The 55,257-nt window shown below is 71.8% G+C and carries 55 protein-coding genes, 1 tRNA gene and 1 pseudogene (2 of these 57 running past the window's edge); 31 read left to right on the top strand and 26 right to left on the bottom strand.

Annotated elements, in window-relative coordinates; all coding sequences use genetic code 11:
• A protein-coding gene (locus ACIQU4_RS30130) for a Zn-dependent alcohol dehydrogenase (protein WP_403737251.1) crosses the window boundary here: on the top strand, positions 1-749 show its 3' portion. 331 nt of this gene lie to the left of the window's left edge; the window shows 749 of its 1,080 coding nt (coding positions 332-1,080); the start codon falls outside the window, past its left edge; it ends in the stop codon at positions 747-749.
• Between the two features lie 18 nt (positions 750-767).
• Here ACIQU4_RS30130 and ACIQU4_RS30135 read toward each other — a convergent pair whose 3' ends face one another.
• The gene (locus ACIQU4_RS30135) at positions 768-1,433 is read right to left on the bottom strand and encodes a TetR/AcrR family transcriptional regulator (RefSeq protein ID WP_403737253.1); all 666 of its coding nucleotides are present in this window, start codon (positions 1,431-1,433) and stop codon (positions 768-770) included.
• 68 nt (positions 1,434-1,501) lie between these two features.
• On the opposite strand from ACIQU4_RS30135, the gene ACIQU4_RS30140 reads away from it, so the two are divergent.
• The 3 genes from ACIQU4_RS30140 to ACIQU4_RS30150 all read left to right on the top strand — a co-directional run bounded on the left by ACIQU4_RS30140 (position 1,502) and on the right by ACIQU4_RS30150 (position 3,805).
• Positions 1,502-2,653, top strand: a complete 1,152-nt coding sequence (locus tag ACIQU4_RS30140; RefSeq protein ID WP_403737256.1) for an acyl-CoA dehydrogenase family protein — start codon at positions 1,502-1,504, stop codon at positions 2,651-2,653.
• Between the two features lie 106 nt (positions 2,654-2,759).
• On the top strand, positions 2,760-3,050 hold the full coding sequence (locus ACIQU4_RS30145; protein ID WP_403737259.1) for a YiaA/YiaB family inner membrane protein: 291 nt from the start codon (positions 2,760-2,762) through the stop codon (positions 3,048-3,050).
• Positions 3,051-3,157: 107 nt separating this feature from the next.
• Positions 3,158-3,805 carry a TetR/AcrR family transcriptional regulator gene (locus ACIQU4_RS30150; protein WP_030161830.1) on the top strand — a complete coding sequence of 216 codons (648 nt, stop codon included), beginning with the start codon at positions 3,158-3,160 and terminating at the stop codon, positions 3,803-3,805.
• Here the strand turns inward: ACIQU4_RS30150 and ACIQU4_RS30155 are convergent.
• Positions 3,796-4,257, bottom strand: coding sequence for a MaoC family dehydratase (locus ACIQU4_RS30155; RefSeq protein WP_403737262.1), 462 nt, complete (start codon positions 4,255-4,257; stop codon positions 3,796-3,798). The two genes, ACIQU4_RS30150 and ACIQU4_RS30155, sit on opposite strands and share 10 nt — an antisense overlap.
• A 123-nt stretch (positions 4,258-4,380) precedes the next feature.
• On the opposite strand from ACIQU4_RS30155, the gene soxR reads away from it, so the two are divergent.
• Positions 4,381-4,824 (top strand): redox-sensitive transcriptional activator SoxR, encoded by a 444-nt coding sequence (soxR, locus tag ACIQU4_RS30160; protein WP_403737265.1) that lies wholly within the window; start codon positions 4,381-4,383, stop codon positions 4,822-4,824.
• Here the strand turns inward: soxR and ACIQU4_RS30165 are convergent.
• From ACIQU4_RS30165 to ACIQU4_RS30180, 4 genes are all read right to left on the bottom strand, one after another.
• Positions 4,805-5,623 (bottom strand): 3-keto-5-aminohexanoate cleavage protein, encoded by an 819-nt coding sequence (locus ACIQU4_RS30165; protein WP_403737268.1) that lies wholly within the window; start codon positions 5,621-5,623, stop codon positions 4,805-4,807. The two genes, soxR and ACIQU4_RS30165, sit on opposite strands and share 20 nt — an antisense overlap.
• A 92-nt stretch (positions 5,624-5,715) precedes the next feature.
• Complete coding sequence (locus ACIQU4_RS30170) at positions 5,716-6,342, bottom strand: hypothetical protein (protein ID WP_403737271.1); 627 nt, start codon at positions 6,340-6,342, stop codon at positions 5,716-5,718.
• A 151-nt stretch (positions 6,343-6,493) separates the two neighbouring features.
• Complete coding sequence (locus ACIQU4_RS30175; RefSeq protein ID WP_403737273.1) at positions 6,494-7,870, bottom strand: serine-threonine protein kinase; 1,377 nt, start codon at positions 7,868-7,870, stop codon at positions 6,494-6,496.
• Between the two features lie 135 nt (positions 7,871-8,005).
• Complete coding sequence (locus ACIQU4_RS30180) at positions 8,006-9,289, bottom strand: exo-beta-N-acetylmuramidase NamZ domain-containing protein (protein WP_403737276.1); 1,284 nt, start codon at positions 9,287-9,289, stop codon at positions 8,006-8,008.
• A 244-nt stretch (positions 9,290-9,533) separates the two neighbouring features.
• Here ACIQU4_RS30180 and ACIQU4_RS30185 point away from each other — a divergent pair, with 244 nt between their 5' ends.
• The 3 genes from ACIQU4_RS30185 to ACIQU4_RS30195 all read left to right on the top strand — a co-directional run bounded on the left by ACIQU4_RS30185 (position 9,534) and on the right by ACIQU4_RS30195 (position 12,696).
• Positions 9,534-10,313 (top strand): SDR family oxidoreductase, encoded by a 780-nt coding sequence (locus ACIQU4_RS30185; RefSeq protein WP_403737670.1) that lies wholly within the window; start codon positions 9,534-9,536, stop codon positions 10,311-10,313.
• Positions 10,310-12,010 (top strand): class I adenylate-forming enzyme family protein, encoded by a 1,701-nt coding sequence (locus ACIQU4_RS30190; protein WP_403737279.1) that lies wholly within the window; start codon positions 10,310-10,312, stop codon positions 12,008-12,010. Before ACIQU4_RS30185 ends, ACIQU4_RS30190 begins: the two co-directional genes overlap by 4 nt.
• 80 nt (positions 12,011-12,090) lie before the next feature.
• Positions 12,091-12,696: a TetR/AcrR family transcriptional regulator gene (locus tag ACIQU4_RS30195; RefSeq protein ID WP_403737282.1), complete on the top strand. Its 606-nt coding sequence runs from the start codon at positions 12,091-12,093 to the stop codon at positions 12,694-12,696.
• A 9-nt stretch (positions 12,697-12,705) separates the two neighbouring features.
• Here the strand turns inward: ACIQU4_RS30195 and ACIQU4_RS30200 are convergent, their stop codons facing one another.
• The 8 genes from ACIQU4_RS30200 to ACIQU4_RS30235 all read right to left on the bottom strand — a co-directional run bounded on the left by ACIQU4_RS30200 (position 12,706) and on the right by ACIQU4_RS30235 (position 19,260).
• Positions 12,706-13,905, bottom strand: a complete 1,200-nt coding sequence (locus ACIQU4_RS30200) for a S8 family serine peptidase (RefSeq protein ID WP_403737285.1) — start codon at positions 13,903-13,905, stop codon at positions 12,706-12,708.
• A 189-nt stretch (positions 13,906-14,094) separates the two neighbouring features.
• Positions 14,095-15,324, bottom strand: a complete 1,230-nt coding sequence (locus ACIQU4_RS30205) for an acyl-CoA dehydrogenase family protein (RefSeq protein ID WP_403737288.1) — start codon at positions 15,322-15,324, stop codon at positions 14,095-14,097.
• A gap of 9 nt (positions 15,325-15,333) precedes the next feature.
• Positions 15,334-16,404, bottom strand: a complete 1,071-nt coding sequence (locus tag ACIQU4_RS30210; RefSeq protein WP_403737291.1) for a phosphotransferase family protein — start codon at positions 16,402-16,404, stop codon at positions 15,334-15,336.
• Between the two features lie 176 nt (positions 16,405-16,580).
• Complete coding sequence (locus tag ACIQU4_RS30215) at positions 16,581-17,492, bottom strand: MBL fold metallo-hydrolase (protein ID WP_403737293.1); 912 nt, start codon at positions 17,490-17,492, stop codon at positions 16,581-16,583.
• Positions 17,493-17,633: 141 nt separating this feature from the next.
• Positions 17,634-17,930: a hypothetical protein gene (locus ACIQU4_RS30220; RefSeq protein WP_403737295.1), complete on the bottom strand. Its 297-nt coding sequence runs from the start codon at positions 17,928-17,930 to the stop codon at positions 17,634-17,636.
• 83 nt (positions 17,931-18,013) lie between these two features.
• Positions 18,014-18,334 carry a DUF202 domain-containing protein gene (locus ACIQU4_RS30225; RefSeq protein WP_403737298.1) on the bottom strand — a complete coding sequence of 107 codons (321 nt, stop codon included), beginning with the start codon at positions 18,332-18,334 and terminating at the stop codon, positions 18,014-18,016.
• Complete coding sequence (locus tag ACIQU4_RS30230; protein ID WP_403737301.1) at positions 18,331-18,729, bottom strand: YidH family protein; 399 nt, start codon at positions 18,727-18,729, stop codon at positions 18,331-18,333. Before ACIQU4_RS30230 ends, ACIQU4_RS30225 begins: the two co-directional genes overlap by 4 nt.
• Before the next feature lie 9 nt (positions 18,730-18,738).
• Positions 18,739-19,260 carry an NUDIX domain-containing protein gene (locus ACIQU4_RS30235; protein WP_403737303.1) on the bottom strand — a complete coding sequence of 174 codons (522 nt, stop codon included), beginning with the start codon at positions 19,258-19,260 and terminating at the stop codon, positions 18,739-18,741.
• A gap of 85 nt (positions 19,261-19,345) precedes the next feature.
• On the opposite strand from ACIQU4_RS30235, the gene ACIQU4_RS30240 reads away from it, so the two are divergent.
• The 4 genes from ACIQU4_RS30240 (at position 19,346) to ACIQU4_RS30255 (ending at position 25,631) form a co-directional block, all read left to right on the top strand.
• Positions 19,346-21,001, top strand: coding sequence for an FAD-binding dehydrogenase (locus ACIQU4_RS30240; RefSeq protein ID WP_403737306.1), 1,656 nt, complete (start codon positions 19,346-19,348; stop codon positions 20,999-21,001).
• Between the two features lie 336 nt (positions 21,002-21,337).
• The gene (locus ACIQU4_RS30245) at positions 21,338-22,285 is read left to right on the top strand and encodes a hypothetical protein (RefSeq protein ID WP_403737309.1); all 948 of its coding nucleotides are present in this window, start codon (positions 21,338-21,340) and stop codon (positions 22,283-22,285) included.
• Between the two features lie 86 nt (positions 22,286-22,371).
• Positions 22,372-23,916, top strand: a complete 1,545-nt coding sequence (locus ACIQU4_RS30250) for an APC family permease (RefSeq protein WP_403737311.1) — start codon at positions 22,372-22,374, stop codon at positions 23,914-23,916.
• Positions 23,917-24,194: 278 nt separating this feature from the next.
• Complete coding sequence (locus tag ACIQU4_RS30255; protein WP_403737313.1) at positions 24,195-25,631, top strand: amino acid permease; 1,437 nt, start codon at positions 24,195-24,197, stop codon at positions 25,629-25,631.
• A 78-nt stretch (positions 25,632-25,709) separates the two neighbouring features.
• On the opposite strand, the gene ACIQU4_RS30260 is transcribed toward ACIQU4_RS30255, so the two are convergent.
• Positions 25,710-26,069: a zinc ribbon domain-containing protein YjdM gene (locus tag ACIQU4_RS30260; protein ID WP_385589014.1), complete on the bottom strand. Its 360-nt coding sequence runs from the start codon at positions 26,067-26,069 to the stop codon at positions 25,710-25,712.
• 392 nt (positions 26,070-26,461) lie between these two features.
• Between ACIQU4_RS30260 and ACIQU4_RS30265 the strand changes: the two genes are divergently transcribed.
• The 7 genes and pseudogenes from ACIQU4_RS30265 (at position 26,462) to ACIQU4_RS30295 (ending at position 29,318) form a co-directional block, all read left to right on the top strand.
• Positions 26,462-26,704 carry a hypothetical protein gene (locus ACIQU4_RS30265; RefSeq protein WP_403737315.1) on the top strand — a complete coding sequence of 81 codons (243 nt, stop codon included), beginning with the start codon at positions 26,462-26,464 and terminating at the stop codon, positions 26,702-26,704.
• Positions 26,671-27,051, top strand: a pseudogene (locus tag ACIQU4_RS30270) (DUF6879 family protein); the annotation flags it as partial. The gene ACIQU4_RS30265 and the pseudogene ACIQU4_RS30270, both read left to right, overlap by 34 nt.
• 27 nt (positions 27,052-27,078) lie before the next feature.
• Entirely contained in the window at positions 27,079-27,927 is an 849-nt protein-coding gene (locus ACIQU4_RS30275) for a helix-turn-helix domain-containing protein (protein WP_403737318.1), read from the top strand.
• Positions 27,928-28,044: 117 nt separating this feature from the next.
• Positions 28,045-28,254 (top strand): hypothetical protein, encoded by a 210-nt coding sequence (locus tag ACIQU4_RS30280; protein WP_365955238.1) that lies wholly within the window; start codon positions 28,045-28,047, stop codon positions 28,252-28,254.
• A complete protein-coding gene (locus tag ACIQU4_RS30285) occupies positions 28,254-28,478 on the top strand; it encodes a hypothetical protein (protein WP_403737321.1) in 225 nt (74 codons plus the stop codon). The genes ACIQU4_RS30280 and ACIQU4_RS30285 overlap by 1 nt, the downstream gene beginning before the upstream one ends.
• 51 nt (positions 28,479-28,529) lie before the next feature.
• Entirely contained in the window at positions 28,530-28,754 is a 225-nt protein-coding gene (locus ACIQU4_RS30290) for a DUF397 domain-containing protein (RefSeq protein WP_403737324.1), read from the top strand.
• Positions 28,755-28,853: 99 nt separating this feature from the next.
• On the top strand, positions 28,854-29,318 hold the full coding sequence (locus ACIQU4_RS30295) for a hypothetical protein (protein WP_403737327.1): 465 nt from the start codon (positions 28,854-28,856) through the stop codon (positions 29,316-29,318).
• A gap of 60 nt (positions 29,319-29,378) precedes the next feature.
• Here the strand turns inward: ACIQU4_RS30295 and ACIQU4_RS30300 are convergent, their stop codons facing one another.
• Both ACIQU4_RS30300 and ACIQU4_RS30305 read right to left on the bottom strand, forming a co-directional pair.
• Positions 29,379-30,035 (bottom strand): hypothetical protein, encoded by a 657-nt coding sequence (locus ACIQU4_RS30300; protein ID WP_403737329.1) that lies wholly within the window; start codon positions 30,033-30,035, stop codon positions 29,379-29,381.
• Between the two features lie 400 nt (positions 30,036-30,435).
• A tRNA-Leu gene (locus tag ACIQU4_RS30305) sits at positions 30,436-30,523 on the bottom strand.
• A 170-nt stretch (positions 30,524-30,693) separates the two neighbouring features.
• On the opposite strand from ACIQU4_RS30305, the gene ACIQU4_RS30310 reads away from it, so the two are divergent.
• The 3 genes from ACIQU4_RS30310 to ACIQU4_RS30320 all read left to right on the top strand — a co-directional run bounded on the left by ACIQU4_RS30310 (position 30,694) and on the right by ACIQU4_RS30320 (position 33,292).
• Entirely contained in the window at positions 30,694-32,019 is a 1,326-nt protein-coding gene (locus tag ACIQU4_RS30310) for a M20/M25/M40 family metallo-hydrolase (protein WP_403737332.1), read from the top strand.
• Between the two features lie 129 nt (positions 32,020-32,148).
• A complete protein-coding gene (chpH, locus tag ACIQU4_RS30315; protein ID WP_403737335.1) occupies positions 32,149-32,382 on the top strand; it encodes a chaplin ChpH in 234 nt (77 codons plus the stop codon).
• Between the two features lie 97 nt (positions 32,383-32,479).
• Positions 32,480-33,292: a chaplin family protein gene (locus ACIQU4_RS30320; RefSeq protein WP_403737338.1), complete on the top strand. Its 813-nt coding sequence runs from the start codon at positions 32,480-32,482 to the stop codon at positions 33,290-33,292.
• A gap of 63 nt (positions 33,293-33,355) precedes the next feature.
• Here the strand turns inward: ACIQU4_RS30320 and ACIQU4_RS30325 are convergent, their stop codons facing one another.
• A complete protein-coding gene (locus ACIQU4_RS30325) occupies positions 33,356-33,544 on the bottom strand; it encodes a DUF5703 family protein (protein WP_030163089.1) in 189 nt (62 codons plus the stop codon).
• Between the two features lie 47 nt (positions 33,545-33,591).
• On the opposite strand from ACIQU4_RS30325, the gene ACIQU4_RS30330 reads away from it, so the two are divergent.
• The gene (locus tag ACIQU4_RS30330; RefSeq protein ID WP_403737341.1) at positions 33,592-34,266 is read left to right on the top strand and encodes a hypothetical protein; all 675 of its coding nucleotides are present in this window, start codon (positions 33,592-33,594) and stop codon (positions 34,264-34,266) included.
• Between the two features lie 87 nt (positions 34,267-34,353).
• On the opposite strand, the gene ACIQU4_RS30335 is transcribed toward ACIQU4_RS30330, so the two are convergent.
• Positions 34,354-36,525, bottom strand: coding sequence for an ATP-dependent RecD-like DNA helicase (locus ACIQU4_RS30335; RefSeq protein WP_403737344.1), 2,172 nt, complete (start codon positions 36,523-36,525; stop codon positions 34,354-34,356).
• Positions 36,526-36,686: 161 nt separating this feature from the next.
• Positions 36,687-37,679 (bottom strand): aldo/keto reductase, encoded by a 993-nt coding sequence (locus tag ACIQU4_RS30340; RefSeq protein ID WP_403737347.1) that lies wholly within the window; start codon positions 37,677-37,679, stop codon positions 36,687-36,689.
• A 109-nt stretch (positions 37,680-37,788) separates the two neighbouring features.
• On the opposite strand from ACIQU4_RS30340, the gene ACIQU4_RS30345 reads away from it, so the two are divergent.
• The gene (locus tag ACIQU4_RS30345; RefSeq protein ID WP_385588487.1) at positions 37,789-38,838 is read left to right on the top strand and encodes an LLM class F420-dependent oxidoreductase; all 1,050 of its coding nucleotides are present in this window, start codon (positions 37,789-37,791) and stop codon (positions 38,836-38,838) included.
• 187 nt (positions 38,839-39,025) lie between these two features.
• Positions 39,026-39,814, top strand: a complete 789-nt coding sequence (locus ACIQU4_RS30350) for a ferritin-like domain-containing protein (protein WP_403737351.1) — start codon at positions 39,026-39,028, stop codon at positions 39,812-39,814.
• A gap of 22 nt (positions 39,815-39,836) precedes the next feature.
• On the opposite strand, the gene ACIQU4_RS30355 is transcribed toward ACIQU4_RS30350, so the two are convergent.
• The gene (locus ACIQU4_RS30355; RefSeq protein WP_403737354.1) at positions 39,837-40,829 is read right to left on the bottom strand and encodes a magnesium and cobalt transport protein CorA; all 993 of its coding nucleotides are present in this window, start codon (positions 40,827-40,829) and stop codon (positions 39,837-39,839) included.
• Positions 40,830-40,942: 113 nt separating this feature from the next.
• Here ACIQU4_RS30355 and ACIQU4_RS30360 point away from each other — a divergent pair, with 113 nt between their 5' ends.
• The 4 genes from ACIQU4_RS30360 (at position 40,943) to mshC (ending at position 44,559) form a co-directional block, all read left to right on the top strand.
• Positions 40,943-41,680, top strand: coding sequence for a histidine phosphatase family protein (locus tag ACIQU4_RS30360; RefSeq protein WP_403737356.1), 738 nt, complete (start codon positions 40,943-40,945; stop codon positions 41,678-41,680).
• A gap of 62 nt (positions 41,681-41,742) precedes the next feature.
• Positions 41,743-42,333: a DUF3090 domain-containing protein gene (locus tag ACIQU4_RS30365; RefSeq protein ID WP_403737359.1), complete on the top strand. Its 591-nt coding sequence runs from the start codon at positions 41,743-41,745 to the stop codon at positions 42,331-42,333.
• Entirely contained in the window at positions 42,297-43,208 is a 912-nt protein-coding gene (locus ACIQU4_RS30370; protein WP_403737673.1) for an SCO1664 family protein, read from the top strand. Before ACIQU4_RS30365 ends, ACIQU4_RS30370 begins: the two co-directional genes overlap by 37 nt.
• A gap of 121 nt (positions 43,209-43,329) precedes the next feature.
• Complete coding sequence (gene mshC / locus ACIQU4_RS30375; RefSeq protein WP_403737361.1) at positions 43,330-44,559, top strand: cysteine--1-D-myo-inosityl 2-amino-2-deoxy-alpha-D-glucopyranoside ligase; 1,230 nt, start codon at positions 43,330-43,332, stop codon at positions 44,557-44,559.
• Between the two features lie 75 nt (positions 44,560-44,634).
• Here the strand turns inward: mshC and ACIQU4_RS30380 are convergent, their stop codons facing one another.
• The 5 genes from ACIQU4_RS30380 to ACIQU4_RS30400 all read right to left on the bottom strand — a co-directional run bounded on the left by ACIQU4_RS30380 (position 44,635) and on the right by ACIQU4_RS30400 (position 50,867).
• Positions 44,635-45,624: a PAC2 family protein gene (locus ACIQU4_RS30380; protein ID WP_403737363.1), complete on the bottom strand. Its 990-nt coding sequence runs from the start codon at positions 45,622-45,624 to the stop codon at positions 44,635-44,637.
• A gap of 127 nt (positions 45,625-45,751) precedes the next feature.
• Positions 45,752-47,359, bottom strand: a complete 1,608-nt coding sequence (locus ACIQU4_RS30385; protein WP_385588468.1) for an FAD-dependent oxidoreductase — start codon at positions 47,357-47,359, stop codon at positions 45,752-45,754.
• Between the two features lie 40 nt (positions 47,360-47,399).
• Entirely contained in the window at positions 47,400-48,926 is a 1,527-nt protein-coding gene (gene glpK / locus ACIQU4_RS30390) for a glycerol kinase GlpK (protein WP_403737366.1), read from the bottom strand.
• A 74-nt stretch (positions 48,927-49,000) separates the two neighbouring features.
• On the bottom strand, positions 49,001-49,783 hold the full coding sequence (locus tag ACIQU4_RS30395) for an MIP/aquaporin family protein (protein WP_403737369.1): 783 nt from the start codon (positions 49,781-49,783) through the stop codon (positions 49,001-49,003).
• Positions 49,784-50,099: 316 nt separating this feature from the next.
• On the bottom strand, positions 50,100-50,867 hold the full coding sequence (locus ACIQU4_RS30400) for an IclR family transcriptional regulator (RefSeq protein WP_403737372.1): 768 nt from the start codon (positions 50,865-50,867) through the stop codon (positions 50,100-50,102).
• A 252-nt stretch (positions 50,868-51,119) separates the two neighbouring features.
• Between ACIQU4_RS30400 and metH the strand changes: the two genes are divergently transcribed.
• Positions 51,120-54,632 (top strand): methionine synthase, encoded by a 3,513-nt coding sequence (metH, locus tag ACIQU4_RS30405; RefSeq protein ID WP_403737375.1) that lies wholly within the window; start codon positions 51,120-51,122, stop codon positions 54,630-54,632.
• Positions 54,633-54,747: 115 nt separating this feature from the next.
• Positions 54,748-55,257: the 5' portion of an HAD family hydrolase gene (locus ACIQU4_RS30410; protein WP_403737378.1), read on the top strand. Its footprint extends 192 nt past the window's final position; 510 of the gene's 702 nt are visible here — the first part of the coding sequence; the start codon lies at positions 54,748-54,750; its stop codon lies beyond the right edge, outside the window.

Genomic DNA, 55,257 nt, shown 5'->3' on the forward strand with positions numbered 1-55,257 from the left:
TCGGGGCGGTCTACGCCCACGACGCCGAGGGCACGCCGCTGCACCCGGGGCTGAACGTGGCCGCCTTCGCCGAGGAGACGGTCGTCGCGGCCAACTGCGTGCTGCCCGCGCCCGCCGGGATCCCGCTCGCCGAGGCCGCGCTGCTCGGCTGCGCCGTCCTCACCGGCTACGGCGCGGTACGCAACAGCGCCCGGGTGCGCCCCGGCGAGTCCGTCGCAGTGTTCGGCGTCGGCGGCGTCGGCCTGGCCGCCCTCCAGGCCGCGCGGATAGCCGAGGCGGGCCCGATCGTGGCCGTCGACGTCTCCCCGGCCAAGGAGGAGCTGGCCCGGGCGGCCGGGGCCACCGAGTTCGTGCTGGCCTCCGACACCACCGCCAAGCAGATCCGCGCCCTCACCGGCGGACAGGGCGCGGACGTCGCCGTCGAGTGCGCAGGCCGGGCGGAGTCCATCCGCGGGGCCTGGGACTCCACCCGCCGCGGAGGGCGCACCACGGTCGTCGGCATCGGCGGCAAGGAGCAGAAGGTGAGCTTCCACGCCCTGGAGATCTTCCACTTCGCCCGCACCCTCACCGGCTGCGTGTACGGGAACAGCGACCCCGCGCGCGATCTCCCGCTGATCTCCGACCACGTCCGCGCGGGCCGCCTCGACCTCGTCTCCCTGGTCACCGACCGCATCACCCTGGACGGAATCCCGGCCGCCTTCGAGGCGATGCTCGCGGGCAAGGGCGGCCGCTCGCTCGTCGTGTTCTAGCGGGTACCCGGCGGCCCTTCAACCGCCGGTCGTCCGCCCCGTCAACGCCTCGTGCTGGAGGGCCAGTCCGTCCAGCAGGGCGGCCAGGCCCGTCTCGAACGCGCCCTCGTCCACCTCGCGCCGGCGCTCGGCCAGCAGGTGGGCCTGGCCCAGGTGGGGGTAGTCCGACGGGTCGTATGCCGCCTCGTCGTCCACGAACCCCCCGGCGAACGAGCCCACCGCCGACCCCAGGATGAAGTACCGCATCAGCGCGCCGATCCGCGTCGCCTGGGCCGGCGGCCACCCTGCCTCCGTCATCGCGCCGAACACCGCGTCCGCCACCCGCAGCCCCGCCGGGCGCCGGCCAGGGCCACGCGCCAGCACCGGCACGATGTTCGGATGGTCGGACAGCGCGTCCCGGTACGAGTGGGCCCAGTCGTGCAGGGCGCCCCGCCAGTCCCGGCCCGCCCCCGGCTCGAACATCGACAAGTCGACCCGCGCGCTCACCGCGTCCGCGACCGCGTCCAGGATCTCGTCCTTCGTGCGGAAGTGGTTGTACAGCGACGGCCCGCTGACCCCTAGCGCGGCGGCCAGCCGCCGCGTCGACACCGCCCCCAGCCCCTCCGCGTCCACCAGCGCGCCCGCCGCCTCGACGATGCGGTCTCTGCTGAGGAGGGGCTTGCGCGGTCTGGCCATGCGCCACATAGTAGGGCCTGCCCGCCATAAACTACCGGTGCTAGTTAACCCCGCGCCGGACCGCCCGGAGGTGCCCGGTGAATCTGGAGCTGAGCGAGGAGCAGGAAGCCGTACGCCGGCTCGCCCGCGAGTTCACCGAGCGCGAGATCGTCCCGTACGCCGCCGACTGGGACCGCGCCGAGAGCGTCGACCGGGCCATCGTCAAGAAGCTCGGCGACCTCGGTTTCCTCGGCCTGACCGTCCCCGAGGAGTACGGCGGCTCCGGCGGCGACCACCTCTCCTACGTCCTCGTCACCGAGGAGCTCGGCCGCGGCGACTCCGCCGTGCGCGGCATCGTCTCCGTCTCCCTCGGCCTGGTCGCCAAGACCCTCGCCGCCTGGGGGGCCGAGGAGCAGAAGCGCGCCTGGCTGCCCCGCCTCTGCTCAGGCGAGGCGCTCGGCTGCTTCGGCCTGACCGAGCCCGGCACCGGCTCCGACGCGGGGAGCCTCACCACCCGGGCCGTGCGAGAGGGGGACGCGTACGTCATCAGCGGCAGCAAGATGTTCATCACCAACGGCACCTGGGCCGACGTGGTCCTCCTCTTCGCCCGCACGGGCGGCGAGCCCGGCCACCGAGGGATATCCGCCTTCCTCGTCCCCGCCGACACCCCCGGACTCACCCGCCGCGAGATCCACGGCAAGCTCGGCCTGCGCGGCCAGGCCACCGCCGAACTCGCCCTCGACGAGGTCCGCGTCCCCGTCTCCGCGATGCTCGGCCCCGAGGGCAAGGGCTTCTCCGTGGCCATGTCCGCCCTCGCCAAGGGCCGGATGTCGGTCGCAGCCGGGTGCGTCGGCATCGCGCAGGCGGCGCTGGACGCGGCCGTCTCGTACGCGGCCCAGCGCGAGCAGTTCGGCAAGCCCATCGCCCACCACCAGCTGGTCCAGGAGCTGATCGCCGACATCTCGGTCGACGTGGACGCGGCCCGGCTGCTGACCTGGCGGGTCGCCGACCTCGTCGACCGCGGGCAGCCCTTCGCCACCGAGTCCTCCACCGCCAAGCTCTTCGCCTCCGAGGCCGCGGTACGGGCCGCGAGCAACGCCCTCCAGGTGCACGGCGGTTACGGCTACATCGACGAGTACCCGGCCGGCAAACTGCTGCGCGACGCCCGCGTGATGACCCTGTACGAGGGCACCAGCCAGATCCAGAAGCTGCTGATCGGCCGCGCCCGCACCGGAGTGTCCGCCTTCTGAGCGCATGTCCGGGCGGCGTCTCGGCCTGCGTCCGGGCGTGCATCTGAGTACGCATCTGAGTACGTGCGCGGAGGCGTCCGCGTCGGCGCCGCCCGATGCTGGGTCCATGAGTGAGACACCGGTCAAGCAGCGCAACTCGGCGGCGTACTACGGTCAGGCCGTCGCCTCCTTCGCCATCGCCATCTGTGCCGTCGCCGTGGGGATCTACCACCTCCAGGTGGACGGCTGGGTCCGTGCCTTCCTCGCCATCGCGGTCCTCTACCTCACCACCTCGGCCTTCACCCTCGCCAAGGTGATCCGGGACCGCCAGGAGCTCACCCAGATCGTCACCCGGGTCGACCAGGCCCGGATGGAGAAGATCATGGCCGACTACGACCCCTTCCAGCCGAAGGTCTGAGGCTTGCGCACGAGGGCCGCGTCCGAGGTCCGGAGCCATGTCGGCTAAGCGCTTGCTCACCCTCCGGTAAGGTGTTCCTTCCACAGGACGAAGAGGGTGAGCGAGCGATGGACAGCGCGGAGGAGACGACCGCCGGCTACCGGCCGTGGTCGGAGGTCACCCCCGACGCCGCGCGGCGGCTGCTCGTCGCCGCCGTCGAAGCGTTCGCGGAGCGCGGGTACCACGCCACCACCACGCGTGACATCGCAGGACGGGCCGGCATGAGTCCGGCCGCGCTCTACATCCACTACAAGACCAAGGAAGAGCTGCTCCACCGGATCAGCCGGATCGGCCACGACAAGGCCCTGGAGATCCTGGAGACCGCCGCTTCCGGCCCGGGTTCGGCCGCCGAGCGGCTCGACGCCGCCGTACGCTCCTTCGTTCTGTGGCACGCCGCGCACCACACCACCGCGCGCGTGGTCCAGTACGAGCTGGACGCCCTCGCTCCGGAGCACCGCTCCGAGATCGTGGCCCTGCGCCGGCAGAGCGACGCCGCCGTGCGCCGCATCCTCGCCGACGGGGTCGCGGCCGGGGAGTTCGACGTTCCGGACGTCCCAGGCACCACCCTCGCCGTCCTGTCGCTCTGCATCGACGTGGCCCGCTGGTTCAACGCGGCCGGCCGCCGTACGCCCGACGAGGTCGGCGCGCTCTACGCCGACCTCGTCCTGCGCATGGTGGGAGCCGCCCCGGACGGACCCGGTACGCCTCAGAAGTAGTAGCGGGACACCGACTCCGCGACGCACACCGGCTTGTCGCCGTTCTCGCGCTCGACCGTGACCGTCGCCGTGACCTGGACGCCGCCGCCCGCCTCCGTGACCGCCGTGATCACGGCGGTGGCGCGGAGCCGCGAGCCGACCGGGACGGGCGCCGGGAAACGCACCTTGTCGGTGCCGTAGTTGATGCCCATCTTCATGCCCTCGACCCGCATGACCTGCGGGACCAGGCTCGGCAGCAGCGACAGTGTCAGATAGCCGTGGGCGATGGTGGCGCCGAAGGGTCCGCCCGCGGCCCGCTCCGGGTCCACGTGGATCCACTGGTGGTCGCCGGTGGCATCGGCGAACAGGTCGATCCGCTTCTGGTCCACCTCCAGCCAACCGCTCGGACCGAGCGGTTCGCCGATCCCCGCGCGCAGTTCCTCGGCGGACGTGAAGATCCTCGGCTCGGCCATGCGTCTCCCTCTCCCTGGCGAAATAAGCGCTTGCTCAGCGCTGCTCAGCATGGTGGGGCCGCATGTATCTGTCAACGACACGTCTGTCAACGAATGTCGGACCGGCCGACTACCCTCGGCCTCGTGCCGCAGATTCCCGAGAAAGTCCACGAGCTCACCGTCGGCCAGTTGTCCGCCCGCAGCGGCGCGGCCGTCTCCGCGCTGCACTTCTACGAGACCAAGGGCCTGATCAGCAGCCGCCGCACCACCGGCAACCAGCGCCGCTACAGCCGCGACGCATTGCGCCGGGTGGCCTTCGTACGCGCCGCCCAGCGCGTCGGCATCCCGCTCGCCGCCATCCGCGACGCCCTCGCCCAGCTCCCCGAGGGGCGCACCCCCAACCGCGAGGACTGGGCCCGGCTTTCGGAGGCCTGGCGCGCCGAGCTCGACCAGCGGATCACCCAGCTGACGCGCCTGCGCGACCACCTGACCGACTGCATCGGCTGCGGCTGCCTCTCGCTGAAGAACTGCGCCCTGTCCAACCCGGACGACGTCTTCGGCGAGCAGCTCACCGGCTCCCGGTTGTAACGGCTGCCGCGCTACCCGCGATCTCGCGGGCCGCCGCCGCCACCAGCTCGGCGTTCGACCGCGCCGGCCGGCCGTCCGGCAGGTGCAGTACGTCGCCCACCCCGGTCCGCGCTCCCGCACCGCACCGCGCGGCCAGCCGCAGCACCGGCCAGGCGGCGGCCTCCCGCCCGAACAGCAGCAGCGGCACCGGCGGCAGCCACCGCAGCCCCGCCACCAGCGCCGGATCGGCCGCGGCCAGCTCCACCACGAGCCGGATCCGCGCCGGGTCCCGTACCGGCCAGGCCAGGAACCGAGCCAGCGGCCCGGGCTCGCTCCCCGTCTCGCTCCCTGTCTCGGTCCCCGGCGCGGCCCCCGTCTCGGTCCCCGGCACGGTCCCCGGCGCGGCCCCCCACCCGGCCCCGGCCTCCCCGCCCAGCGGAACCACCGCGTCCACCGCCACGCCCCGCGCCAGCAGGGCCTGCGCCAACTCCTCGGCCCCCGGCTCCGCGAAATGCACCACGGCTCTGTCCGGCAGCACCGTCCACGACCGGATCCGATCCAGCCGCCCCGCCGGATCGGGCTCGGCCCCGATCCCCGCGGACACCGAAAGCGGTACGGAGACCCCCGCGCCCCGCATCGCCTCCAGCAGCGGCCCCACGACCCGGGGCGACAGGCTCTCCCGGCCGCACGGGGTCCGCGGATGGACCAGTACCTCCCCGGCCCCGGCGGCCACCGCCGCCAGCGCCGACTCCACCACGTCCGGCGGGGACAGGGGCACGGCACCGCCGTCGACGGCACCGCGCGCCCCGTTCAGCGACACCGCAACCGAAACCGGCCCCGTCGCCGAATCCGGCCCCGTCGCCGAAAGCTGCGCCTCCGAAACCGGCCCCGTCGCCCCAAGTCCCCGCCGGCTCATGCCGCCCCCGCCGAAGCCGGGTCCGCCAGCGAAACCGCGTCCGCCAGCGCCGGCCTCGGCACGACGATCCCGCAGCCCGCACACACCGGACCGTCCCAGGCCCACGCACCCTCCCAGGTGCGATGCCCCGCGCGGGGCCCCCGTCTCTGCCCCGGCCCGTGCGCGGGCCAGCGCAGCTCCTGCTCCCCGCAGACCGGGCACCCCGTCCCCGGCTCCGACTCCAGCGCCGCGACCAGCCGCCGCAGCACCTCGCCCAGCGTCCCGTCCGGCCGCACCCCCGGATCGGCGCACCGCACCACCGCATCCCCGCTGCCGCCCCACGCCCACTCCGGCCGGCGCAGCCCGTGGTGTTTCTCCCGCCGGCGCCGCTCCGCGAACTGCCGCTCGTACTCCAGCCAGACGGCCCGCGCGTCCTCCAGCTCCTCCAACGCCGCCACCAGCCGCTGCGGATCGGCCGCCCGGTCCTCGGGGGCGATCCCGTGCCGGTCGCACAGATGCCACCACGTCGCCCGGTGCCCGTACGGAGCGAACCGCTCCAGGCAGCGGCGCAGCGAATGGCGCCGCAGGGCACGGTCATTGCGCGCGTCCCGCACCTGGTACGCCAGACTTCGGAATCCCGCCATCACACCTTCACCTCCGTCGCGCCCACGCCCGCACCGGGGGGCGTCGTACTACGTCGAACGACGACGCACCGTGAGATGTGCCCAACATGCCCGGCCAGGTGTGGGCGCATGCGGGGGCGGTCGAGGCGTACGGGTGGCACATGGCCGGAAGTCAGCGCCCCATGCGCCCCGCAGCAACCACGAGCCGGGCCAGCTCCTCGTGGCAGATGTCACTGTGCGCCCCTGACGGGGGACCGCCGCGGCGCACCACGGACCCGGTGTCCACACTGACGCAACCGGCCTCCGGGACCCCCGCGCGCAGGGCCGCGTCCAGGGTGAGCCGCGGCGCGCCGGGCACCGCCTGCACCCCGTCATGACCGATCGCGCCCCACCGCTCGTCGAAGCCGAGGAGACCGGCCGAATCCCCTGCCATCCGGGAGGCCAGCGGATAGAAGACCTTGAGGGCCGAGTCGTACGGGGAGTGGCAGGCGAGCACCGGCCCGTCGACCCTGCCCTGCATGCCGTGCAGGGCGCCGCCGCTGCCCTTGTCGTGGGGGAGCCGGTCGGCGAAGGCGTAGTGGGAGAAGGCCCCCTGGAGCAGCGTCGCGGATTTCACGTACCGGGCGCCGTCCGGCACCGCGCGCAGCGAGAAGGACACCACCCGGGCCCCGAAGCTGTGGCCGATCAGATGGATCCGCAGGGCCGGGCGGCGGCCCGCGAGTTCGGCCAGCACCGGGCCGAGGCCGCGCTCGCCTACGACTCCGGCCCGCTTCTTCATCTGGTAGTACGTGGCCTGCCGCAGCAGCTCCTTGGCGCCGTTCCACAGCGTGCGCAGGCCGCCTCCGACGGAGAAGCCGGGCTCGGCGGCGCCCGCGGCCGGCGCGCCCGCCTCGGCCAGCCCCGCGGTGAGGGCACGGCACACCTCCAGCACGTCCAGCGTGAAGATGGCGGGCACGTCCCGTACGACCGGCCCGGCGACAGCGACAGCGACAGCGACGCCGACGCCGACGGCCGCGTCCGCCGGATCGACGGCATCCCCCGCACCCGCCGGATCCACCACGTCCACGCCCGCCAGCTCCCGTACCAGCGCCCCGAACTCGGTGAACGCCGCCGCCGACTCCGGCCGGTCCTCCAGCAGTTCGGCGACCCGGTCCAGCTCCGCCACCCGCCCCGGCCAGAACTCCCCGAGCGCCCGCAGCGTGGCGGGGTCCAGGGCCGTCCCGTGGCCCGGCTCGGCGAGCGCGCCGTGGGGGTCGAAGTCCGGTATCGGCTCGTCCGAGAACCGGATCGAGGGCCAGACGACGCCCACGTACCCCAGCCGCACTCCCGACCCCACCAGCCCCGGGAACGGCGCGTAGAAGCGGTCGAAGAGCCGGGTCGAGGTCGACCGGTCGCTGTTCCAGCCGTGCGCGAAGACCAGCAGGTCGGTGGCCTCCAGGGCGGCCACCGCATCCTGGGTGCCCAGATCCACGTCACCGTCCGCGTCGAAGGTCAGCTCCGCGTACGGACCGACCCCGATCCCGCCGCTCGACGCCATTGCATCCGACATGAGGTCCCCCTCCGCGCCGTCTCTCCGGTGCCGTCCAGCATCCTGCTGCCGCCCCTACCCGGCCAGACCCCTGTCACCCACGGATTCACACGGATTCACGAGGACTCGCACGGATGCACACGGATCCACGAGGATTCACGGATAGAGCAGGTACCGCCCCCGCACCTCCGCGAACCGATCCAGCCCGGCCGCCCAGTCGCCCGCGATCTCCTCGACCCCCGCCCCGGCGTCCACCATCTTCCGGACCCGGTCCGAGCCGGTCAGCTGGTCGATCCAGTGGTCGGTACGCCACGCGAAGCCGCTCCACGTCCGCTTCGCGGTCACCAGCAGCCCGATCCCGGTCCGCACCGGATCGAAGGCCGCCCGGTCGTGCACGATCAGCCGGACCCCGCCGCACACCTTCCCGGCGAACTTGGAGAACGTCGGTGTGAAGTAGGCCTCCCGGAACCACACCCCGGGCAGCCCCAGCGCCTGCGCCGCCTCCGCCCACCGCCGATCCACCCCCTCCGCGCCGACCACCTCGAACGGTGTGGTCGTCCCGCGCCCCTCGGACAGGTTGGTGCCCTCGAACAGGCAGGTGCCGGCGTACGCGAGGGCCGTGTCCGGCGTCGGCACGTTCGGGCTCGGCGGCACCCAGGGCAGTCCGGTCGCCCCGAAGAAGGAGTCCCGCCGCCATCCGGTCATGCGTACGGTGTGCAGGCCGACCGGATTCGCCGCCAGGAACTCCGCGTTGAACAGCAGGGCCAGCTCGGCCACCGTCATCCCGTGCGCGAGCGCGATCGGCTCCCGGCCGACGCCGCTGGCGTACGCGCGCTCCAGTACCGGCCCGGCGGCCCGCCGGCCGCCCACCGGGTTCGGCCGGTCCAGCACGACCACCGCCTTGCCGGCCAGCGCGGCCGCGCGCATGCAGTCGTACAGGGTCCAGATGTAGGTGTAGAAGCGCGCCCCGACGTCCTGGATGTCGAAGACGACCGTGTCGATCCCGGCCGCCGTGAACACGTCCGCGAGCTTCTGCCCGCTCTTGCCGTACGTGTCGTACACCGGCAGCCCCGTCGCCGGATCGCGCCCGGCCGCCTCGGAGTCGCCCGCCTGCGCGGTGCCGCGGAACCCGTGCTCCGGCCCGAACACCGCCACCAGGTCCACCCGGGCGTCTTCGTGCAGTACGTCGACCAGGTGGCGGGCGTCGGCGGTGATCCCGGTGGGGTTCGTGACGATCCCCACCCGGCGGCCGGCGAGCACCTCGTAGCCGTCCGCGGCGAGCTGTTCGAAGCCGGTGCGCACCCGGTCGGCGGTGGCCGCCGCCGGATCCGCAGCCGCGTCCGCCACCCGCCAGGGCGGCGCCGCGCCCACCGCCCCCAGGGTCCCCAAGGCCCCCGCAGTCCCCGCCAGTCCCAGCAGCCCCCGTCGCGACAGCGTCATCCGGCCACGCTAGGCCGTCTCTTCCGGGTCTTGCCTGACCCACGCCGTCCGGTGCCGCACCTCGCCGCGTTGTCGAGGCTCCCGAGTACGTCCAGCACTCGGGAGCCTCTCCGCCTTGCGATGCACGGCACCGGACGACGCGGGCTTGACCGGCAAGATCCGGAAGAGACGACCTTAGGCGTCGACCCTCTTCCACCCCGACATACCGACCGGTTAGTCTGCCCGGCATCCGGCCGTGAACGCCATGAAAGGTGATCCCGTGAGCGCGTACCAGGACCAGCGAGTCGTCGTCACCGGAGCGGGCGGCGGCATCGGCGCCGCCCTCGCCCGCCGCTTCGCCGAGGAGGGGGCCACGGTGGTGGTCAACGACCTCGACGCCGCGAAGGCCGCCGCCGTGGCGGGCGAGATCGGGGCGAAGGCGATCGCGGTCCCGGGCGACGCCTCGACCGTCGTGGCCGAGGCCCGCGAGGCACTCGGCGGCGGGGTGGACGTCTACTGCGCGAACGCCGGACTCGGCTCGGGCGGCGACGCGTTCGCCGACGAGGCCGTGTGGGAGGCGGCCTGGGACACCAACGTCATGGCGCACGTCCGCGCGGCCCGGCTGCTGCTGCCGGACTGGCTGGAGCGCGGGAGCGGGCGCTTCGTGTCCACCGTCTCGGCCGCAGGACTGCTGACCATGATCGGGGCGGCGCCGTACAGTGTCACCAAGCACGGTGCGCTCGCCTTCGCGGAGTGGCTCTCGCTGACCTACCGCCACCGCGGCGTGCAGGTCCACGCCATCTGCCCGCAGGGGGTCCGCACCGACATGCTGACGGCCGCGGGCTCGGCGGGCGAACTCGTCCTCGCGCCGACCGCGATCGAGCCGGAAGCGGTTGCGGACGCACTGTTCGACGGCATGGAGAAGGGCCGGTTCTTGATCCTCCCGCACCCCGAGGTCGCGGACTACTATGCCGCCCGCGCCACCGAACCGGACCGCTGGCTCACCGGCATGAACCACATCCAGCAGAAGTGGGAGACCAGGTGACGCGGCCGGACCCGCCCTCCCGCTACGCCGCCAAGCCGTGGCTGGGGCTGCTCAGCCCGGCCCAGCGCGCCCCCGTCTCCCCGCCGCCGAGCCTGCTGCGCGCCTTCCGTGACGCCGTCGCACGGGCCCCCGAGCGCACCGCGCTGGCCTACTTCGACGGCCGCATCGGCTACGCGGAGGCCGACGCGCTCTCCGACTCCGTCGCCGGCCACCTCGCCGCGCACGGCGTCGGCCGCGGAGACCGGGTCGCCGTCATGCTCCAGAACACCCCGCACTTCGTGCTCGCCGTCCTGGCCGCGTGGAAGGCCGGGGCGGTGGTCGTCCCGCTCAACCCCATGTACAAATCGGGCGAGATCGGGCACATCCTGCGCGACTCCGGGGCGGTCGCACTGGTCTGTGACGGCCGCGCGTGGACGGCGTACGTGGCCGCGGCAGCCTCGGGCACGGCCGTACGGATCGCGCTGACCGCCTCGGACCGGGACTTCCAGACCCGGAACGACCCGCGCGTCTTCGCCCCCGCGGACCCGGCCGCCGCCGACCCGGCCCCCGCCGAGCCGGCCGCCCGCCCCGTGGCCCCGGCCGACCTCACCGCCGTGGCCCGCCGCGGCCACCCCGCCCCGCCGGACCCCGGCCTCACCGCCGCCGACACCGCGCTCATCAGCTACACCTCCGGCACCAGCGGCACCCCCAAGGGCGCCATGAACCCGCACGGCGCGCTCACCCACAACGCCGTCCGGCAGGTCACCGGACACCCGCTCCCCGAGGGCGCCACCTACTTCGCCCTCGCGCCCCTCTTCCACATCACCGGCATGGTCTGCGAGCTCGGCGCCTGCTTCGTCAACGCCGGGACCCTCGTCCTCGCCCACCGCTTCGACGCCGGTGTCGTCCTCGACGCCTTCCTGGCGCACCGCCCCGCCTACACCGTCGGCCCGGCCACCGCCTTCATGGCCCTCGCCGCCCACCCCGAGGCCACCGCTGACCACTTCGCCTCGTTCCAGGTGCTCTCCTCCGGCGGCGCCCCGCTCCCGCCCGCCCTCGTCGAACGCCTCCGCGCCGCCTTCGGCTTCTACCTGCGCAACGGCTACGGCCTCACCGAGTGCACCGCCCCCTGCGCCTCCGTGCCCGCACACCTCGAAGCGCCGGTCGACCCCGCCTCCGGCACCCTCTCCGTCGGCCTGCCCGGCGCCGACACCCTCGTACGGATCCTGGACGAGCACGGCGCCGAGGTGCCCTTCGGCGAGAGCGGCGAGATCGCCGTCCGCGGACCCCAGGTCGCCCCCGGCTACTGGGGGTTGCCGGCGGACACGGCCAAGGCCTTCCCGGACGGCGAACTGCGCACCGGCGACGTCGGGTTCATGGACCCGGACGGCTGGCTCTACGTCGTCGACCGCAAGAAGGACATGATCAACGCCTCCGGGTTCAAGGTCTGGCCCCGCGAGGTCGAGGACGTGCTCTACACCCACCCCGCCGTGCGCGAGGCGGCCGTGGTCGGCGTCCCGGACCCGTACCGCGGCGAGAGCGTGAAGGCGTACGTGAGCCTGCGCCCCGGCACCTCGGCGCGGCCGGAGGAGCTGTCCGCGTACTGCGCCGCCCGCATCGCCGCGTACAAGTACCCGCGCCAAGTGGAGATCCTGCCTGTCCTGCCGAAGACGACGAGTGGCAAGATCCTGCGACGGGAACTGCGCGACCGAGGCTGAAAACAGCCGTACGGTCGTACAGTCGCCGCTCGCGCAGCTGGTCGTACGGACCAGGGAACAGGGAAGGGAAGGTCAGCGCCATGGCTGGCAGGACCACGGAGCCCGAAGGCACGCACGAGACCCCGGTGCCGCAGCGGCTGCTGGCCGTCGCCACCCGGCTCTTCGCCGAGCGCGGCTACGACCGCACCTCCGTCCAGGAGATCGTCGAGGCGGCCGGGGTCACCAAGGGCGCGCTCTACCACTACTTCGGGTCCAAGGACGACCTGCTGCACGAGGTGTACGCGCGGATGCTGCGCCGCCAGCAGCAGCGCCTCGACGCGGTGGCCGATTCCGGCGCCCCGGTCGAGGAGCGGCTGCGCGCCGCGGCCGCCGATGTGGTGGTCACCACCATCGAGAACCTCGACGACGCGGCGATCTTCTTCCGGTCGATGCACCAGCTCAGTCCGGAGAAGTCCAAGCAGGTACGGGCGGAGCGCCGGCGCTACCACGAGCGGTTCCGGGCGCTGGTCGAGGAGGGCCAGCGCACCGGAGTGTTCTCCACCGCCACCCCCGCGGACCTGGTGGTGGACTACCACTTCGGGTCCGTCCACCACCTGTCCACCTGGTACCGGGCGGACGGTCCACTCACGCCGCAGCAGGTCGCCGATCACCTCGCCGACCTGCTGCTGCGCGCCCTGCGTCCGTAGCGGGAGCCGCTACGGGGCCACCTTCAGCAGCTTGTTCGCCGTGCCCGCCGAGGGGTTGGTCACCGCGCCGCTCGTGGCCGCGGCCGTCAGTGCCGCGGCCGTCTGCGCCGGGGTCGCGGACGGGTGCCCGGCCAGGTAGACCGCCGCGGCGCCCACCACGTGCGGGGTGGCCATGGAGGTGCCCGAGATGGTCTTCGTACCGGTGTCGCTGTCGTTCCAGTCGGACGTGATGTCCGAACCCGGCGCGTACAGGTCTACCACGGAGCCGAAGTTCGAGAACGAGGACTGCTCGTCGTTGATCGTGCTCGACGCCACGGTGATCGCCTCCGGGACCCGCGAGGGGGAGCCCTGTCCGGCGTCGGCCGACTCGTTGCCCGCCGCCACCGCGAAGGTGACACCCGAGGCGATCGCCCGGCGCACCGCCTCGTCGAGGGCCTCGTCCGCGCCGCCGCCCAGGCTCATGTTGGCCACCGAGGGCCCCGAGTGGTGCTGGGTGACCCAGTCGATCCCGGCGACCACCTGCTCGGTCGTGCCGGAGCCGTTGTCGTCCAGCACCCGCACCGCGACCAGCTTCGCCTTCTTGGCGACGCCGTGCGCGGTCCCGGCTATGGTGCCCGCGACGTGCGTGCCGTGGCCGTTGCCGTCGTCGGCCTTGTCGTCGTTGTCCACCGCGTCGAAGCCGGACGTCGCGCGGCCGCCGAAGTCCTTGTGGGTCGTGCGTATCCCGGTGTCGATGACGTACGCCGTCACGCCCTCGCCGGCGCTGTCGGGGTAGTTGTACTTCTTGTCGCCCGCCTTGGCGGTCTGGTCGATCCGGTCCAGACCCCATGAAGGCGGGTTGTCCTGCGTGGCCTTGATGGTGAACTTCTTGTTCTGCACGACCTTGCCGACGGCCGGGTCCGCGGCGAGCCGCTTGGCCTCGGTCTCGCTCAGGCCCGAGGCCGAGAAGCCGTTGACCCCGGAGCTGTACGTGCGCTGCAGCTCGCCGCCGTACTTCTTGACCAGCTGTTCCTTGTTCGCGGATGCGTCGAGGATGACGACGTAGCTACCGTTGATCGCACCGGGTGCGCCCAGTCCGTACACCGTGCCCTCGGCCGGTGTCGCAGCCCCCGCTAAGGGGCTGGCGATCAGGGCCACGGCGGCCGCTGCGGCGGCTCCCGTGCCGACCGCCGCGTACCGGAAAGTGCGCGAGCGCTTGTGAGTTGCCATCTGGAGAGTTCTCCTCTTGCTGACGTGTGGGGCGTCAAACTTTCTGGAGAACCCTGTTCCGATTGACAGGCGCAAATCAAGAACGTACCGGCGGTTCGGGGTTGTTCAACAAGGTTTCTTAAAAGACCCCCCGCATCGCCTTCACGTCGTACACGAGTTCGCACGAACTCCTGCACGATTCCTACACGTTCACGAGCGGCCCGCGTACTTCTTCAGCTCCCGGTGCGCCAGCGAGCGCTGGTGCACCTCGTCCGGCCCGTCCGCGAGCCGCAGCGTCCGCGCCGCCGCCCACAGTTCGGCCAGCGGGAAGTCCTGGCTCACCCCGGCCGCGCCGTGCAGCTGCACCGCGTCGTCCAGGATCCGCACCACCGCCCGCGGGGTCGCGATCTTGATGGCCTGGATCTCGGTGTGCGCACCCCGGTTGCCGACCGTGTCCATCAGCCAGGCCGTCTTCAGCACCAGCAGGCGCAGCTGCTCCACCGTGACCCGGGCGTCCGCGATCCAGTTCTGTACGACTCCCTGCGCGGCCAGCTCCTTGCCGAAGGCCGTACGGCCCACCGCGCGCCGGCACATCAGCTCGATGGCCCGCTCCGCCATGCCGATCAGCCGCATGCAGTGGTGGATCCGGCCCGGGCCGAGCCGGGCCTGGGCGATCGCGAATCCGGTGCCCTCCTCGCCGATCAGGTTCGCGGCAGGCACCCGGGCCCCGTCGAAGACCACCTCGGCGTGACCGCCGTGATCGTGGTCCTCGTACCCGTACACGGTCATCGCGCGGCGCACCTCGACGCCCGGGGTGTCGCGGGGGACCAGGATCATCGACTGCTGGCGGCGCGGATCGGCGCCTTGCGGGTCGGTCTTGCCCATGACGATGAAGATCTTGCAATCCGGGTTCATGGCCCCGGAGATGAACCACTTGCGGCCGGTGACCACGTACTCGGACCCGTCCGCCGAACGCTCGATCCGGGTCTCGATGTTCGCCGCGTCCGAGGAGGCCACCTCCGGCTCGGTCATCGCGAAGGCGGACCGGATCTCGCCGGCCAGCAGCGGCTCCAGCCACTGCTTCTTCTGCTCCTCGCTGCCGAACTGCGCGAGCACCTCCATGTTCCCGGTGTCCGGGGCCGCGCAGTTGGTCGCCATCGGCGCCAGGTGCGGGCTGCGGCCGGTGATCTCGGCGAGCGGGGCGTACTGGAGGTTGGTCAGCCCGGCGCCGTGCTCGGCATCCGGCAAGAAGAGGTTCCACAGGCCCTGACGGCGCGCCTCGGCCTTCAGCTCACCGAAGACGGCCGGGGTGTCCCAGGGCGAGGCCAGCCGCGCGCGCTGCTCGGCGGCGACGGGTTCCGCCGGGTGCACGTACTCGTCCATGAACGCGAGGAGCCGCTCGCGGAGTTCCTCGGTCCGTGCATCGAATGCGAAGTCCATGGGTGTGTCTCAGCCTTCCTGACCGTTCTGGAATGTACGGGGGGCCCGGAGGGTGGTCAGACCGTGCTCGATGAAGACCGGGACCAGATCGCCGATCCGGTCGAAGCCCGCGCCCACCGTCTGCCCGAGCGTGTAGCGGTAGTGGATGCCCTCGAGGATCACCGCGAGCTTGAACCAGGCGAAGGCGGTGTACCAGGCGATCGCGCCGGTGTCCCGGCCGGAGCGGGCGGCGTACCGCTCGATCAGCTCCGCCGGCGCCGGGTGGCCGGGCGCGCCGCTCGTCGTGCTGACCGGGGAATCCGTCAGCCCCAGGTCCGAGCTGTACATCACCAGCAGTCCGAGGTCGGTCAGCGGATCGCCGAGCGTGGACATCTCCCAGTCCAGTACCGCCCGGATGGTGTCGTCCGGACCGCCGATCAGCACGTTGTCCAGCCGGAAGTCCCCGTGGACCACGGTCGGGGCGGGGGAGCCGGGCAGGGAGCGGCCGAGCGCGGCGTGCAGCTCGTCGATGCCCGCGAGCTCGCGCCCCCGGGAGGAGTCGAGCTGCTTGCCCCAGCGCCGCAGCTGGCGGTCGAGGAAGCCCTCGGGCCGGCCGAAGTCGCCCAGGCCCACCGCCTCCGGATCCACCGCGTGCAGGTCGACCAGGGTGTCCACCAGGCCCAGCACCGCCCGCCGGGTGCGCTCGGGGCCGAGCTCCGCGAGCTGGTCGGCCGTCCGGTACGGGACCCCGTCCACGTACTCCATCACGTAGAACGGCGCCCCGAGGACCGACTCGTCCTCGCACAGGAGCACCGGCTCGGGCACCGGCACGGCCGTGCCGTGCAGCGCCCGGATGACCCGGTGCTCCCGCTTCATGTCGTGCGCCGTGGCCAGGACATGACCGAGCGGCGGACGGCGCACCACCCAGCGGCCGGTCCCGTCGGTGATCTCGTACGTGAGGTTCGACCGGCCTCCTTCGATCAGCCGGCCGTGCAGCGCCCCGGCCACGAGCCCGGGCCGGGCCCGGTCGAGATGACCGCGCAGCCGCTCCAGGTCGAGGCCCCGGGGGCCGGCCGAAGCGGACTCTGACGCTGAGGTCATGGTGCGCACCTCCGTACGGAGTGAACGAGACGGAACGGACGAGTGACATCATGCCGACCAGTCGGTATGTCGTCCAGTGCGCAGACCGAGCGAGTACGGACCGACGAGTGCAAGCCGATGAGTACGGACCGACGGGTGCGGGCCGGAAGGCGATCCCCCCGGCCCGCACCATCGGCTCACGCGTGACAGAGGATCGGCGTCCCGCCGTTCATCACGGTCATGTCCTGGAGCACCGCCAGTATGTTCAGCGGCGCCCCCTCCGGTTCCCCGGCCAGCTCCGCGTACGCCCGGTGCAGGTTCGCCACCAGCCGCTCGCTCTCCCGCCAGGCCGCGAACTCGCCGAGATCGGCCTGCCGCGCCGCCTCCAGCGGGGTCAGCCCCTTGGCGCTGCCCTCCCGGGCCAGCTCGGCCACGTACCGCAGATAGCGCTCGGTGGCCTCGTACGCGGACGGGTCCGTCAGCGGGCCGTGACCCGGTACGACGGTCTCCGCGCCCAGCGAGCGCAGCAGCTCCAGCGCCCGCAGCGAACCGGCGAGCGAGCCCATCGCCAGGAACGGCGTGCCCTCGGCGAAGACCAGGTCGCCGGTGAAGACGATCCGCTGCCGCGGCAGGAACACGATCGAGTCCCCGGTGGTGTGCGCGACGCCCGGGTGGATGATCCGGACCTCCGTGTCGCCGAGGTGGAGGGTCGTCCGGTCGTTGTACGTCAGGTCCGGCGCGGTGATCTCGACCGAGCCGAAGTCGGTGGTGGGCCAGATCAGCTCCAGCTGGTGCCCGGCCGTGATCTGCTCGGTGCGCGCGTTGTCGTGCCCGAGGATCAGCGCCTCGGGGGCGAAGACGGCGTTGCCGTACGTGTGGTCGCCGTGGTGGTGGGTGTTGACCACCGTGCGCGGCAGCGGCACCCCGGCCGCCACGACCGCCTCGCGCAGGGCCAGGGCCCGCCGCTCGGTGGCCGCGGTGTCGATGAGCAGGGTCCGGCCGCCGTCGCTCACGAAGCCGGCGTTGTTCAGGCACCAGCCGCCGTCCGGCTGGACGTAGGCGTACACCCCGGTCGCGGGCTGGACGAGGTACGGCTCTTCGGCGGTCATGAATGCTCTCCCCGGGTCGCTCTGACAAGCGGTCAGCATCCTGCCAGTCGCGGCGGCGCCGGGGGAGGGCGGGGGTCGGCCGGCCGGTCGGTCAGCGGGTCGGTCAGCCGTTCGGCCGGCCGGTGGTACCTCCGGCGGCGGTCAGTGGTCGTCGTAGTGGCCGTCGTGCTCGGCGTGCCGGTGCCCGTCGTGCACGTAGTCCACGTGGTCGCCGTGCCGCACGGCCTCGTGCCCGCAGGCCGGCCCGTGGGCGTGGTCGTGCTCCGCGTGGGCGGCGTGCCCCGCGGGCTCGCACTCGTCCCAGTGCCCCGCGTGCTCGCGGTGCAGATGGCCGTCGTGCGCGTAGTCGACGTGGTCCCCGTGGGACACCTCGGTGTGGCCGCAGTCGGGGCCGTGGGTGTGCGCGTGCGTGGGGTGTTCCTGGTGCGTGGTCGTCATGGCGCCGAGGCTAGTGCGGAACATCCCTTATCGCCTGTTGTGTCCCAGGCGGCACGCATAAGGCGGATCATCCGATCGGCAGCTCAGAAGATGACCGCCACCGCGACCACCGACAGCGCCACCGTGCACGCCACCGCCGCCAGCGCGGAGCGCGGAGAGAGCCCCGGCGGCCGGGCCGCCGCCAGCTGCCGCACCCGCCGGTGCGCGACGCCCAGGAACGCCAGCCAGATCAGCGCGATCACCGCCGCCCCGACCACCTCCACCGGCGAGCCCGACCCGCGCAGCGCCGTCCGCAGCGCCAGTACCGCCGTCACCGAGCACGCCAGCGTCGTACGCCGCCACGCGAGCCGGGTCCGCTCGGGCTGCAGCCCCGCGTCGCGCCCCGCCCTGCCGGAGGCCGTCACCGCCCGCTCGTCCAGCCCATCAGCACCACCAGCATCATCGACACCGCGACCAGCCCCACCCCCAGGCTCAGCACCACCGGGAACCGGGAGACCGGCAGGTCCTCGCCCCGCCGCATCGCCCGCTCGCACCGCACCCAGTGGTTCACCGCCCGCAGCGCACAGGCGGCGCCCACCGCGAGCAGCGCGATGGACATCCCGACCCGCACGCCCCAGCGCAGGTCCGGCAGGAACTGGTCCACCGCGAACCCGCCGCCCACCAGGGCGAGGGCGGTCCGGATCCAGGCCAGGAAGGTCCGCTCGTTGGCCAGCGAGAACCGGTAGTCGGGGGTCTCGCCCTCGTCCCTCACCCGCTGCGGCGCGAACCAGAGGCGCACGTCCTTGACGAAGTCGATCACCCGGCCAATCTACTGGCGGGACTCCCGGTGCGCGCGCAGCCGCCGGTACGCCTCCAGCCCGTCCGGCACCCACTCCCACTCCCCGTCCGCGATTCGCCCCGCCAGCTCCTCCTCGGAGAGCCACGCGTGCCAGGCCACCTCCGACTCCTGCGGCCGCACCGGCAGCTCGCAGCGCACCTCGTGCACGTACGACCACCAGGCCCCGCCCGGCCCCTCGTACAGGAACTTGAACAGCGGCACGGGCTGCGCCAGCCCCGCCACGCCCAGCTCCTCCTCGGCCTCCCGCAGCGCGGCCTCGGCGTAGCCCTCGCCGGCGCCCACCACCCCGCCCACGAACATGTCGTAGGCGGACGGGAAGACCAGCTTCGATGCCGTCCGCCGGTGCACGAAGATCCGCCCCAGCGCGTCCCTGGCCTGTACGAACACGCACCGGTGGAGCAGCCCGTCCGCGTACACCTCGCCCCGCGGCGCCCGCCCGGTCACCCGGTCGTCCCGGTCCACCACGTCCAACACCTCATCAGCAGCACTCACGAGGCTCATCCAACCACCGCTGTTGACTGGTTACCGCTCCGTAGCCAAGGATCTGCCCCACCACCGACCGGAGGACGGGTTCGCCATGACGTACGACGCAGACGTGATCGTGATCGGGGCGGGGCTCGCCGGCCTCGTGGCCACCGCCGAGCTCGTCGACGCGGGCCGCAAGGTCATCCTGCTCGACCAGGAGCCCGAGCAGTCGATAGGCGGGCAGGCGCACTGGTCCTTCGGCGGGCTGTTCTTCGTCGACTCGCCCGAACAGCGGCGGATGCGCATCAAGGACAGCCGCGAGCTCGCCCTCCAGGACTGGAGCGGCACCGCCGGTTTCGACCGCGAGGAGGACGCCTGGCCGCGCCGCTGGGCAGAGGCGTACGTCGACTTCGCGGCCGGCGAGAAGCGGCCCTGGCTGCACGCCCGGGGCGTCCGCTTCTTCCCGGTGGTCGGCTGGGCCGAACGCGGCGGCTACGACGCCAACGGCCACGGCAACTCCGTCCCCCGCTTCCACATCACCTGGGGCACCGGGCCGGGCCTCGTCGCCCCCTTCGAGCGGCGGGTCCGCGCCGGGGTGGCCCGCGGCCTGGTCCAGCTCCGCTTCCGGCACCGGGTCACCGGGCTCGCCCGGACGGCCGGCGCCCTGGACACCGTGACGGGCGAGGTACTGGAGCCCTCCGACGCCGTACGGGGCACCGCGAGCGGCCGCGAGAGCACCGGGGCCTTCTCCCTCCGGGCCCAGGCGGTGATCGTGACCAGCGGTGGCATCGGCGGCAACCACGACCTCGTACGCGAGCAGTGGCCGGACCGGCTCGGCACCCCGCCGCAGCGGATGCTCTCGGGGGTCCCGGCGCACGTGGACGGCCTGATGCTCGGCATCGCGGAGGAGGCCGGGGCCAGCCACATCAACAAGGACCGGATGTGGCACTACACCGAGGGCATCGAGAACTGGAACCCGATCTGGGCCAGGCACGGCATCCGCATCCTGCCCGGCCCCTCCTCGCTCTGGCTGGACGCCACCGGCAAGCGGCTGCCCGTACCGCTCTTCCCCGGGTTCGACACCCTCGGCACCCTCGACCACATCATGAAGACCGGCCACGATCACACCTGGTTCGTCCTCAACCAGCGCATCATCGGCAAGGAGTTCGGCCTCTCGGGCTCCGAGCAGAACCCGGACCTGACCGGAAAGTCGGTCCGCGACGTCATCGACCGGGCGCGGCAGGCCGTGCCGGGGCCGGTGAAGGCCTTCATGGACCGCGGCGCGGACTTCGTCGTCGAACGCGACCTCGCCTCGCTGGTGCGCGGCATGAACGCGGTCACCAAGGAGGACCTGCTCGACGAGGAGACCCTCCGCCGGGAGGTCGTGGCCCGGGACCGGGAGATCGCCAACCCGTTCACCAAGGACCTCCAGGTGACGGCCATCCACGGCGCCCGCAAGTACCTCGGCGACAAGCTGATCCGCACCGCCGCCCCGCACCGGATCCTCGACCCGAAGGCGGGCCCGCTGATCGCCGTACGGCTCTCCGTCCTGACCCGAAAGTCGCTGGGCGGCCTGGAGACCGACCTGTCCTCCCGGGTCCTCACCGGGTCCGGCGAGCCGCTGCCCGGCCTGTACGCGGCGGGCGAGGCGGCCGGCTTCGGCGGCGGCGGGGTGCACGGCTACCGCGCCCTGGAAGGCACTTTCCTCGGCGGCTGCATCTTCTCGGGCCGCGCGGCCGGTCGCGCGGCGGCCAAGGCGGTGGGCTAGCCAGGGAGTGTCCGGCGACGGCTACGGAAGGCGCTCGACGATCCCGGATGCGTTCCGTAGCGCGCCATTCGGCCACAGACGCGCAGCGCTCGCCCACCGCCGGCAGCGGGTCGCCCGCGACCTCGTACCCGGCCGGCCGCCCCGTCGTCGAGGTCTTCGCCCCCGCCGCGGCCGCGAAGGAGTGGAAACGCGCCAACTGTCGTCATGTCCATACCAGTTGAAACGCGCCACGCACCCGACCGGACCTTGACGCGGAGCTGTGCCTACCGCTTTGCTGTGCGTGATCATTCAGCCATATCGTCCGCCCGCGCCCGTGTCCTGGAGGGAATCCCGCGGATGTCCCCGCCTCCGCCGCCCCTCGGCCGCGCCCGCAAGCGGGACGCCCAGCTCTTCGACCCGGCCCTGTGCGACACCGAACTGGTCGACGTACGCGCCCAGTTCACCCAGGGCCGCTGGGCCAAGGCCCGCTCCCTCCTCGTCGCCACCGGCGACGACTGGGACCGCCGCGGCCACCGCCTCGTCGTCCTCGCCGAGACCCCGGCGGCCACCGCCTGGGCCCGCGAATGGCTGCTCGCAGAACCCGAGAGCCCCGACGCCGCCACCCTCCTCGCCTGCGCCGCCGTCTTCACCGCCCTGCGCCGCAAGGGCACGCCCGAGGCCGCCGAGGAGGCCTGCCGCCGGGCCGCCGCCCTGCTCCCCGCCGACCCCACCCCCTGGCTGGGACTGCTCATGCTCACCCGGGCCTTCGGCAGCGAGGAGGAGTTCAGCCGCCACTTCGACCAGGTCCGGGTCCGCCACCGCGAGCACCACCACGCCCACCACCTGATGGTCGCCAGGCTGGCCGAACACACCCCCGCCACCGGCCACGACCCGCTCCACGAGGTCTACGACTTCGCCGCCTGGGCCGCCGAGGAGTCCCCGGCCGACTCCCCCCTCGCGGTCCTCCCGGTCATCGCCCACGCCGAGCGCTACCGGGTGCTCGCCGCCACCCAGGGCCGCACCCCCGACGGGGCCGCCGCCCACTGGTCGAGCCGCCGCGCCCGCCAGGTCCTGCGCTCCGCCTTCGACTGGTGGCTGGAGTGGGAGCGCGAGGACCACCCCCGCAACCGGGTCGACCTCAACTTCCTGGCCCACGCCAAGCTCTGCGAGGGCCGCTCCGCCGAGGCCGCCGCCCTCTTCCACCGCATCGGCAGCCACGCCACGCCCGCCCCCTGGTCCTATCCCGACCTCGACCCGCACAAAGCCTTCCTCGCCGCCCGCAGCGCCGCGCTCGGCACGGCCTGACGCGGCGGGGCCGCACAGCACCCCCGCTCCGCTCCGCTCCGCTCCGTACGACCTTCCCCCGACCTTCCCCGAAAGGACACCCCGCCATGGCGACGGGCAGATCCACCACGCTCAGCACCGCGCCCGAGATCCGCACCTACAAGGGCCAGGACCGCGCCCTGCGCGCCGACCGCCTCGGCACCGCCGGACTGCTGCTCTCCGTACTCGCCGCCAGCGCGCCCCTGATGGTGGTCGCCGGCGTGATGCCCACCACCTTCGGCGTCATGGGCATCGTCGGCCAGCCCCTGCTGTTCGTGATCCTCGGCGTCGTGCTCGCGCTCTTCAGCATCGGCTACGCCGAGATGAGCCGGCACGTCCACAACGCCGGTGCCTTCTACGCGTACATCGCCCGCGGCCTCGGCCCCACCGCGGGCGCCGGCGCCTCGCTCGTCGCCCTCGTCGCGTACAGCGCCATGCAGGTCGGCGTCTACGGCATCCTCGGCTTCGAGATCTCCGGCCTCTTCGCCACGTACCTCCACACCGACCTCGCCTGGTGGATACCGGCCCTGGCGGCCGTCGCCGTCACCGGCGCGCTCGGCTGGCTCAAGATCGACCTCAACGCCAAGGTCCTCGGCGTCCTCCTCCTCATCGAGGTCGTCCTCGTCGTCGTCTTCGACGTCGCGGCGCTCGGCAAGCCCGGCGCCGAAGGCATCTCGCTGCAGGCCTTCAACCCCGAGACCCTGAGCGGACCCGGCCTCGGCACGGCCCTCTGCTTCTGCATCGCCGCCTTCGTCGGCTTCGAGCAGTCCCCGGTGTACGCCGAGGAGACGAGCAAGCCCCACATCGTCGTCTCCCGCGTGATGTTCCTGGCCGTCGGCTTCGTCGCCCTCTTCTTCGCGTTCAGCGCCTGGGCCCTCACCGTGGCCACCGGCCCCTCCGAGGTCGTCAAGACCTCCGCGGAAGCCGGCCCCGGCCTGCTCTTCCAGCTCACCGAGAGCCGCCTGGGCACCACCTTCACCGACGTCCTGCACGTCCTCTTCGTGACCGGCATGTTCGCCGCCATGCTCAGCTTCCACAACGTGGTGGCCCGCTACGCCTTCGCCATGGGCCGCGAGGGCCTGCTCCCGGCCGCCTTCGGCCGGACCAACGCGGGCACCGGCGCCCCCGCCACCGGCTCGCTCCTCCAGACCGTCATCTCCACCCTCGTCGTCCTCGCCTTCGCCCTCACCGACGACCAGCCGGCCGGGGACCCCACCACGCCCGTCCTGCACCTGTTCACCTGGATGGGCAACGTCGGCGCCCTCGGCGTGACCCTCCTCATGGCAGCCGCCTCCTTCGCCGTCATCGCCTTCTTCGTCCGCCGCGGCACCGCCGGCGCCCAGGTCTGGCGGCTCGTCGCGGCCGGCGCCGCCGGGATCGCCCTGCTCGGCATCGCCGTCTACACGGTGAAGGACTTCGACGTCCTGGTCGGCGCCGAGAAGGGCTCCGCGCTCAGCTGGGTCCTGCCCGGGATCATCGGCGCCGCCGTCGTCGGCGGGCTGCTGTACGGGGCCGTCCTGCGCAGCCGCCGCCCCGAGGTGCACGCCCGCATCGGCCTCGGGAACGAGGCCTTCCGCCTCGACCAGGCGGCGGAGGCCGGCCCCCGCGACTGACCCCGGCGGCCGATCCCCGGCCCCCGGCAGCCGACCCCGGCGGCCGATCCCCGCGAAAGACCCGCTCCGCCTCGCTTTCCAGCTCGTACGAAGCCCCCGGCGCCCGTTTCCATGGTCGCCGGGGGCTTCCGCGTGGGGAGGCCGGGTTTTGGCCATAGCCGGGCCTCATGGTCTCCTGGGGCGACAAAAACCACCGGAACCCCGCACAGGTGACACCACCCAGCTCCCCTGCACGGCGGTCCGGGCCTGCCGTCCCACCCACGAAGGCGAAGTCCTACATGAGTGACCGCACCTTGACCGAGGCCCCCGCCCCGGCGTCCTCCCGCCACGTCGACGCCGGTGACGAGGGCTACAGCAAGGACCTCAAGTCCCGCCACATCAACATGATCGCGATCGGCGGGGCGATAGGCACCGGCCTGTTCCTGGGCGCCGGCGGCCGGCTCGCCGACGCGGGCCCCTCCCTCGCGATCGCCTACGCGGTGTGCGGCATCTTCGCCTTCTTCGTCGTCCGGGCCCTCGGCGAGCTCGTGCTCTACCGGCCCTCCTCCGGCGCGTTCGTCTCGTACGCGCGCGAGTTCATGGGGGAGAAGGGCGCCTACACGGCCGGCTGGCTGTACTTCCTGAACTGGTCCACGACCACCGTGGCCGACATCACCGCCGCCGCGACCTACGCCCACTTCTGGTCCATGTTCACCAGCGTCCCGCAGTGGATCCTGGCCCTGATCGCCCTCGCCGTGGTCCTCACCGCGAACCTGATCTCGGTGAAGTACTTCGGCGAGATGGAGTTCTGGTTCTCCCTCGTCAAGGTCGCCGCCCTGGGCGTCTTCCTGCTCGTCGGCATCTACCTGGTCGCCACCAGCCACCCGATCGACGGCCACACCCCGGGCCTGTCCTCGATCACCGACAACGGCGGCATCTTCCCGTCCGGCATGCTCCCGATGCTCCTGCTGCTCCAGGGCGTGGTCTTCGCGTACGCCTCCGTCGAGCTGTGCGGAGTCGCCGCCGGTGAGACCGAGAACCCCGAGAAGATCATGCCGAAGGCGATCAACTCGATCATGTGGCGCGTCGGCCTCTTCTACGTCGGTTCGGTGATCCTGCTCGCGCTGCTGCTCCCGTACACCTCGTACTCCTCCGACCAGAGCCCCTTCGTCACCGTCTTCGACAAGCTGGGCGTCCCCGGCGCCGCCGGCGTCATGAACCTGGTCGTCCTGACCGCCGCGCTCTCCAGCCTGAACTCCGGGCTCTACTCCACCGGCCGCATCCTGCGCTCGATGGCCATGTCCGGCTCCGCGCCGAAGTTCACCGCCCGCATGAACAAGGGCAAGGTCCCCTACGGCGGCGTGCTCTTCACGGCCGCCTTCGGCCTCGCCGGCGTCGGCCTGAACTACCTGATGCCGAAGGACGCCTTCGAGCTGGTCCTGAACTTCGCCTCGCTGGGCATCCTCGGCACCTGGGGCATGGTCATGATCTGCTCGCTGTTCTTCTGGCGCCGCGCGCAGGAGGGCAGCCTGGAGCGCCCGTCCTACCGCCTGCCCTGGGCCCCGTACACGCAGATCGTCACGCTGGTGTTCCTGGTCGCCGTGCTGGTCCTGATGTGGTGCGACGGCGGCGTCGGCCGCACCACCGTCATGTGCGTCCCCGTCATCGGGGCCGCGCTCGTCGGCGGCTGGTTCCTGGTCCGCCGCCGCGTGGCGGAGATCGCCGCGAACCGCTGACGGCTCCCCGGCCGCGTACCGAACGAAGAAGGACCCCGCCCGAGGGCGGGGTCCTTCTCGTTGCCGTGGGGCCGTGGATCAGGCCTTCTTGACCACGCTGGACTTCAGCTGCATGGCACCGAAGCCCTCGATCCTGCAGTCGATGTCGTGGCCGTCCACGCCGTCGATGAGCCGGATGTTGCGCACCTTCGTACCCGCCTTGATCCCGGACGGGCTGCCCTTGACCTTGAGCGCCTTGACCACGGTCACGCTGTCGCCGTCGCTGAGCACATTGCCCACCGCGTCCTTGACGACCTTCTCCCCGGAAGCCTCCCCGGCCTGAGCACCGCCCTCGGCTGGAACCCACTCGTGGCCGCACTCGGGGCACACCACGAGGGCGTTCATCTCGTAGGTGTACTCGCAGGAGCATTTCGGGCAGGGCGGCAGGTTCTCGATCACGCCTTCAGGGTAGCCCGACGCGGAACGGCCCGAAAACGCCGAAAACCCCACCGAAGTGGGGTTCTCGCTCTGTGTCCGAGGGGGGACTTGAACTCTCCACTCGGGCACCAGCTCATTGGCTCGCTGACCTGCACGAATACCCTTCTGGGCACCCTACAGCGCGCTCGACGGTTGGTCCCGCTCACCTCCTGTTTCTCGGTGTTTCGGGCCGCTGTTGGTCATGCGTTGGTCACGTGACCATCCCGGTCCTCCCTCCCTCACGGCAGGGCGTCCAGGCTGGCTGAGAACCGCTCTACACCGACCGTGCAGACTCTCGCCAACCTTGACGCTGCCGTGCCTTCAGGACGAAGCTCGTGCAAGTTGGCGTAAGCCACTCGCCACCGGAGGCAGTCATGGCACTACGGTTCATCGGGATTGATCCAGACACCGGGCAGCAGGGTTCCCCCACCGTATGGGTGGACGAGGAGAAGGGGGAGCTGGTGCTTCAGGGCTGGAGGCCAGACGAGAAGCTGGAGGCTGAGTGCGCGGTGTTCGAGGCTCCCGGACATGCCCCGGGCATCCCTCCGCACGAAGCCGTGATTCGTATTCCGGCCCGCATGGTGCCGATGCTTACTGGGCGCCGTGGGTTGATTTGATTCGTGGCACTGTGGCCCGAGGCGTAGTCGTCCGCCGTGCTCGGGTTGTCTCGGAGCCGGTCACGGATTACATCCGGTACGAGCACGCCGGCACCGTGGTCAATCTCCACGCCGGGGAGCAAGTCCGCTGGCTGCCCAGGCGGCAGGCGTCGGACATCGCGCTTCCCGGAAACGACTGCTGGGTGTTCGACGGAGAGATCGCGCTCTTCAACCACTTCTCCGGGGATGGAAACTGGTCCGAGCCGGGCTGGGAGGTTCGCTCCGAACCGGCCGTAGCCCACATGGCGTCGGCCGCGTTCGAAGCGGTCTGGGAGCGCGGCATCCCGCACGAGAAGTACTCGGTCTGACCTCACGAAACTTAGAAGAGCCAACTCATGTCCGCGTCACCGTCATCCAGTGCCCAGGCCGCCCGCGAAGCCCTCGCCGCCCGCCTTGGGGCTCTCCGCCGAGACTCGGAGCTGACCGGGCATGAGCTGGCTCTTCGGTGTGGCTGGAGTCCAGCCAAATCTTCACGCATCGAGCGGGCCAAGACCCCCGCCTCCGATGCCGACATCCGTGCTTGGTGCAAGGCGTGCGGAGCGGAGGATCAGACCGCCGACCTGATCGCGGCGAATCGGCAAGCCGATCAGATGTACGTGCACTGGCAGAAGCTCCATCGTCACGGGATGCGCCGAGCGCAAGAGGAAGTCGTTCCCCTGTACGAAGGAACCCGCCATTTCCGCGTGTACTGCTCGAACGTGGTCCCGGGGATGCTCCAGACGGAGACGTACGCGGCAGCCCTGCTGTCCACGATCGCCGCGTTTCAGGGAACCCCGGACGACTCGGAAACGGCAGCTGCCTCCCGAATTGAGCGCTCACGCGTCCTACACGAAGGCGACCACCGGTTCGCATTGCTCCTGGAAGAAACGGTGCTCCGCTACCGCATCGGCGACGATGCCACCATGGCTGGCCAACTCGGCTACCTGCTGGCGGTCATGGCCCTGCCGAACGTGAGCCTGGGAGTGATCCCCTTCAGGGCCCAGCGGCGCATCTGGCCGCTGGAAGCCTTCTACTTGTTCGACAGTCGACAGGCGAGCGTCGAACTGCTGACGGCTGCCGTGAACGTCTCGGCGCCGAGCGAGGTTGCCACCTACTCGAAAGCCTTCTCCGAGCTGTCCAAGATCGCCGTGCACGGTGCTCCCGCTCGGGCTTTGATCTCAGAAGCGATCAACTCTCTCGGGTAGTTCGCGTGCAAGTTCATGCAAGAACGTGGATGCCTCGCTAGCACCCTCCCTAACGTTGTCCTCACAGCGAGCGACGGCGAGCACCGCACAGTGTGCGTGTGCGGTTAGGGGTGCGACATGGCAAGGGCGAAGAAGGCAAAGGCCCCGGAGTTCGACCGGGACGCATGGGAGTACCTGACCTACGCGCCCGGACACGAGTGCTCCGCCTGTCACCGGCCCATCGGGGACCTGGAGCCGGCCCTCCGAGGGGCCATTGACCGTACCTCGGGCGCGCCCGCCCCCGTCTACCGGCACGACAAGTGCCCCGCCCGCACGGTGGCCGCGTGATGGACATGCAGACGTGGCGGGACAGCCACACACGAGCCACCGACGCGCTCGAATCCTTCCGCGCAGCCTTGGCCGCTCTCGGTGCCCCCGAGGCCACATGGGCCGGAACGCGGCCCGCGGTCACCTACAACGGCCTGCCCTACGTCCATCTGGGGATGCTCCCGGCGGACGTGGTGGAGCAGATAGCCGAGGCCATGAGGGGCACGAGGACTTCCGCCCACTGAGGGGCGGGAGACGGCCCTCAGCGGGCCGTCAGTAGATCAGGAAGGGCCACGATGACCGACCTGTACGCGCTCGACATCGACACCGCCGCCTTCTCGAAGGCATGCGGAGGCAACACCCACCCGGACGGCGAAGCGTGCGTGACACTCGCCAAGATCGGCCCCGACGCGTGGGCCCTGGGTGACAGCAAGCGCCCGGACGTGCAGCCGCTGCGCTTCACCACTGAGGAGCTGAACGCGGCGGGCATCAACCCCGCGCGCTTCGACCTCTCCGCATAGCCGAGCACCGGCTAGCGGTCCCGCACCACCCCTGAATGACGGCCCCGCCCACACGCCGACGGGCGGGGCCGTCGCCATTCCCAGGATCGGAGCAGAGCAGTGCATCACCACGGCTACGCATGGGTTGGGGAGAAGTCGGCGTTCGACAAGGAGGGGCTTCGTCGGCCGCCCGGGGAGCAGCCGACCGCTACCAGTCCGGAAGATGTGAGACAGCGCCACCGTCAGGTGGTGGCGGAGTTCCCGTACTCCGACCTCCCGCCTATCCAGACAGCGCACTGGCTTATGAAGCCCGCTTCCTTGGTGCGCGGAACGTGGAAGGAGCCCAAGGAGGCCGGGGAATGGGTGGGGCTTCAACTCGCAGAGTTCGCGCCCCGGTTTGGCTCCATCCAAGACGCTGAGGTGACGCGTCTCGTGGTCCTGGTGAAGTCGGCCGTTGAGCGGCTGACGTGGGGCGGGGATGTGTCTCTTGGCCACTACCTCAGCGGCAAGGTCTTCCATTCCGTGGCCGTAGTGACCTGCTCACCGAACCGCGCTGAACGCCATCTGCCCTGTCCTCTGGAGTAGTCGAAGCAACGAATCAAGCCCCGGCCGATTGGCCGGGGCTTGATTCGCTTGGTGGACCGTTCAGAGCAGTGCGCGGAACGGGTTGGCATCGGAAACCGGGGCGACCTGCCGCTGCACTGGCACATCCACGAGGGCTTGCTTCGGGGTCGGGCGGTAGGCGTCCATCTGGACGACCGTGAGGCGCTTCACGTCACGCTCCGCGCTGGCCGGCTGAGGGGTGGGAGAAGAGTTCGGCTGCTCTGTGTGAACGGGAGTGTCACCGCGGAGCGTGAAAACCGTCGCCGGTCGGCCCGTCTTTCCTGACCGTTCCACGGTGACGACGATTCCGGGCAGTGCCTTGACCTCTTCGGCGGTCGCCCCTACGTACGGGAGGACCTGGGAGGAAGTGGCCCGTCCGCCGTGCAGTTCGATCCGGGCACGGACCTTGTCCGCAAGACCGAGCGGCTGCCGCTTCGCCCTCGGGGCGTCGGCCCCTTTGGTGATCCGTACCGCGTCCTGGACGGAACGGCGTACGAGTGTGAAGGCTGCGGACAGGATCTCGTCCGTGATGATCCCGGAGCACTCGGATGCGGCAAGGCAGGCCGCTACCCGAAGGGTCTGTTCCGCAGTGCGCTCGATGAACACGGCCTGCCCTTCGGGCAGGGTCTCGCCCAGGATGCGCGCGTACCGGCGAACGATCCGCCACAGCGGGCGGGCGTCCTCAGAGAGGGTGATCACGCGGGGTCGTGCGGTGGCTCATCCGTAAGCGTCGGACAGCTCGGAACCGTCCACCTGGGCAGGCTCATGCGGTCGTCGTCCAGCATCGCAACAGCACAGCACCGAGCAGGAAGGGCAGGATGCGGTTGTACGACCCTCCGGCCGCTTCGGACTCCCCGACGTACTTGGCCCAGTCAGACGGAGGTCTCTGCGAACGTCCGGCACCACTCGCCGGGCTACACGATGGCCCGGTACGGGCACTCACGTAAGGACGGAGCGCGGAAGCTCGCCGCCTCCGGTGCGGGCCGACTCGGCCTGTCATCCCTGGTCTGACCTGGGGATTCGCTGGGCTGCTGGTCACGTGGTTGGTCACGCCACAGCCTGGAAAAGCAAAAAACCCCACGTGTAGTGGGGTCTCAGCTGGTGTCCGAGGGGGGACTTGAACCCCCACGCCCGATAAAGGGCACTAGCACCTCAAGCTAGCGCGTCTGCCATTCCGCCACCCGGACAAGGTGTCTGTCTCGCGTCCCTCGCGGGCCGTTCCGACGTGGAAAACATTACCAAACATTCCGGGGTCCTCGATCACACCCCCCGGCGGCCGGGGATCGCCCTTGGGGAGAGCCGGGTGAAGCGGGAGGATGGGGAGGCAGTCGGTACCCGATCAGTGGGAGGAAGCAGCGTGAGCGAGTCGAGCGCGGGCAGGACCGTCTCGGGCGAGGACGAGGTCGTCGACCTCTGCCGGGACCTCATCCGGATCGACACCAGCAACTACGGGGACCACTCCGGTCCCGGGGAGCGCAAGGCGGCCGAATGGGTCGCGGAGAAGCTCGCGGAGGTCGGGCTGGAGCCGCAGATCTTCGAGTCCCACAAGGGGCGCGCCTCGACCGTCGCGCGGATCGAGGGGGAGGACCCGTCGCGGCCGGCGCTGCTGATCCACGGGCACACCGACGTGGTCCCGGCCAATGCCGCCGACTGGACGTACGACCCCTTCTCGGGCGAGATCGCAGACGGCTGCGTGTGGGGCCGCGGCGCCGTCGACATGAAGGACATGGACGCGATGACGCTGGCCGTCGTACGCGACCGGCTGCGCAGCGGCCGCAAGCCCCCGCGGGACATCGTGCTGGCCTTCCTCGCCGACGAGGAGGCGGGCGGCGTGTTCGGCGCCCGGCACCTCGTGGACAAGCACCCCGGGCTCTTCGACGGGGTCACCGAGGCGATCGGCGAGGTCGGCGGCTTCTCGTTCACCGTCAACGAGAACCTGCGGCTGTACTTGGTGGAGACCGCCCAGAAGGGCATGCACTGGATGAGGCTCACGGTGGAGGGCACCGCGGGCCACGGCTCGATGACGAACAACGACAACGCCATCACGGAGCTGTGCGAGGCCGTGGGCCGGCTCGGCCGCCACCAGTGGCCGGTGAGGGTCACCAAGACCGTACGGAGCTTCCTGGACGAGCTCTCGGACGCGATCGGCACCCCCCTCGACCCGGACGACATGGACGCGACCCTGGCCAAGCTCGGCGGCATCGCCAAGATGGTCGGCGCGACCCTGCGGAACTCGGCCGCCCCGACCATGCTCGGCGCCGGCTACAAGGTCAACGTCATTCCCGGCCAGGCCACCGCGCATGTCGACGGCCGCTTCCTGCCCGGCTACGAGGACGAGTTCTTCGCCGACCTCGACCGGATCCTCGGGCCGCGCGTGAAGCGCGAGGACGTGCACGGGGACAGGGCCCTGGAGACGGACTTCGACGGGAAGCTCGTCGACGCCATGCAGGGCGCCCTCAAGGCCGAGGACCCGATCGCGCGCGCGGTCCCGTACATGCTCTCCGGCGGTACGGACGCGAAGTCCTTCGACGACCTCGGCATCCGCTGCTTCGGCTTCGCCCCGCTGCAGCTGCCGCCGGAGCTGGACTTCGCCGGGATGTTCCACGGAGTGGACGAGCGGGTGCCGGTCGACGGGCTGAAGTTCGGCGTGCGCGTGCTGGACCGATTCATCGACAACTGCTGAGAATCGGGAAGGTGTGCGTTTCTCACTGGGAAGAGTGAATGCACTCATACGCTCGTAGCCCTGGTGACGCCTCCTCGTTACAGGTGGTGCGGTCCGCGGCTGGGACCGCATTGCCAACTAGGAGGAACAATGTTCAAGAAGGTTGTCGCCGCTGCGGCTGCCACCGGTGGTCTGGTTCTCGCGGGTGCGGGCATCGCCGCCGCCGACGCGGGTGCGCAGGCTGCGGCCATCGGCTCCCCGGGCGTCCTGTCCGGCAACGTCGTCCAGGTTCCGGTCCACGTTCCCGTGAACGTCTGCGGTAACACGGTCAACGTGATCGGCCTGCTGAACCCGGCTTTCGGCAACACCTGCGTCAACGCCTGACGCGTCTGAAGTCCTGGGCCCCGGAGCGCATTCCAGCGCTCCGGGGCCGCCGGGCTTTCAAGGCCCGGCTGTTCTTACACCGCAGGGGGACAAACACATGCGACGACCGGCAGCGGTCACCAGGAAGACCCTGATCACCATGGCGGCGGCGGGGGGTGTGCTCGCGCTGGGTGGGGGTTACGCACACGCGGACTCCGGCACGTCCGGCCATGCCGCGAACTCTCCGGGCGTGGCCTCCGGGAACTCGGACCACGTACCCGTGGATGCTCCGGTGAACGTCTGCGGCAACACCGTCTCGGTGGTGGGGCTGCTCAACCCGGCCTTCGGGAACCGGTGTTCCAACGACTCGGCCACGCCGAACCACCCCGGTCACCCGGGGCATCCGGGCAATCCCGGCCACCCGGGCAACCCGGGCGAGCCCGAGGAGCCGGACGAGCCGTGCGACGAGGACGAACCGCAGCACCCGGGCCACCCCGGATACCCCGGCAACCCCGGTACTCCCGGCCACCCGGGCAACCCCGGCACTCCCGGTAACCCGGGCACGCCCGGTAACCCGGGCACGCCCGGTAACCCGGGCACGCCCGGCAACCCCGGCCAGCCCGGTAACCCGGGCACGCCCGGCCAGCCTGGTAACCCCGGCAACCCCGGCACTCCGGGTACGCCCGGCAATCCCGGCCAGCCGGGAACTCCCGGGACTCCGGGTACGCCCGGGCTTCCCGGTGGGACCACCGGGCCCGGCACGGGCGGTGTCACTCCCGTCACCCACCCCGGCCAGGGGATCGCTCCGGCCCAGCAGGCCGGGCTCGCCGCCACCGGCGCCGGAGACGTCCTCGGCGTGGGCCTTCCGCTCGCCGCCGGCACGCTGCTGGCCGGCGCCGTGCTCTACCGGCGCGCCCGCAGCGCGGCCTGACGGGCGGCGGCCGTACGGCGCGGGCCCCGATCCGGGGCCCGCGCCCGCGTCACCCGCACCGTGTCACCACGTGGCGCGGACCTGACGGATGATCCTCCGGCGCAGCCGTACCCGACGACTGCCGTCCCGGAGCAGGGTGAGGCGGTCGAGTTCCCAGTTCCCGTACTCGGCATGGTCGGTGAGCAGGCGGGTCGCCTCCTTGCGGGGCACACCGCGGGGCACGTACACGTCGACAAATTCGTATTCCGGCATCGCATCTATTGTGCGGGCAGAGCCCTGCTACGGATAGCGTCTGCACTATGTCTGATGCCGCTCTGCCCAGTGTTGCCGAGGTACGCGCCGCCGCCGAGGCGGTCAAGGCCGCCCTCGACCGTCACCTCGCCGCGGTCGAGAGCAGGATCGGGGACGAGGACCCGGCCGTCTACGCCGCCTTCAACGAACTCGCCGCCGCCGCCGAGGAGTACGACGAGCTCCTCTACGACCGGTACGACGAGGTCACTCCGTTCGAGATCCCCACGCCCGAGGACGGTGTCCCGTACACAGGCCCCGCCGAGCCCGCCGCCTTCAGCGTGCTCATCCGCCGTGACTACGCGGTCGTCGAACCGCCGAGGCTGATCGCCCAGGCCGAGCGCGTCGCCGCGCACGACCGGGAGGCCGAGCTCGCCTTCGACGGCGGCACAGCGGGTGCGCTGGGCGTGCTCTTCGGGGAGTACGAGCCCGACGAGATCGCCTCCCGCTACAAGGAGTTCGGCCTGGAGGAGGGGGACTCCACGCTCTGGATCGCCGCCTCCGAGGAGGTGGCGGAACCGGGGGAGTGGCTGGGCTCGCCCTTCGGGCACACCGATCCGCAGGACGTACTGCACCGGTTCGACGTCAGCTCCGTCTTCGACGAGGAGGCCGACGCTTTCGACGAGGACGAGGAAGAAGAGGCGTCGGGCGGCCAGCCGGCGCGGCCCGGCCTGACCCCGGCCTGATCCCGGCCGGATCCGGTCCGCGCACACGACACCGCGGCCCCCGTCCCCGAAGGGCGGGGGCCGCGGTGCGTGCGGGTCACCGCGGCGTCACTCCGGCTGGTCCTGCGCCGCCGCCACGAGGGCCCGCAGCAGGCCGGTCAGCCGGGTCGTACGCGGCTTCGGCAGTACTTCGGCGACCGCGCGAGGCAGCGCCTGGTCGACGCCGTGCACCACGGACAGGTGGCGCTCCGCCCGCCCGAACGCCGTGTACACCCAGTCCCGGGACAGGGCCTGCGCCGCGTCTCCGGGCAGGACGACGACCGCGGCCGGCCAGCGCGCGCCGACGGCCTGGTGCGCCGTCACCGCCCAGCCGTGCCGCACCTGCGACTCCACCTGCTCCTTCGGTACGACGATCCGCGCGCCGGCGGCGTCCAGGTGCAGCCCCTGCGCGTCGGCCGACACGACCCGGGCCGCAACGGCCCGCCCGGGCGAGGGCACGTGCACGACGCGGTCGCCGGGGTCGAAGCCGCCGAACCGGCCGGGGCCGGGGTTCAGCCGCTCCTTGAGGGCCGCGTTCAGCGCCCTCGTGCCCGCCGGGCCGCCGTGGCCCGGGGTGATGACCTGGACCGCGTCCGCCGGGATCCCGAAGGCGCGCGGTACGGACTCGGCCACCAGCTGCACGGCGCGGTGGACGGCCTCCCCGGCGTCGCGCACCGGGACGATGACGACCTCCTTGCCGGGGGCGTCGACCTGGTTCAGCTCGCCGACGCCGATGCCCGAGACGAGTTCGCCGATCGGGCCCGGGTCGGGGGTGCGGGAGACCAGCTGCGGGCAGGCTCGGGCCGCCAGGACATCGCCGAACACCCGGCCGGGCCCGGCGGATCCGAGTACCCCGGGGTCCCCGGAGAGCACCAGGCGGGCCCCGTCGGGGACGGACTCGACGAGCGCGGCGGCGGTCTCCACGTCCAGCTGCGGGGCGTCGAGGACCACGAGCAGGTCCACGGCGAACTGCCCGTCGGCGTCCCGGCCGGGCCCGGCGGCGCCGGAGAGCAGGTCCGCGACGGTGACGGCGCCGTGCGCCGGGGTGTGCGCGGCCAGGCATACGCGCAGGCCCTGGTCGCGGGCGACCGCCAGCAGGGCCAGCGGTTCGGCGCGGGCCGCCTCGCCGCCGGTGTGGGTGACCAGGCCGTGGCCGGAGACGGCGCGGATCAGCTCGGCGCCGGGGCCGGTGGCGGCCTTCTCCCAGTCCGCCGGGTCGTTGAAGGTGTTGGCCAGCCGGGCCAGGCCGTCGGCCAGGCTCTCCTCGGCCAGCGCGTAGCCCTCCAGGCCGACGAGTACGCGGACGGGCTGCTCCTCGCCTTCGGCGACGGGCGGGCCCAGCGGCTCCTGGAACACCAGGACCGTGCCCTCGCCGATGGCCTGTTCCAGGGACTCGGCGGGGTCCGGGACGCCGTACTGGGCGAGGGCGGCTTCGAGGGTGGGGGCCTCCAGGGCCGTATGCCCCTTCAGCGCGGCCTGTTCCAGCAGCCAGCCCACGAGGGCGGCGGCGCGCCGCTCGTCGCCGGGACCGGCGTCGGGGCCGAGCAGGGCCCGGGCGAAGCCGTCGGCCTGGGTGGGGCGGACGCCGGCGACGGCGAGGAGCCGCCAGGGGTCGTGGGCGAGCTGCTCGGCGGCGTCCTCGCCGAGGGCGGTGGCGGCCGGGACGGCCAGCGCCTCGGGGGCTGCGCCGCGGGCGAGCACGGCGCGCACGCCGTCGATGCCGGCGGCGGTCGGGGCCGGGGCGGCGGGCCGAACGGGGCGGGGGGCCGCGGGAGCCTCCGGGGCCCTGCGGGGGGCGGTGGGGGCCTCGTCGAAGTACACCGGGGAGGGCTTGTCCCCGCTCTCCACGGCCCGTACGGCGGCCAGCAGATCGGCGGCCTTCCCGCTGAGCTTGGCTCCGGCGTCGACGGGCCCCTGCCGCTCCGCCTTCCGGCGGGCGATCCGCTCCCGCTCCACCTTCTGCGCGGCCAGTTCGGCGGCGGCCTCGCTGAGCGCCGGCTGCGCGGCCTCGCCGGAGCCGGTCGCGGCCTCCGGCTCCGCGGCCTCCTGCTCCGCGGCCCCCGGCTCCGCGGCCTCCTGCGCCGTGCCGTCCTCGGCCTCCGGCCCGCCGGGTGCGTCGTCCGCGGCCTCCGCCACCGGCTCCTGCGCCGTGTCGTCCTCGGCCTCCGGCGCGCCGGGTGCGGCCGCATCGGGGTCGGTGGGCCGGTCGGCGGTGCTCGTCCCTGCGGGGCTTTCCCCCACCCCGCCCCTGCCCGAAACCGGGGGCTCCGCCCCGGGCCCCCCGCTTCCGGCTTCGCCGGAGCGAGCCTGCCCGCCTTCGGCGGCCCCCGGCTCCGCCGGGTCCGTGTCGGGGGCGGGCGGGGGGGCCGCGGAAGCGGCTTGCGCGGCTTGGCGGTCCGTGCTCACAGCGTGCTCCAGTCGTGGTCGGGGTAGCGGTGCACGGGCGCCGACACATCGTCCAGCGCCCGGCAGATCTCCTCCGGAAGAGTAAGGGGCTCCACCGACAACGCCTCGCTGAGCTGCGCGGACGTGCGTGCGCCCACGATCGGCGCGACCACCCCCGGCCGGTCCCGGATCCAGGCCAGGGCCACCTGGAGCGGGGTCACGGCCAGCCCTTGGGCCGCCGTCGCCACCGCGTCCACGATGCCGCCCGCCGTATCGTCCAGGTACGGCTCCACGAAGCCCTCCATCGTCGGCGACGCACCCCGCGAATCCGCCGGGATGCCGTCCCGGTACTTCCCCGTCAGCACCCCCCGCCCCAGGGGAGAAGAGGGGAGCAGCCCGACGCCCAGGTCCAGCGCCGCCGGCAGGACCTCGCGCTCCACGCCCCGCTGGAGCAGCGAGTACTCCATCTGCGCCGACGCCAGCCGCGTCCGCACCCCCGGCGTGGCCAGCTGCCACGTCGCCGCCTTCGCGAGCTGCCAGCCGGAGAAGCCCGCCACCCCCGCGTACCGGGCCCGGCCGCTGCTCACCGCCAGGTCCAGGGCCTGGAGGGTCTCCTCCAGCGGGGTCTCCGGGTCGAACGCGTGGACCTGCCACAGGTCGACGTGGTCCGTTCCGAGGCGGGCCAGCGAATCGTCCAGCGCGGCGAGGAGGTGGCCGCGCGAGCCGTCGACCCGGCGGTCGGCGGCCCGGACCGAGCCCGACTTCGTCGCGATCACCAGGTCCCGGCGCGGGACGAGCCCGTCGATCAACTGTCCCAGCAGGTACTCCGCCTCACCGCCCCCGTACACGTCGGCGGTGTCGACGAGCGTCCCGCCCGCCTCCCAGAACGTCTTCAACTGCTCGGCGGCGCCCGACTCGTCCGGGCCCTCCGCGGAACGGCCCCAGGTCAGTGTGCCGAGGCCGATCCGGGACACGCGCAGTCCGGTGCGGCCGAGATGCCTCTGCTCCATGACCGCTGAGACTACTGGGGCACTGACGCACGGAGCCCTGGCGCGCTACAGTCCCCCGCAGACGTACGTTACTGATCGGTAAACCGGCAACACCGTAAGGGGACGACACATGCGGCTCGGCATCAATCTCGGCTACTGGGGCGCTGGCATGGACGCCGACAACCTCGCCGTGGCCCAGGAGGCGGACCGCCTCGGCTACGACGTCTGCTGGGCCGCGGAGGCCTACGGCTCCGACGCCCCGACCGTGCTCGCCTGGGTCGCCGCCCAGACCGAGCGCATCGACGTCGGCTCCGCGATCCTCCAGATCCCGGCCCGCCAGCCCGCGATGACCGCCATGACGGCCGCCACCCTCGACTCCCTCACCAAGGGCCGCTTCCGGCTCGGCCTCGGCGTCTCCGGACCCCAGGTCTCCGAGGGCTGGTACGGCGTCAAGTTCGACAAGCCGCTCGCCCGCACCCGCGAGTACGTGGAGATCGTCCGCAAGGCGATGAGCCGCGAGCGCCTCAGCTACGAGGGCGAGCACTGGACCCTCCCGCTGCCCGGCGGCCCCGGCAAGCCGATCAAGCTCACCGTGCATCCGGAGCGCGAGCACATCCCGCTCTACATCGCCGCCATCGGGCCCAAGAACCTGGAGCAGACCGGCGAGATCGCCGACGGCGCCCTGCTCATCTTCCCGGCCGCCGAGCACCTGGAGGCCACCGCGCTCACCCACATCCGGGCGGGCCGCGAGAAGGCCGGACTGACCATGGAGGGCTTCGACGTCTGCCCGACGGTCCCGCTGGCCGTCGGCGAGGACGTGACCGCCCTCGCCGACATGTTCCGTCCGTACACGGCCCTGTACGTCGGCGGCATGGGCAGCCGCAAGCAGAACTTCTACAACCAGCTCGCCCAGCGCATGGGCTACGAGAAGGAAGCCGCCGAGATCCAGGACAAGTACCTGGCGGGCGACAAGACGGCCGCGGCCGCGGCCGTCCCGCACTCGCTGATCGACTCGACCACCCTGCTCGGCTCCGTCGAGCGGATCGCGGACGGGATGCGGGCCTACGCCGAGGCCGGGGTCACCACCCTCACGCTCGCCCCGGCCGGTTTCACCCTGGACGAGCGGATCACCGCCCTGCGGGCCGGCACGGAGGCCATGGAGCGCGCCGGCCTGGCGTGAACGCTCCCCGCATGCTCTGCGGCCGTGGTGGGGGCTCGGGGGTCTTCCCCGCCACGGCCGACACAGGCACAACGCGGGCGCCACCCTCCGGGTTACGCCCGCGCCCCCACCCCGGCACGTCGTTCATTCGGCCGAGCGGCGCCACCCCTCGGTTGCCGGGCCCCCGGATCGGCCGTTGACTCGATGCATGCTCTCTGCCCGCAGCTTGTTCCAGGAGATCGTCGACAACGACGACTCGTTCCAGCTGTTCTGCTCCATCGCCGCCAGCGGGGAGTCCCAGGGCGGCTGGGAGAACGCCCGGATCGCGGCCCTCGTGCCCGACGGCATGCGCGAGCTCGCGCCGAAGATCACCCGGCACGGCGCCGACGAGGACAAGCACGGCCGGATCTTCAACGCCCTGCTCCGCAAGCGCGGCCTGCCGCCCGTCCCGGTGCCGCCCGAGACCGACTACACCATGCTGCTGGAGCGGCGCGGCATCGGCCTCGCGCACGAGAAGCTGCGCCGCCAGGAGCCGCTGACCGAGGAGGACATCGTCGTCTACCTCGCCCACAGCCGGGTCACCGAGCAGCGCGCCGCCGACCAGATGGTCATGCTCGTCCGGCAGTTCGGGGACCACCCCGAGGTCGGCAAGGCCATCCGCATGATCAGCCACGACGAGGACAACCACCTCGCCTACTGCCACGAGGAGCTGATCCGCCTCGTCCGCGAGGGGCACGGCCGGACCATCCAGCGGGTGCTGCGCGAGAGCGCCCTCGCCGAGATCTCCATCTACCGGGACGTGAGCCTCGCCGTCATGGGCCACATGGGCCGGCTGCTGCACTGGCCCGCGCCCAAGGCGGCCGCACTGGCCGCCGGGATCCGCGGGATGTACGCGTACGAGCGGTTCGCCGGCTGGCACCGGATGATCAGCCTGCGCCCGCCGGAGCGGCGCGACGCGCTGGGCGGCGTACCGGTGACCGCCCCCGAGTACGCGTAGGAGGCGCTCCACCGGACACCGCCTACAGCCAGCCGCGGGTCTTGAACAGGCGGTGCAGGCCCAGGCAGGCGCCCAACATCACCAGGAGCACCGCCGGATAGCCCCAGGGCTGCCGCAGCTCCCACATGTGGTCGAAGTTCATGCCGTAGATCCCCGCCACCATCGTCGGGACGGCCGCCATCGCCGCCCAGGCCGAGATCTTGCGCATGTCGTCGTTCTGCCGGACGCCCATCTGCGCCAGGTGCGCGGCCAGCGCGTCCGACAGCAGCCGGTCCAGGCCCTCGATGTACTCGCTCGCCTTGGTCAGGTGGTCGGCGACGTCGCGGAAGAACGGCTGCGCGTGCTCGTGCACGAACGGCACGTTCCCGAAGGCCAGCCGGTCCATCGGCTGGAGCAGCGGGCTCGTCGCCCGGCGGAACTCCAGCACCTGCCGCTTGAAGCCGTAGATCCGGGCGGCGGTGTTCTTGGTGTCCGTGGTCTGCGGCGCGAAGACGTCGGCCTCCACCTCCTCCAGGTCGGCCTGGAGCTCGGCCGCGACCTCGATGTAGTGGTCGACCACCGCGTCGGACACCGCGTACAGCACCGCCGTCGGACCGTGCCGCAGGACCTCCGGCTCGTGCTCCAGCCGGTTGCGCACGGCGCTCAGCGCGGCCCCCTCGCCGTGCCGGACCGTGACCACGAAGGAGTCGCCGATGAAGAGCATCAGCTCGCCCGTGGTCACCGTGTCGGTGTCGTCGTCGTACATGACCGGCTTGAGGACGACGAACAGCGAGTCGTCGTACACCTCCAGCTTGGGGCGCTGGTGCGCGGTCAGCGCGTCCTCCACCGCCAGCTTGTGCAGTCGGAACTCCCGGCTGACGTGCTCGAACTCCTCCTCCGTCGGCTCGTACATGCCGACCCAGAGGAAGGCGTCACCACTGGCCCGCGCCTCGTCGAGGGCGTCCGAGAGATCCTCGGGCGCAGGAGAGCGGCGGCCGTCCCGGTACATGGCGCAATCGACTATCACGGACGGCATTCTCCCCCGCCCGAACCCGGCCCGCACGCAACCACCACCGCTGAGGGGGTGTCTGGCGGATCAGGGTCGGGTAGGCCGACCCTGATCCGCCGGACACCCCCTAGGCTTGCGCCATGGCCACGCTGATCCTCGTACGACACGGGCGGTCCACCGCCAACACCGCAGGGCTGCTCGCCGGATGGACGCCGGGGGTGGCCCTTGACGAGCGCGGCGCCGAGCAGGCGGCGGCGCTGCCGGCGCGGCTCGCCGCGGTACCGCTCGCCGCCGCCGTCACCAGCCCGCTCCAGCGCTGCCGGGAGACCCTCGCGCCGCTGCTCGCCGCACGCCCGGAGCTGGCGCTGCACACCGACGACCGGATCGGCGAATGCCACTACGGGGACTGGTCGAACCGCAAACTCTCGGAGCTCTCCGATGAACCCTTGATGAAGATCGTCCAGCAGCACCCCTCGGCCGCCGCCTTCCCCGGCGGGGAGTCGATGCGCGCCATGCAGGCGCGCGCCGTGGACGCCGTACGGGAGTGGAACGCGCGGATCGAGGAGGAGCACGGGAGCGACGCCGTCTTCCTGATGTGCTCGCACGGGGACATCATCAAGTCCCTCGTCGCGGACGCCCTGGGCATGCACCTGGACCTCTTCCAGCGCATCCACGTGGACCCCTGCTCGGTCACGGCCGTCCGCTACACGCCGACGCGCCCGTTCCTGCTCCGGCTCGGCGACACCGGGGACTTCGGCTCGCTCGCCCCGCGCCCGGCCCGCGCGCAGGACCCCGCGGCCGCCGACACCGCCACGTTCGAGAGCGCGGCGGAGACCGGAGGGAACGCGGTCGTCGGAGGCGGCGCGGGCGCGGCCTGATCGAACGGCGCAGTAGGGTGGACGGGCCGAAACAACCCTCCACCGAGACTTGGAGACTGGACGTGCCCCGTCAGGTGTACCTCTACGACCCGCCGGACCGCTTCGTGGCGGGCACGGTCGGCCTCCCGGGACGCCGTACGTTCTTCCTGCAGGCCTCATCCGGCCCCCGCGTCACCAGTGTCTCCCTGGAGAAGACCCAGGTCGCGGCGCTGGCCGAGCGGATGGACGAGCTGCTGGACGAGGTCGTACGGCGCACCGGCGGCAATGCGCCGGTCCCGGCCGTCGCCCCCGCCGAGGCCGCGGACACCGCGCCGCTGGACGTCCCGGTCGACGAGGAGTTCCGCGTCGGCACCATGGCCCTGGCCTGGGACGGCGAGGAGCAGCGGATGATCGTCGAGGCGCAGGCGCTGGTGGAGCTCGACGCCGACTCGGAGGAGGACCTCGCCGAGGCGGAGGAGCGGCTGCTCCAGGACGAGGAGAACGGCCCGCCCATGCTGCGGGTCCGCCTCAGCGGCGCCCAGGCCCGGGCCTTCGCCAAGCGGGCCCTGGACGTGGTCAACGCGGGCCGGCCGCCTTGCCCGCTGTGCAGCCTGCCGCTGGACCCGGAGGGGCACGTCTGCCCGCGCCAGAACGGCTACCGGCGCCAGGCGTGAGCGCCACGGGGGAACTTGAGGAGCTGCTCGCGCGGGGCGAGCTCACGGTCGTCGGCCGGATCCGCGAGGCGTCCAACGCCGTACTGCTGTGCACGGTGGCGTACGGGGGCCGCAGCGCCGACTGCGTGTACAAGCCGGTCAAGGGCGAGCGCCCGCTGTGGGACTTCCCGGACGGGAACCTGGCGCAGCGCGAGGTCGCCGCCTACCTGGTCTCCGAGGCCACGGGATGGGGCCTGGTGCCGCCGACCGTGCTGCGCGACGGGCCGTACGGCGAGGGCATGGTCCAGCTGTGGATCGGGTCCGGGGACGACGGGGACGACGGTTCCGGGGGCGGGTCCGTGGATGCCGAGCCGGCGGACGCCGGGTCCGCGGACGAGGGGTCCGGCGACGGCAGCGGCCTGCTGGCCCTCGTCGAGGGCGAGGAGGCGGGGGAGGGCTGGAAGCCGGTCGCCCTCGCCGACGTCGGGGAGGGCCGCACCGCGCTGCTCGTGCACGCCGACGACCCGCGGCTGCGCCGGCTCGCCGTCCTCGACGCCGTGATCAACAACGGCGACCGCAAGGGCGGCCACCTGCTGCCCGCGCCCGACGGGCGGCTCTACGGCATCGACCACGGGGTGAGCTTCCACCGCGAGGACAAGCTGCGGACCCTGCTGTGGGGCTGGGCCGGCGAACCGCTGACCGACGAGGCGCGCGAGGTGCTCACCGCCCTGGCCGCCCGGCTGGCCGACGGGGAGCCGCTCGCCACCCGGCTGGCCGAACTGATCACCCCGGTCGAGCTGGCCGCCGTACGGGCCCGCGTGGCCGATCTGCTGCGCACGGGAGTGCACCCGCAGCCGTCCGGGCAGTGGCCGGCCATCCCCTGGCCGCCGGTCTGAGCAGGGCGGGCCGGGCGGAGCCCGGGTAGGCACAGAACCGGCCGGACCGCAAGACCACCGATCAAGCCAACAGTGCAGGTCCGGTTCGTTTTCGGAACACGCGTCCGGTTAGGCTCGACGCATGCATGCCTGGCCCGCTTCTGAGGTCCCCGCCCTTCCTGGCAAGGGCCGCGACCTCCAGATCCACGACACCGCGACCCAGGGGACGATCACCCTCGCCCCCGGTCCCGTCGCCCGTATCTACGTCTGCGGCATCACTCCGTACGACGCGACCCACATCGGTCACGCGGCGACCTACAACGCGTTCGACCTCGTACAGCGCGTGTGGCTCGACACCAAGCGGCAGGTCCACTACGTCCAGAACGTGACGGACGTCGACGATCCGCTCCTTGCGCGGGCGCTGCGCGACGGCCAGGACTGGACCGAGCTCGCGGAGCGCGAGACGGCCCTCTTCCGCGAGGACATGACCGCCCTGCGGATGCTGCCGCCGCAGCACTACATCGGCGCCGTCGAGGCCATACCGGGCATCGTGCCGCTGGTGGAGCGGCTGCGCGACGCCGGCGCCGCGTACGAGCTGGACGGCGACATCTACTTCTCGGTGGAGTCCGACGCGAACTTCGGCAAGGTCTCCCACCTCGACGCCGAGGCGATGCGGCTGCTGTCCGCGGAGCGCGGCGGCGACCCGGAGCGCCCGGGGAAGAAGAACCCGCTGGACCCGATGCTGTGGATGGCGGCCCGCCCGGGCGAGCCGAGCTGGGACGGCGGCTCGCTGGGCCGCGGCCGGCCCGGCTGGCACATCGAGTGCGTCGCCATCGCCCTGGACCACCTGGGCATGGGCTTCGACATCCAGGGCGGCGGCTCCGACCTGGTGTTCCCGCACCACGAGATGGGCGCCTCGCACGCGCAGGTGCTGACGGGCGAGTTCCCGATGGCCAAGGCGTACGTGCACGCGGGGATGGTCGCGCTGCACGGCGAGAAGATGTCGAAGTCGAAGGGCAACCTGGTCTTCGTCTCCGCGCTGCGGCGCGCCGGGGTGGACCCGGCGGCGATCCGCCTCGCGCTGCTCTCGCACCACTACCGGGCCGACTGGGAGTGGACGGACGAGGTCCTGGAGCAAGCGGTGGCCCGCCTGGAGCGCTGGCGCGCGGCCGTGTCCCGCCCGGACGGCCTGCCTGCGGACGCCCTCGTCGAGGAGGTCCGCGAGGCCCTGGCGAACGACCTGGACGCCCCTGCCGCGCTGGCGGCGGTGGACCGCTGGGCGGACGCCCAGAACGCCTCCGACGGGGACGACGAGTCCGCGCCGGGCCTGGTCTCGCGCACGGTCGACGCCCTCCTGGGCGTGGCCCTCTAGCCGGCCGCGGCCGAAGCCGCCGATGCCCCCCTGTCCTTCCGGGCAGGGGGCATCGGCGCGTTCCGGGCCGGCCGGCTACGCCTCGGGAGGCGCGTCGTCCTCGTCCGGGGACGGCGGCTCCTCGCCCGAGCCCGAGGGGTCCGGCTTGCGCTTCGGCGGGCGGGTCAGGCCGCTCGACGTGTCGCGGAGGTACGAGCCGTCGCCCGGCTCGGCCGAGGGGGCCGCCGGATCCCTGCGGCGCAGGTACCGCTCGAACTCCCGGGCGATGGCGTCGCCCGAGGCCTCCGGCAGGTCCGCGGTGTCCCGGGCCTCCTCCAGTGTCTGGACGTACTCCGCCACCTCGCTGTCCTCGGCGGCCAGTTGGTCCACGCCGAGCTGCCACGCCCGCGCGTCCTCCGGGAGTTCACCCAGCGGGATCCGGATGTCGATCAGATCCTCCAGCCGGTTCAGCAGGGCCAGCGTCGCCTTCGGGTTCGGCGGCTGGGAGACGTAGTGGGGGACCGCCGCCCACAGCGAGACCGCCGGGACGCCCGCGTGGGTGCAGGCCTCCTGGAGGATGCCCACGATCCCCGTCGGACCCTCGTACTTGGTCTCCTCCAGGTCCATCGTCCGTGCCAGGTCCGCGTCCGAGGTGACCCCGCTGACCGGCACCGGCCGGGTGTGCGGGGTGTCCCCGAGCAGCGCGCCCAGGATCACGACCATCTCCACGCCCAGTTCATGCGCGAAGCCCAGGATCTCGTTGCAGAACGACCGCCACCGCATGGACGGTTCGATGCCCCGCACGAGCACGAGGTCGCGCGGCTTCGCCCCGCCGATCCGCACCACCGACAGCCTCGTCGTCGGCCACGTGATCTTCCGTACCCCGTTGTCCAGCCACACCGTCGGCCGGTTGACCTGGAAGTCGTAGTAGTCCTCGGCGTCCAGCGCCGCGAAGACCTCGCCCTTCCACTCCCGGTCCAGGTGCGCGACCGCACCGGAGGCCGCGTCACCCGCGTCGTTCCAGCCCTCGAACGCGGCCACCATGACCGGGTCGATCAGCTCGGGCACGCCCTCAAGCTCGATCACCCAGGTCTCCTTCCGAAGTTCCCTTGCGTACGTGGGCCAGCCTAAGCCTTGAGGGGACACCGGCCACAGCCCACGACAGAGGGGCGGTTCCCCTCGGAACCGCCCCTCTTCCCCACCTGCGTACGAGCTATGCCTTGCGGCTCAGCATCTCCTCGACCCGCGCGCGCACGGAGTCGTCGTCCAGACCGCGGACCGTCACCGTGGTGCGGCGGCGCAGCACGTCGTCGACCGTCTCGGCCCACTCGTTGTCGCGGGCGTAGGCGACCTGCGCCCAGATCTCCGGGCCGTCCGGGTGGATCCGCTCGGCCAGCGCCGGGTCCTCGTTCGCGAGGCGCGCGATGTCGAAGGCCAGCGATCCGTAGTGCGAGGCCAGGTGGCGGGCGGTGAGCGGGTCCATCCGCGTGCCGGGCTCGCGGTCCACGAGCAGGCGGTGCGCGACGGCGTTCGGGTTGGCGACACCGGGCAGCGGCACCCGGCGTACGAGCGACTTCACCGGCTCCATGTCGTCGGTGAGCGGGCTGCCGGGCAGCTTGGCCAGCTTGTCCATGACCACACGGCCGATGTGCCGGTACGTGGTCCACTTGCCGCCGGCCACCGACAGCATGCCGCCGGCGCCCTCGGAGACGACCGTCTCGCGCTTGGCCTTCTCGACGCCGCCGGGGCCGCCGGGCAGCACCCGCAGGCCGGCGAAGGCGTACGTCATCAGCGAGCGGTCCAGGTCGGCGTCCTTCACCGAGAAGGCCGCCTCGTCCAGGATCTGCTGGATGTCGGCCTCGGTGGCGCGCACGTCCGCCGGGTCGCCCTCGTACACCTCGTCGGTGGTGCCGAGCAGCAGCTGGTCCTCCCACGGGAGGGCGAAGGTGATGCGGTACTTGTCGATCGGGGTGGCCATGGCGGCCTTCCACGGCGACTTGCGCTTCATGACGATGTGCGCGCCCTTGGAGAGGCGGATCGACGGCATCGAGTGCTTGTCTTCCATGCGCCGCAGGTGGTCCACCCACGGGCCGGTGGCGTTGAGCACGACGCGCGCGTCGACCCCGAACTCGGTGCCGTCGAGACGGTCCTTGAGCTCGGCACCGGTGACCCGGCCGCGCGTCGTGCGCAGACCGGTGACCTCGGCGTGGTTCAGGACGACCGCGCCCGACTCGACGGCCGCGCGGACCGTCATGACGGCGACGCGGGAGTCGTTCATCTGGTGGTCGTAGTAGACCGCGACGGCCTTGAGGTTGTCCGTCTTCAGACCCGGGTTGTCGGCGGCGGCACGGGCCGGGGATATGACCTTGCCCATGCCGTCGCCGAAGGCCGAGAGGGCGGAGTAGGCGAAGACGCCCGCGCCCAGCTTGGCCGCACCGACCGGTCCGCCCTTGTAGACCGGCAGGTAGAAGGTGAGCGGGTTGACCAGGTGCGGGGCCACGTCCTTGGCCAGCACCCGGCGCTCGTGGTGGTTCTCGGCGACCAGCTTGACCGCGCCGGTCTGCAGGTAGCGCAGACCGCCGTGGACGAGCTTGGAGGAGGCGGAGGAGGTGGCGCCGGCGAAGTCGCCGGCGTCCACCATGGCGACCCGCAGACCCGACTGCGCGGCGTGCCAGGCCACCGAGGTGCCCAGGATTCCACCGCCGATGACCAGCAGGTCGTACGTGGCCTTCGCCAGCTGCTCACGGGTCTCGGCGCGGCTCGCGTTGGAACCGGCGGTCGGGTGCGTACCCAGTGTGGGAACGCTCTGCGGGTTGCTCATATCTCTCTTAGCTCCTCGTCGATTGACTCAGCCGGTGCGGTCAGCTGGCGTCTTCGTCGTCGACCCAGCCCATGGACCGCTCCACGGCCTTGAGCCAGCTCTTGTACTCGCGGTCCCGCTGCTCGGCGGGCATCCGCGGGGTCCACTCCGCCGCGCGGCGCCAGTTGGCGCGCAGGGCGTCGGTGTCGGGCCAGAAGCCGACGGCCAGGCCGGCGGCGTAGGCGGCGCCGAGGCAGGTGGTCTCCGCGACCATGGGACGGACCACGGGGGCGTCCACGAAGTCGGAGAGGGTCTGCATCAGCAGGTTGTTGGAGGTCATGCCGCCGTCGACCTTGAGGGCCGCGAGCTCGACGCCCGAGTCCTTGGTCATGGCGTCGGTGATCTCGCGGGTCTGCCAGGCGGTGGCCTCCAGGACGGCACGGGCGATGTGCGCCTTGGTGACGTACCGGGTGAGGCCGGCGATCACACCGCGGGCGTCGGAGCGCCAGTACGGGGCGAACAGGCCGGAGAAGGCCGGCACGAAGTACGCGCCGCCGTTGTCCTCGACCGAGAGCGCGAGGGTCTCGATCTCGGCCGCGGTCTTGATCATGCCCATCTGGTCGCGCATCCACTGGACGAGCGAGCCGGTGACGGCGATGGAGCCCTCCAGGGCGTAGACCGGCTTCTGGTCGCCGATCTTGTAGCCGACCGTGGTCAGCAGGCCGCTGTAGGAGTTGATGACCTTGTCGCCGGTGTTCATCAGCATGAACGTGCCGGTGCCGTACGTGGACTTGGCCTCGCCCTCGGCGAAACAGGTCTGGCCGAAGAGGGCGGCCTGCTGGTCACCGAGCGCCGAGGCGACCGGGACACCGGCGAGGACGCCGTCCTTGACGTGGCCGTAGACCTCGGCGGAGGACTTGATCTCGGGGAGGATGTCGGTCGGGACCTCCATCGACTCCGCGATCTTCGGGTCCCACTCCAGGGTGTGCAGGTTCATCAGCATGGTGCGCGAGGCGTTGGTGACGTCGGTGACGTGCACACCGCCCTCGGTGCCACCGGTGAGGTTCCAGATGACCCAGGAGTCCATCGTGCCGAAGAGGATGTCGCCGGCCTCGGCGCGCTCGCGCAGGCCCTCGACGTTGTCGAGCAGCCAGCGGGCCTTCGGGCCGGCGAAGTAGCTCGCCAGCGGCAGGCCGGTCTCGCGGCGGAAGCGGTCCTGGCCGACGTTGCGGCCGAGCTCCTTGCACAGGGCGTCGGTGCGGGTGTCCTGCCAGACCAGCGCGTTGTGCACCGGCTGGCCGGTGTTCTTGTCCCACAGGACGGTGGTCTCGCGCTGGTTGGTGATGCCGACGGCCTTGACGTCGGCGGCGGTGATCTCCGCCTTGGCGATGGCGCCGGCGACGACCTCCTGGACGTTGGTCCAGATCTCGACGGCGTCGTGCTCGACCCAGCCCGGCTTCGGGAAGATCTGCTCGTGCTCCTTCTGGTCGACGGCGACGATGCGGCCGTCGCGGTCGAAGACGATGCAGCGGGAGGAGGTGGTGCCCTGGTCGATGGCGGCGATGAAGGGGCCGGTGCTGCTGGTCATGTGGCTGCTCCTGGCAGGTCTGGGTAGGCGGAATCAGGTGGCGGTGCGGATCTTGCGATACGTGCCGGTGCTGATCAGGCGAACGCGAGGTTGTACAGACCACCGGCGAGGGCGGCACCGACGAGCGGGCCGACCACCGGGATCCAGGAGTATCCCCAGTCGGAGCCGCCCTTGTTGGGAAGCGGCAGCAGGGAGTGGACGATGCGCGGGCCGAGGTCGCGGACCGGGTTGATGGCGTAGCCGGTCGGACCGCCGAGCGAGAGGCCGATGCCGACGACCACGAAGGAGGTGATCAGGACGCCGATGACGCCGAGGCCCTTGCCGTTGTCCTGGAGGCCCTGGGTCAGGATCGCGATGACCAGGACGAACGTACCGATGATCTCGGTCGTCAGGTTCTGGACGACGTTGCGGATCTCGGGGCCGGTGGAGAAGATACCGAGCACCGGGCCGGCCTGGTCGTGCGGGTGCGGGTCCTCGGGGCCGAGCGTGGCGTCACGGATGTGCTCCGGGTCCGAGAGGTGCACCCGGAACTGTCCGTAGTACGTGATCCACATGAGGACCGCGCCGAGCATGGCGCCGAGGAGCTGGCCGGCGAAGTAGACCGGTGTGTCGCTCCAGTCGCCGTTCTTGATCGCAAGGCCGACGGTGACCGCCGGGTTGAGGTGCGCGCCGGAGAGCGGAGCGGAGACGTAGGCGGCGATGAGAACGGCGAAACCCCAGCCGAACGTGATCGCGAGCCAGCCTGCGTTCCGGGCCTTGGAACTCTTGAGCGTCACGGCGGCGCAGACGCCACCACCGAGCAGTGTGAGCAGGGCGGTACCGATGGTCTCGCCGATGAAGATGTCGGAGCTGGACACCCGCGACTCCTTTGTCTTACGTCCAGGGGTGTGCGGAACCGGGTCCCGTCCGGTGGTCCGCGCACTCGGTGAGTGGTTCACCGGTCCATGGCCTTGCCACACCCTAACGCGTATTGCCGGTAGGTGTTCGACAATGCCGACCGATGAACGGCAGTTTTCATCCCAGGTGAAGAACGCGTCAAGGGTTGGCCAGGCCAAAGTGTCGGATCGTTACCACTAGGTACGATCACCCAAACCCAGCCACCAGATGGCCGAGATATGACGAAAAGAGGTCAGAAAGCGGCCAGGGAGTGGCCGAGAATGTGCTGGAAGGGGCCTAGAACCGGCCCGCGCCGAGATCGCGTGAAACAGCGCGCGCGCAGTCCCGTACGGACGCCACGAGGCTCGCGCGGGGCTCCCCGGACTCCCCGCACACCCGCTCCACGGCCCCCGCGACCGCCACCGCGCCCACCGGCATCCGGCGCCGGTCGTGGATCGGCGCCGCCACCGAGGCGATGCCGTCCCAGGTCTCCTCGACGTCCGCGGCCCAGCCGCGCGCCCGGGTCAGGTCGAGGATCTCCTCGAAGCCCGCGCCGTCGGTGACCGTCCGGGGCGTGAACGCCTCGCGCTCCGCCTCCAATGCCTCCGTATGGGCGACCGGGTCGTACGCGGAGAGCACCTTGCCCAGGGCCGTGGAGTGCAGCGGCTGCATGGCACCGACCTCCAGCACTTGGCGGCTGTCGTCCGGGCGGAACACGTGATGCATGATCAGCACCCCACTGTTGTGGAGCACGCCCACGTACACGCTCTCGCCGCTCGCCCGGGCCAGATCGTCCGTCCAGACCAGCGCGCGGGCGCGCAGCTCGTGCACGTCCAGATAGCTGTTGCCCAGGCGCAGCAGCTCCGCGCCCAGCTGGTAGCGGCCCGAGGCGGGGTCCTGCTCCACGAAGCCCTCGGCCTGCAGCGTGCGCAGGATCCCGTGGGCCGTCCCCTTGGCCAGGCCCAGGGAACTGGCCACGTCCGAGAGGCCCAGCCGGCGCTCGCCGCCCGCCAGGAGTCGCAGCATCGCAGCGGCTCGTTCGAGCGACTGGATGTTCCGTGCCATCGCGCAGCCTCCTGCTGACGTAGTTCGACAATGCTGAACAGTATCGGTCCATGTCGACCTTGTGCATGGTTGGGCAACTGTTCAGGCCTCCGTCGACCAGGACACCCCTGGCAGACCCCCGCGCACAGAATGCAGTCCGCCACGTGGGACAGCCTCACCGGGTCCGGTGCCGCGCGGTTACCCTGACCGCGTGCACCCTTGACACAGCGAGGGTGCAAAGCCGACAGCCGTCGCATCCCAGGGAGCAGACCCATGGCCTCGTTGCCTAACCCGCCCGCTGACACCCAGACCCGGGCCGATGCCCTCCGAGAGGCGCTCGCGACCCGCGTGGTCGTCGCCGACGGAGCCATGGGAACGATGCTCCAGGCGCAGGACCCCTCCATGGAGGACTTCCAGCAGCTCGAAGGCTGCAACGAGGTGCTGAACGCCACCCGCCCCGACATCGTGCGCTCGGTCCACGACGCGTACTTCGCGGTGGGCGTGGACTGCGTCGAGACCAACACCTTCGGTGCGAACTTCGCGGCGCTCGCCGAGTACGACATTCCCGAACGCAATTTCGAGCTGTCGGAGTCCGGCGCCCGCATCGCCCGCGAGGTCGCCGACGAGTACACCGCCAGGACCGGGCAGCAGCGCTGGGTCCTCGGCTCCATGGGCCCCGGCACCAAGCTGCCCACCCTCGGCCACATCGACTACGCGACGATCCGCGACGCCTACCAGGTCAACGCCGAGGGCCTGATCTCCGGCGGGGCCGACGCCCTGCTCGTCGAGACCACCCAGGACCTCCTGCAGACCAAGTCCTCCGTCATCGGCGCCCGGCGCGCCATGGAGGCCCTCGGCGTCTCCGTCCCGCTGATCTGCTCCGTCACCGTCGAGACCACCGGCACCATGCTGCTGGGCTCCGAGATCGGCGCCGCGCTCACCGCGCTGGAGCCGCTCGGCATCGACATGATCGGCCTGAACTGCGCCACCGGCCCCGCCGAGATGAGCGAGCACCTGCGCTACCTGGCCCGCAACGCGCGCATCCCGCTCTCCTGCATGCCCAACGCCGGCCTGCCCGTCCTCGGCAAGAACGGCGCGCACTACCCGCTGTCCGCCCCCGAGCTCGCCGACGCCCAGGAGACCTTCGTCCGCGAGTACGGGCTCTCCCTCGTCGGCGGCTGCTGCGGTACGACGCCGGAGCACCTGCGCCAGGTCGTCGAGCGGGTCCGCGAGCTCAGCCCGGCCGTCCGCGAGCCCCGCCCGGAGCCCGGCGCGTCCTCGCTCTACCAGACCGTCCCGTTCCGCCAGGACACCGCGTACATGGCGATCGGCGAGCGGACGAACGCGAACGGCTCGAAGAAGTTCCGCGAGGCCATGCTCGACGCCCGCTGGGACGACTGCGTCGAGATGGCCCGCGACCAGATCCGCGAGGGCGCGCACATGCTCGACCTCTGCGTGGACTACGTGGGCCGCGACGGCGTCGCCGACATGAAGGAGCTCGCCGGCCGCTTCGCCACGGCCTCGACGCTGCCGATCGTCCTGGACTCCACCGAGGTTCCCGTGATCCGGGCGGGCCTGGAGAAGCTGGGCGGCCGCGCCGTCATCAACTCGGTCAACTACGAGGACGGCGACGGCCCCGACTCCCGCTTCGCCAAGGTCACCCGGCTGGCCCGTGAGCACGGCGCCGCACTGATCGCGCTGACCATCGACGAGGAGGGCCAGGCCCGCACGGTCGAGCACAAGGTCGCCATCGCCGAACGCCTGATCGACGACCTGACCGGCAACTGGGGCATCAACGAGTCGGACATCCTCATCGACACGCTGACCTTCACCATCTGCACCGGCCAGGAGGAGTCCCGCAAGGACGGCATCGCGACGATCGAGTCCATCCGCGAGCTCAAGCGCCGTCACCCGGACGTCCAGACCACGCTCGGCCTGTCCAACATCTCCTTCGGCCTGAACCCGGCCGCCCGCGTGCTGCTGAACTCGGTCTTCCTCGACGAGTGCGTCAAGGCCGGTCTGGACTCGGCGATCGTCCACGCCAGCAAGATCCTGCCCATCGCGCGCTTCGACGAGGAGCAGGTCGGCACCGCCCTCGACCTGATCCACGACCGCCGCGCCGAGGGCTACGACCCGCTCCAGAAGCTGATGGCCCTCTTCGAGGGCGTCAACACCAAGTCCCTCAAGGCCGGCCGCGCCGAGGAGCTCATGGCGCTCCCGCTCGACGAGCGGCTCCAGCGCCGCATCATCGACGGCGAGAAGAACGGCCTGGAGGCCGACCTCGACGAGGCCCTGCGGGACCGCGCCGCCCTCGACATCGTCAACGACACCCTCCTGGAGGGCATGAAGGTCGTCGGCGAGCTCTTCGGCTCCGGCCAGATGCAGTTGCCGTTCGTCCTCCAGTCCGCCGAGGTCATGAAGACCGCGGTCGCCCACCTCGAACCGCACATGGAGAAGACCGACGACGAGGGCAAGGGCACCATCGTGCTCGCCACCGTCCGCGGCGACGTCCACGACATCGGCAAGAACCTCGTCGACATCATCCTCACCAACAACGGCTACAACGTCGTGAACATCGGCATCAAGCAGCCGGTCTCCGCGATCCTCGAAGCCGCACAGGAGCACAAGGCCGACGTCATCGGCATGTCCGGCCTGCTCGTGAAGTCGACCGTGATCATGAAGGAGAACCTGGAGGAGCTCAACCAGCGCAAGCTGGCGGCCGACTACCCGGTGATCCTCGGCGGCGCCGCCCTCACCCGCGCCTACGTCGAACAGGACCTCCACGAGATCTACGAGGGCGAGGTCCGCTACGCCCGCGACGCCTTCGAGGGCCTGCGCCTGATGGACGCCCTGATCGCCGTCAAGCGCGGCGTCCCCGGGGCTTCCCTGCCCGAGCTCAAGCAGCGCCGCGTCGCCAAGCGGGACACTCCGGTCCTCCAGGTGGACGAGCCGGAGGAGAAGGGCGGCCGCTCCGACGTGGCCGTCGACAATCCCGTCCCCACCCCGCCGTTCTGGGGAACCCGCGTGGTCAAGGGCATCCCGCTGAAGGACTACGCCTCCTGGCTGGACGAGGGCGCGCTGTTCAAGGGCCAGTGGGGCCTCAAGCAGGCCCGCGCCGGCGGGGCCACGTACGAGGAGCTCGTCGAGACCGAGGGGCGGCCGCGGCTGCGCGGCCTGCTCGACAAGCTGCACACCGAGAACCTGCTCGAGGCCGCGGTGGTCTACGGGTACTTCCCGTGCGTGTCCAAGGGCGAGGACCTGATCATCCTCGACGACGACGGCAACGAGCGGACCCGCTTCACCTTCCCGCGCCAGCGCCGCGGCCGGCGTCTGTGCCTCGCCGACTTCTTCCGCCCGGAGGAGTCCGGCGAGACCGACGTGGTCGGCCTCCAGGTGGTCACGGTCGGCTCGAGGATCGGCGAGGCCACGGCCAAGCTGTTCGAGTCCGACTCGTACCGCGAGTACCTGGAGCTGCACGGCCTGTCGGTCCAGCTGGCCGAGGCCATGGCCGAGTACTGGCACGCCCGCGTCCGCGCCGAGCTCGGATTCGGCGGCGAGGACCCGGCCGCGGTCCAGGACATGTTCGACCTGAAGTACCGCGGCGCCCGCTTCTCGCTGGGCTACGGGGCCTGCCCCGACCTGGAGGACCGCGCCAAGATCGCCGACCTCCTCCAGCCGGAGCGGATCGGCGTCCACCTCTCCGAGGAGTTCCAGCTCCATCCGGAGCAGTCCACCGACGCGATCGTCATCCACCACCCCGAAGCGAAGTATTTCAACGCACGCTGACGCGGACCGACGTACACTTGTCGGTCCCATACAGGCCGGTCGCCTGTTCCCCGGGGGAATGCCCATGGGGAAGAGGCGGCCGGCCTTCTCGTCCCCTGAGAGAGGTGTGTGCCGGATGACCAGCACCGTTCCCGCGCCCGTCGCCCGTACGGCCGACGGGCATGCCCTGCAGGCGGTGCTGCTGGACATGGACGGCACCCTCGTCGACACCGAGGGTTTCTGGTGGGAGATCGAGGTGGGCGTCTTCGGTGAGCTCGGCCACCGGCTCGACGAGTCCTGGCGCGATGTCGTCGTCGGCGGGCCGATGACCCGCAGCGCCGCCTTCCTCATCGAGTCCACCGGCGCCGCCATCACCCTTTCGGAGCTGAGCGTCCTGCTCAACGAGCGCTTCGAGGCGCGGATCGCCGATCAGGTCCCGCTGATGCCCGGCGCCGAGCGGCTGCTGGCCGAGCTGGCCCGGCACAACGTGCCCACCGCCCTCGTCTCCGCCTCGCACCGCCGCGTCATCGACCGGGTGTTGCGCACGCTGGGCCCCGAGCGGTTCGCGCTGAGCGTGGCCGGCGACGAGGTGTCCCGTACGAAGCCGCACCCCGACCCGTACCTGCTCGCCGCCCGCACCCTCGGC

It is taken from the genome of Streptomyces sp. NPDC090741, from assembly GCF_044769045.1.
GTDB lineage: Bacteria > Actinomycetota > Actinomycetes > Streptomycetales > Streptomycetaceae > Streptomyces.

Excerpts from the sequence above, each read along its gene's own strand:
- ACIQU4_RS30135 (WP_403737253.1), bottom strand. The coding sequence starts at position 1,433 with ATGTGGCGCATGGCCAGACCGCGCAAGCCCCTCCTCAGCAGAGACCGC.
- ACIQU4_RS30145 (WP_403737259.1), top strand. The coding sequence starts at position 2,760 with ATGAGTGAGACACCGGTCAAGCAGCGCAACTCGGCGGCGTACTACGGT.
- ACIQU4_RS30150 (WP_030161830.1), top strand. The coding sequence starts at position 3,158 with ATGGACAGCGCGGAGGAGACGACCGCCGGCTACCGGCCGTGGTCGGAG.
- ACIQU4_RS30155 (WP_403737262.1), bottom strand. The coding sequence starts at position 4,257 with ATGGCCGAGCCGAGGATCTTCACGTCCGCCGAGGAACTGCGCGCGGGG.
- ACIQU4_RS30170 (WP_403737271.1), bottom strand. The coding sequence starts at position 6,342 with ATGGCGGGATTCCGAAGTCTGGCGTACCAGGTGCGGGACGCGCGCAAT.
- ACIQU4_RS30175 (WP_403737273.1), bottom strand. The coding sequence starts at position 7,870 with ATGTCGGATGCAATGGCGTCGAGCGGCGGGATCGGGGTCGGTCCGTAC.
- ACIQU4_RS30180 (WP_403737276.1), bottom strand. The coding sequence starts at position 9,289 with ATGACGCTGTCGCGACGGGGGCTGCTGGGACTGGCGGGGACTGCGGGG.
- ACIQU4_RS30185 (WP_403737670.1), top strand. The coding sequence starts at position 9,534 with ATGAAAGGTGATCCCGTGAGCGCGTACCAGGACCAGCGAGTCGTCGTC.
- ACIQU4_RS30195 (WP_403737282.1), top strand. The coding sequence starts at position 12,091 with ATGGCTGGCAGGACCACGGAGCCCGAAGGCACGCACGAGACCCCGGTG.
- ACIQU4_RS30200 (WP_403737285.1), bottom strand. The coding sequence starts at position 13,905 with ATGGCAACTCACAAGCGCTCGCGCACTTTCCGGTACGCGGCGGTCGGC.
- ACIQU4_RS30205 (WP_403737288.1), bottom strand. The coding sequence starts at position 15,324 with ATGGACTTCGCATTCGATGCACGGACCGAGGAACTCCGCGAGCGGCTC.
- ACIQU4_RS30210 (WP_403737291.1), bottom strand. The coding sequence starts at position 16,404 with ATGACCTCAGCGTCAGAGTCCGCTTCGGCCGGCCCCCGGGGCCTCGAC.
- ACIQU4_RS30215 (WP_403737293.1), bottom strand. The coding sequence starts at position 17,492 with ATGACCGCCGAAGAGCCGTACCTCGTCCAGCCCGCGACCGGGGTGTAC.
- ACIQU4_RS30220 (WP_403737295.1), bottom strand. The coding sequence starts at position 17,930 with ATGACGACCACGCACCAGGAACACCCCACGCACGCGCACACCCACGGC.
- ACIQU4_RS30240 (WP_403737306.1), top strand. The coding sequence starts at position 19,346 with ATGACGTACGACGCAGACGTGATCGTGATCGGGGCGGGGCTCGCCGGC.
- ACIQU4_RS30245 (WP_403737309.1), top strand. The coding sequence starts at position 21,338 with ATGTCCCCGCCTCCGCCGCCCCTCGGCCGCGCCCGCAAGCGGGACGCC.
- ACIQU4_RS30250 (WP_403737311.1), top strand. The coding sequence starts at position 22,372 with ATGGCGACGGGCAGATCCACCACGCTCAGCACCGCGCCCGAGATCCGC.
- ACIQU4_RS30255 (WP_403737313.1), top strand. The coding sequence starts at position 24,195 with ATGAGTGACCGCACCTTGACCGAGGCCCCCGCCCCGGCGTCCTCCCGC.
- ACIQU4_RS30265 (WP_403737315.1), top strand. The coding sequence starts at position 26,462 with ATGGCACTACGGTTCATCGGGATTGATCCAGACACCGGGCAGCAGGGT.
- ACIQU4_RS30275 (WP_403737318.1), top strand. The coding sequence starts at position 27,079 with ATGTCCGCGTCACCGTCATCCAGTGCCCAGGCCGCCCGCGAAGCCCTC.
- ACIQU4_RS30280 (WP_365955238.1), top strand. The coding sequence starts at position 28,045 with ATGGCAAGGGCGAAGAAGGCAAAGGCCCCGGAGTTCGACCGGGACGCA.
- ACIQU4_RS30285 (WP_403737321.1), top strand. The coding sequence starts at position 28,254 with ATGGACATGCAGACGTGGCGGGACAGCCACACACGAGCCACCGACGCG.
- ACIQU4_RS30290 (WP_403737324.1), top strand. The coding sequence starts at position 28,530 with ATGACCGACCTGTACGCGCTCGACATCGACACCGCCGCCTTCTCGAAG.
- chpH (WP_403737335.1), top strand. The coding sequence starts at position 32,149 with ATGTTCAAGAAGGTTGTCGCCGCTGCGGCTGCCACCGGTGGTCTGGTT.
- ACIQU4_RS30320 (WP_403737338.1), top strand. The coding sequence starts at position 32,480 with ATGCGACGACCGGCAGCGGTCACCAGGAAGACCCTGATCACCATGGCG.
- ACIQU4_RS30325 (WP_030163089.1), bottom strand. The coding sequence starts at position 33,544 with ATGCCGGAATACGAATTTGTCGACGTGTACGTGCCCCGCGGTGTGCCC.
- ACIQU4_RS30330 (WP_403737341.1), top strand. The coding sequence starts at position 33,592 with ATGTCTGATGCCGCTCTGCCCAGTGTTGCCGAGGTACGCGCCGCCGCC.
- ACIQU4_RS30340 (WP_403737347.1), bottom strand. The coding sequence starts at position 37,679 with ATGGAGCAGAGGCATCTCGGCCGCACCGGACTGCGCGTGTCCCGGATC.
- ACIQU4_RS30345 (WP_385588487.1), top strand. The coding sequence starts at position 37,789 with ATGCGGCTCGGCATCAATCTCGGCTACTGGGGCGCTGGCATGGACGCC.
- ACIQU4_RS30350 (WP_403737351.1), top strand. The coding sequence starts at position 39,026 with ATGCTCTCTGCCCGCAGCTTGTTCCAGGAGATCGTCGACAACGACGAC.
- ACIQU4_RS30355 (WP_403737354.1), bottom strand. The coding sequence starts at position 40,829 with ATGCCGTCCGTGATAGTCGATTGCGCCATGTACCGGGACGGCCGCCGC.
- ACIQU4_RS30360 (WP_403737356.1), top strand. The coding sequence starts at position 40,943 with ATGGCCACGCTGATCCTCGTACGACACGGGCGGTCCACCGCCAACACC.
- mshC (WP_403737361.1), top strand. The coding sequence starts at position 43,330 with ATGCATGCCTGGCCCGCTTCTGAGGTCCCCGCCCTTCCTGGCAAGGGC.
- ACIQU4_RS30385 (WP_385588468.1), bottom strand. The coding sequence starts at position 47,359 with ATGAGCAACCCGCAGAGCGTTCCCACACTGGGTACGCACCCGACCGCC.
- glpK (WP_403737366.1), bottom strand. The coding sequence starts at position 48,926 with ATGACCAGCAGCACCGGCCCCTTCATCGCCGCCATCGACCAGGGCACC.
- ACIQU4_RS30400 (WP_403737372.1), bottom strand. The coding sequence starts at position 50,867 with ATGGCACGGAACATCCAGTCGCTCGAACGAGCCGCTGCGATGCTGCGA.
- metH (WP_403737375.1), top strand. The coding sequence starts at position 51,120 with ATGGCCTCGTTGCCTAACCCGCCCGCTGACACCCAGACCCGGGCCGAT.